We start from the raw sequence: 57,084 nt of genomic DNA, 5'->3' as shown, positions 1-57,084 counted from the left end.
TGCAGGCAGTAACCGATCGTCGTCCGACATATCGTCTGGCTGGTAACGCTTAAAGACGCCCAGCTCAGCACGGCGCAGCCCAAGACCGGCGGCAAAGGTGGCCAGAAAGCCTGAAGCACCCAGCCATTCCGCCAGGGCGTAGCTGAGCGCGATCAACGCCAGCGCCAGAAAGTCGTTGGGGGCGCAATCCCCATGCGCATTGCGAAGCCGGGTGGCCAGTAAGCCAACGAGTCGGCCCAGGCCAAATCCCAGCAGGATACCGCCGCCGATGGCCCACACGACGTCGACAGCAGCCCAGTGCGCCAGCATGCCTGCACTGAGGTTTTCGCCGTTGAACAGCAGCAAAGCCAGCACCAGCAACGGCAGCGCTGAACCATCATTCATGCCCGCCTCGCTAGAAATGGCGACGCGCAAGGCGTCATCGTCCTGCGCGTCGCTCACCGAAATCAGGCTAGCCAGTACCGGGTCGGTGGGCGCAACAATTGCGCCAAACGCCAGTGCAACGGGCCAGGACAACCCGACCAGCCAATGAGACAGCAGCGTCATGGCCGCCACCGTCATCAACATCGCCGGAAAGGCCAGTAAGCCTCCGGCTCGCCAGCTTTTCGCTTTAAGCGGCAAGCGTAATTTGAGCCCCGTAATAAACAGTGACGCAGCCATCGTGATTTCGGTAATGTGCGTCACCAGTTCCGCATGGCGAATGATATCAATCTCGATAACATCAAACATCCACGGCCCACAGGCGATCCCGGCTAACAAGAAAAGACCAAAAGAGGTCACTGGGCCACGGTGGATCCACCCTGATGCCAGTGACATTAATAACAGAAGACAGCCCGTCGCAGCTGTCCAGGCAATAAAGTTCATAACGCACCGTTTTAATTGAGTTTATGACTAAGCCTGGCACATTTGCTGACGGGCGGAAGGATCAGTCCTTGAGATGACGACTGGCGAGCCGCACCATCAGGCTGGCAGCGGCGGCGAGCGTGGACAACACCACAACGCCATTCCAGCCCCAGTGGGCAAGCGCCAGGCTGCCCAGCGCCGCACCGCTGGCCATGCCGATAAACACGATGGTAAACAGTAGGGCGTTAAGACGACTACGTGCATCGGGTACCAGACCATAAATCAGCGTTTGATGGGCGACCAGCGTGGCCTGCACGCCTAAGTCGAAACCAAGCGTGCTGATAACGATGACGACCAACTGACCGGGGAGCGACAGCAGCGGCAGCAAAAACATCAGGGCGAAGGCCGCCGTGACCAGGCCGGCACCAAACTGGGTCACGCGTGCCGGGCCGAGTCGATCGGCCAGGTTACCCGCCAGCGGCGCGGCCAGTGCACCCGCCGCCCCTGCCAGACCAAAGGCACCGGCGATGGCACTGTCAAAGTGAAAACGTTCGCTGAGCATGATCGCCAGCGTAGACCAGAAGGCGCTGAAGCTGACAGAAAGCAGTCCCTGAGCCAGGGCCGCGCGCCGCAGGGTCTGGTGTTCGCGCCACAGGTGAACCAGCGATAAAAGCAGGCGGGGATAGCTTACCGACGTGCCGGGCGTAAAGCGCGGCAGCACACGCCACAACGTCAGGCTAATCAGAAACACAGCCAGAGCCGCGATAATATACATGGTGCGCCAGCCAAAATACTCTGCCACCACGCCGCTGACGACCCGGGAGAGTAAAATGCCTACCAGTAATCCCGTCATTACCGTACCCACGGTTTTACCCCGGCTGTGCGCCGGTGCCAGCGCCGCCGATGCCGGAACAATATCCTGCGCCACGGTCGCCGTCAGGCCGGTGACAAAGCTGGCGATGAGCAGCGCGCTGATGCCGCCGGAAAACCCACACAGCAGCAGCGCCATCACCAACAGCAGCCCTTTGATCAAAATTATCGTGCGGCGATCGTGGCGATCGCCAAGCGGGGCCAGCAGCAGAATACCTAAAGCATACCCGGCCTGCGTTAACATCGGCACCATGCCTACGGTGCTCACACTGACCTGAAACTGCTTACCGATGATATCCAGCATCGGCTGACTGTAGTAAATCGAGGCCACGCTCAGGCCCGCGCCGGCAGCCAGCGTAAAGACCAGGGGGGCGGGCAGGCGTTCAGTTGAGTGGGGAGTCATAGTTTTTACCGCTGACATGGTTACATCCTCAAAAAATAGTGTGGCAAGTAAAGCCTGTTTTTGACATACGCGGTAGACTAATAAAAAGCAAAACGGTTATACGTGGAACGCATGAGCAATTTCAGTAACAGCGATCGTATCGAACTGATGCACACCTTTATTCGCATTGTCGAAAGCGGCAGTTTGTCTGCCGCAGCGTTGCAACTGGGTATTACGCAACCGACAATCAGTCGCCGGTTGCAGTCTCTTGAACAGGGGCTGGGGCTGAAACTGATTCTGCGCACCACCCATGCGCTAAAGCTGACTGATGATGGTGAGCGTTGCTATGCACAGGCCCGGCAGCTCCTGGCAACCTGGCACGCGCTGGAAGATGAACTGACCGGCGCCGGCAGCGATCCGGTTGGCATTTTGCGGGTGCGCGCGCCCCACGCTTTTGGCCAGGATCAGCTGGTCACACCGCTGGTGAACTTTATGCGCCGCTATCCGCGTTTGCGCATTGAATGGATGCTGAACGACAGGACGCCAGACTTCGTCGCCGAGAACGTGGACTGTGCGATTCAGGTGGGGGCACTGACCGACCCTTCTGTTGTAGCCGTGCTGCTGGCCGAAGTGCCGCGCATTGTTGTCGCTGCGCCCGCGCTGCTTCAGCAATATCCCCCGATTAACCAGGTGGCGCAACTGGGCGATTTGCCGTGGCTGGCGCTGACGAGTTTCTACCGTAACGAGATCGCATTACAACATAAAGACAAGGGGGAACCGATGAATCTGCCTATCGTTCCCCTGCTCAGCAGCGACAGCCTCTTCGCCGTGCGCAAAGCTGCGCTGGCGGGGCTGGGAACCGCTATTCTGTCGACATGGGTCATTCAGGAGGATCTGGCACAGGGCAATCTGATTCAGCTTATGCCGGAATGGCAGGCTCCCCCGTTGCCAGTCTGGCTGACCTATCCGTGGGCGAGCTATTATCCCGCCAGGCTGACCGCCTTCTTTGCCATGATCAAAGCGGTATTTCCGCATCTGACGGGCGCGCGGCCCGCTTCAGGCTGAAAAAGGCCTCCCCCACCGGGGAAGCCGTGTCACCGGACGGCGTCCAGGGGGTTGCCGTCGATCAGACGTTTTTCTTTTCCGCTCGCGACATGTTGTCCAGCCAGCCCATCACGAAGGCAGACAGGACAAAGGTCAGGTGGATGATGACGTACCACATCAGCTTGTCGTTTTCGACATTGCGCGCATCCATAAACACCCGCAGCAGGTGAATGGAGGAAATCGCCACAATCGAGGCCGCGACTTTATTTTTCAACGAGCCGGAATCCATCTTGCCCAGCCAGCTCAGCTTCTCTTTGCCCTCGTCAATGTCGAGTTTGGACACAAAGTTTTCGTAGCCTGACAGCATAACCATGACCAGCAGCCCACCCACCAGCGTCATATCCACCAGCGACAGCAGCAGCAAAATCAGATCGTTTTCTGCAATGCTAAAAATGTTGGGCAACAGGTGAAAAATTTCCTGGAAAAATTTGACGGTGAGCGCCAGCAGTCCCAGCGAAAGTCCAATGTAAACCGGAGCCAACAACCAGCGCGATGCATACATCAGGTTTTCGGTAAAACGTTCCATAATTTCCCAATCATAATCAGTAAGGTCGCGCATTATAACCGATCATCTGTGAAGTTATTTCAAGCCTTCAGGAGAAATTTCAGGAACGGGTGGAAGTGGTAAAGAGAGACGAAAGCAGGCACCGCCTTCAGCACGATTTTCCGCCCAGATCTGACCGCCGTGGCTTTCGATAATCGTTTTACAAATCGCCAGTCCCAGCCCAACGCCCGGTACGGCCGATTCTTTATCACCGCGTGAAAATTTGTCGAAAATCCGCGTCAGGTCGTTTTGGGCGATGCCCGGCCCGCCGTCCCAGATGGCGATTTCCAGCCGGGTATTTTCACACCAGGCACGTATGCCGCGGGGCGCACAGTTGCCAGCGTACTTCAGGCTGTTTTCAATCAGGTTGGTAAATACCCGCTCCAGCAACGTACTGTCGCCTTTGATCAGGACAATATCTTCAGGCAGATCGAGTTCGACCTCTCTTCCCTTGAGCGACGGCGCCATGCTACTGAGCGCGCCACCAATCACCTCTTCCAGCGCCAGCCACTCTTCGCGTAAATTCAGGCCGCCTGACTGAATACGCGCCATATCCAGCATGTTGCTGACCAGACGAATGGTACTCAGGGTTTGTTCACGAATCTGGCTGGCCTGGGGCACATACTTTGAGTTATCGCTGGCCAGGTCCAGCATCAGCATTTCTGCCTGACCAAACAGCACCGTCAGCGGGGTACGTAAATCATGGGAGAGCGCCGACAGCAAAGCATTACGCAGCTGCTCACGTTCAGCTGACAGCCGGGAAGCCGCCTCACTCTGGGACAGCGCCATCCGCTCCAGGGCATTGGCAATCAGCACGGTGAAGGTTTCCAGCAGCCGTTGCTGTTCCGGCACCATCAGCTGACGCACATTCTGCGGTTCAACCACCAGCAATCCGCGACACAGATCGCCCACTTTCAGCGGCAGAATCTGGTAGGGCACCGCCGGTAAGGTGTCCGTGCCTGCGCCTGCTGGCTGGCCCTTGCTGAAGCTCCATTTCGCGATAGCCCAATCCGGTTCGTTGCCCGGCAGCGCGTTGCCCAGCGTGTGCAGTTCGCCCTGCTCATCGGGTAGCAGCAGCAGGCATCGCGCCTGTAAGGTCGCCTCCAGCACCCGCTGGCTGGTTGCGGCGATATCTTCAGGCGTCAGGCCGCTTCCCAGCGACTTGGCCATTTCGTAAAGCTGCCGCGTGCGCTGCTCCCGGTAACGGGCAACCCGCGCCTGGTAGCGAACGCCGGCCGTCAGGTTGCCAACAATAACCCCGACCGCCAGCATCACCCCAAAGGTCACCAGGTATTGCAAATCCGAGACCGCGACCGTGCCGGTAGGTGCGACGAAAAACAGGTCAAAGGCAATGATGTTCATGACGGTGGCGATAACGGAGGGCCATCGTCCATAGCGCAACGCGACGATCACCACCGCCAGCAAATAGATCATCACACAGTTGGCCGGATCGAAGCTGATCAGAACCGACTGCCCTGCGGCGGTGACCACAATACACAGCACCAGCGCCATCAGTACGCCGCGCAGCTGCAGCCGCCATTTGTCGCTGTTAACCCGATCCTCGGCTAACGGATGGGGCGCATCCTGGATAGGCTCATTGAGCGCCACGACCAACAGATCCAGATCGGGACCCAACTGCCCCAGCCGCTCGGCAAAGCTGTCACGCCGCCAGCGGCGCGCCGGGCGTCGGCCTGTCACAATCTTACCCAGATTGTGTTCCCGCGCGTAACGCAGGACCGCCTGCGCCTCATCAGGGTCGGACAGCGTCGCCGTCTCCGCCCCCATATCCTGCGCCAGCTTCAGCGTGCGTAAAATGGCCCGACGCCGCGCTTCCGGTAGCCGGTTAAGCCGGGGCGTTTCCACGTAAACGGCATGCCATTCGCTGCCCAGCCTGGCGGCCAGCCGCGCCGCCGTCCGCACCAGTTTTTCGCTGCCGGTATCGTCCCCAATACACAATAAAATGGCATCACGTGTGTGCCAGACCCGATCGCGGCCCTGACTGTCGCGCCAGGCGCGCATCTGGTCATCGACCCGGTCGGCAGTGCGGCGCAGCGCCAGCTCACGCAGGGCATACAGGTTGCCCTTACGAAAGAAATTTTCGATGGCGCGTTCGGCACGATCGCCAATGTAGACCTTGCCCTCTTTCAGACGCTGGCGGAGATCGTCAGGTGGGAGATCAACCAGTACCACTTCGTCGGCAGCGTCGAAAAAGGGATCGGGAACGGTTTCACGCACCTGAATGCCGGTGACGCCACCGACCACATCATTCAGACTTTCCAGATGCTGAACATTCACTGTCGTCAGGACATCAATGCCCGCCTCCAGCAGTTCCTCAATATCCTGCCAGCGTTTGGGATGACGTGAGCCCTTCACGTTCGTGTGCGCCAGCTCATCCATCAAAATTACTGCCGGATGGCGTGCCAGCGCGGCATCAAGGTCGAACTCCGCATGCCGCGAACGGCCCGTCGCCCGGCGCGGCAACAGCACCAGTCCGTTAAGAAGCTGCGCTGTTTCCGGACGTTCGTGCGTTTCCACTACGCCCACCAGCACATCCAGCCCCTGGGCACGCAGCCGCTGCGCCTCCTGCAACATGGCATAGGTTTTTCCTACGCCCGCACAGGCGCCAAAATAGATTTTCAGTTTGCCGCGATGGCTGTCGCTGCTGGTCTGCAGCAGCGCATCCGGATCGGGGCGCAGCGGTTCGTGGTTCATAGCGTCCTTACAGTTATTTGAGGTCGTTCAGCGCCAGATTAAGCTGCAGCACATTGACAGTCGGTTCGCCGATAAAGGGCAGCAGCGGGCGCTGCGTCATGCTGTCTACCAGGGCATCCACTTTCGCCAGCGGCAGCTGACGTGCCGCCGCGATACGCGGTGCCTGCCACAGCGCAGCCTCAGGCGAAATCTCCGGGTCCAGTCCACTGGCCGAGGTGGTAACCAGCTCGACCGGTACCGCCCCGTTAGCCTGCGGATTCGCCGTGCGCAAAGCCGCCACGCGCTCGGCTACAGCCTTATCCAGCGCCGGGTTGCTGGCCGCCAGGTTGCTGCCGCTGGAGGCCAGAGGATTATAAGGCTTATCACCGGTTGCAGAAGGACGCCCCCAGAAATAACCGGGCTGGCTAAAATTCTGACCAATCAGCGCTGATCCCCGTTCTTCGCCATCGACATTCAATACTGACCCGTTAGCCTGCCAGGGAAACAGCAGTTGCGACAGTCCCGTGGTAAGCAAAGGATAAACGACGCCGCACACAACCGTTAGCAGCAAAAGCAGGAAAATCGCCGGACGTAACTGACTCATTTTAATCTCCTCAGGCCATACCAGACAGCACGAGCAACATATCAATCGCTTTGATGCCGACAAAGGGCACCAGCAGCCCACCTAACCCATAAATCAGTAAATTACGGCGCAACAGCGATGCGGCACTCAAAGGACGATAGCTGACACCTTTAAGCGCCAGAGGGATCAGGAATACAATCACCAGGGCGTTAAAAATCACGGCCGACAGGATGGCCGATGCGGGCGAGTGCAGCTGCATCACGTTGAGCATATTTAACTGTGGATAGGTTGCCGCAAAGGCCGCCGGGATGATGGCGAAATACTTGGCAACGTCATTGGCGATACTGAAGGTGGTCAGCGAACCGCGCGTCATCAGCATCTGCTTACCAATGTGCACCACTTCCAGCAGTTTGGTGGGGTTCGAGTCCAGATCGACCATGTTGCCCGCTTCTTTCGCCGCCTGAGTACCCGAGTTCATGGCAACCGCCACGTCCGCCTGGGCCAACGCTGGCGCGTCATTGGTGCCGTCACCGGTCATCGCGACTAAGCGCCCCTCCGCCTGATACTGACGAATCAGTGCCAGCTTGGCTTCCGGCGTCGCTTCTGACAGAAAGTCATCCACTCCCGCCTCTGCCGCGATGGCGGCGGCGGTGAGCGGGTTATCACCGGTGATCATCACGGTTTTAATGCCCATCTTGCGCAGTTCCGCAAAACGTTCTTTGATGCCACCTTTAACGATATCTTTTAGCGCCACCACGCCCAGCACCTTTGCGCCTTCCGCCACCACCAGCGGTGTGCCACCGGCCCGCGCCACCTCTTCAACCCGGGCGTTCACCTCAGCCGGAAAGGCACCGTGGCTGGCTTCAATATGACGGCGCACCGCATCGACCGCACCTTTACGAATCAGGCGGTCCTGTACGTTGACGCCGCTCATACGGGTTTGAGCCGAGAAGGGAATAAAGCTGGCGCCCATGCTGCTCAGGTCACGTTCACGCAGGTTAAACTTTTGCTTCGCCAGCACCACGATGCTGCGCCCTTCCGGGGTTTCATCCGCCAGGGACGCCAGCTGCGCCGCATCCGCCAGCTGTTCTTCCGTGACGCCGGGAGCCGGTAAAAACTGCGTTGCCTGACGGTTACCCAGCGTGATGGTGCCGGTTTTATCCAGCATCAGCACATCCACGTCGCCAGCGGCTTCAACAGCGCGGCCACTGGTGGCAATGACGTTAGCGCCCAGCATCCGGCTCATCCCGGCCACGCCGATAGCGGACAGCAGACCGCCAATGGTGGTCGGGATCAGGCATACCAGCAGCGCCACCAGTACGGTGATGGTGACCGGCGTGCCGCCCCAGGCTGAAAAAGGCCACAGCGTGACGGTGGCTAACAGAAACACAATGGTGAGCGACACCAGCAGAATGGTCAGGGCAATCTCATTCGGGGTTTTACGACGCTGTGCGCCTTCAACCATGGCGATCATCCGGTCCAGGAAGGTTTCGCCTGGGTTGGCGCTGCAGGTAATGACCAGCCAGTCAGACAGAATGCGTGTCCCGCCGGTCACCGAGGCGAAATCCCCGCCCGATTCACGGATCACCGGTGCCGATTCACCGGTGATCGCGCTCTCGTCTACCGATGCGCCCCCTTCCACGACTTCACCGTCGCAGGGGATCACATCACCGGCCTCTACCAGCACGGCATCCCCTTTACGCAGCGCATCGGCCGCCACCTGCTGCCACGCTGCACCGTAGTGCGCCGCCGACAGTTTTTTGGCGAAGCTGGTCTTTTTAACGCCTTTCAGGCTGTTTGCCTGGGCTTTACTGCGCCCTTCCGCCAGGGCTTCTGCCATGTTGGCAAACAGCACGGTGAACCATAGCCACAGGGCAATCGCGCCGGTAAAGCTGGCGCTGCCGCTCTGGTGTCCGGTAAACATCATTATGGCCAGAATCGAGGTCAGGATACTGCCCAGGTAAACCACAAACATGACCGGATTGCGAAACTGCACGCGAGGATCGAGTTTTTTTACCGCATCGATCGCTGAGGTACGTAACAGCGCTGCGTCAAACACCTGTTGTTGACGACTCATGATGATTGTCCCTGAATAAGTTGCAGGTGCTCGGCGACCGGACCCAGCGCCAGAGCAGGAATAAAGGTCAGCGCGCCGACCAACAAGACGGTACCAACCAGCAGTGCGATAAACAGCGGACCGTGCGTAGGGAGCGTGCCGTTACCTACCGGCTGCACTTTTTTCACCGCCATTGCCCCCGCAATCGCCATGACCGGAATAATGATGCCGAAGCGACCTACGAACATGCACACCGCCAGCAGCAGGTTCCAGAACGGCGTATTGGCGTTCAGGCCCGCAAAGGCGCTGCCATTGTTATTGGCGGCCGACGAAACGGCATACAGGACTTCACTAAAGCCATGCGTTCCGGGGTTTGCCATACCTGCGCGTCCGGCGTCGGTCATCATCGCAATCGCCGTACCGATCAACACCAGCGCGGGCGTGACCAGAATCGCCAGGGCCGTCATTTTCATTTCCCATACGTCGATTTTCTTGCCGAGGAATTCCGGTGTGCGGCCAATCATCAACCCGGCAATAAACACCGCCAGTAAGACAAACAGCAGCATCCCGTACAGACCGGCACCCACGCCGCCAAACACCACCTCGCCCAGTTGCATCAGCAGCATCGGCACCATACCGCCCAGCGCCGTAAACGAGTCATGCATCGCGTTAACCGCACCGCAGGACGCCGCCGTCGTAATCACCGCAAACAGGCTGGAGTTGAGAATGCCGAAGCGCGTTTCTTTGCCTTCCATATTGATGGCGCTGTCAGCCCCTAGCGTCAGAAAGTGCGGGTTGCCACGTAGTTCGGCCCACATCACCAGCGCAGCAGCCACGACAAACATCAACGTCATGGACCACAGCAACATTGAGCCCTGGCGCCGATCTTTAACGCTTTCGCCAAAGGCAAAGCAGAGTGCTGCAGGAATCAGGAAGATACTAAGCATCTGTACGAAATTGCTCAGCGCGGTAGGGTTCTCAAACGGATGCGCAGAGTTGACGTTGAAAAAGCCGCCGCCGTTGGTGCCCAGCATTTTGATGGCTTCCTGAGAGGCAACCGGCCCCATTGCCAGCGTTTGCTGCGCACCTTCCAGGCTGGTGACGTTGTGATACGGCAGGAAGTTCTGGATGCTGCCCTGGCTGACAAAAAACAGTGCCATCAGCAGGCTGATCGGCAACAGGACATAGAGTGTAATGCGCGTTAAATCGCGCCAGGCGTTACCCAGGGTTGCTACCGAACGATTAGCAAAACCGCGAATCAGCGCAAACGCCACGGCGATGCCGGTGGCGGCGGAAACGAAGTTCTGCACCGTCAGCCCGACCATCTGGCTGAAGTAACTCAGGGTGCTTTCACCGGCATAAGACTGCCAGTTGGTGTTGGTGACAAAACTGATAGCGGTATTCAGCGCCAAATCCCAGCTCAGTCCGGGAAGATGTTGCGGATTGAGCGGCAACGCTCCCTGAAACATTAGGATGGCGAGCAGCACCACGAAGCCAAGCAGGTTGAACACCAAAATTGCCAGCAGGTAGTGCTGCCAGCGCATACCGCCTTCTTGTACACCCGAAAAACGCCACAGCAGGGCTTCAGCACGTGCAAAGAGGGGTTTATCGGCAACCAGCGCGGCCAGCCCACGCCCCAGCGGTTGCGCCATCACCATCAGCAACAGCAGATAAACCGCGATCAGTAAAAACGCATTGGCCGCCATCAGAAGGCCTCCGCATTTAACAGGGCATAGATCAGATAGCCCAGCAACAACACTACCAGCACAATGCCGGTTATTACGCCTGCACTCACAGCAACCTCCAGAGGATTGGATTTGCTGAGTAGCTTGCGCTGGCGCACATAAAGAAAGGGTTAAAATGCGGGTCGGGGATGTAAAAAATGTATAAAAACGACCCGCAATATCAGGCGGCGTCCAGCAACCAGATTCGGCGCAGATCGACGTTGTCCCAACGGCCGTTATCTTCGGCACACACAATGCTGTCAGTACAAAAACTGTCGCCCAGATCCAGCACCTCGGGTTTGATTTCCCGCTGCGCGTGCAGTGACCAGAAGACATGCACCGTAGGTCGCTGTAATGACTTATCGCCGCCCTTCACCACCAGCGCAATGCGTCCAGACGCCAGGCGAACCAGGGAACCGACGGGATACATCCCTATCGTACTGACGAAAGCGTGCAGTAAGGTACTGTCGAAATGCCCCGGCCAGCTCAACATCATTTGCAGGGTTTTGGCTGGGGTCCAGCCTTTACGGTAAGGCCGCGTTGAGGTCAGCGCATCGTAAACGTCACAAATCGTCGCCATGCGAGAATACACGCTGATCTCATGGCCTTTCAGGCCATAGGGATAGCCGCTACCGTCATATTTTTCATGGTGATGCAGCGCGATATCCACAAGATCATCGCCTGCCTGTGCATCCATCAGCATTTGCGCACCGGCAATCGGATGTTCACACATGATCTTAAACTCTTCGTCGTTGAGCGTGTCCGGTTTGTTGAGGATAGCGAGTGGTACGGCTGCCTTACCCAGGTCGTGCAGTAATCCGCCCATCCCCACCCGCTGAAGCTGCTGAGCATCCAGCCCCAGTTTTTTTCCAAAGGCGATCATGAGCCCACAGACCGCCATGGAATGCAGGTAGGTGTAATTGTCATGATCCTTTAGCTGCGCAACGCGTAACAGCGCAGAGGGCTCACGCTCAATAGAGCCCGCAATCTGATCGACAATGGCAATCATGTCATTGAGATTCAGACCATGGCCCAGGCGTGCCTCGCTGAACATGGCCAGCACTTTTGGCTTTCCCTGTTCAAAGATATGCTGCGCCTGCTCCATTTCCTGAGAAAAAGGCGCACGCAGGCCTGAATCGACCTTTTTCGGCACAGATGGCGTCACTGAAATCGATTTCTCCATATCGATCCATAAACGCTGTATGCCCTCATGACGAAACATCGAAACCTGACGTTGATCGGTGATCAACATCTGATTACGAATGCGTTTGTCTTTAAACCACCAGACTTCAAGCTTGTGGACGAACATACCCGGTTTTAGTTCGTCAATGGTGATGAGTTTAATCACAATCTCCCTCCAGAGTATCAGCGGGTGATATCGTGATATCGGCAGGCACTCGGTTTTGTGCAGGTCATTTTGTGCGAACTGTGGCACAGCACAAATTTTAGCCGCTGAAGGGAGATTTTTCCTGTTAACCGGTAAAAAAAGAGCGTGGTCAGGCTGTCTCAGTGAGCAATTTTGCCATCATCACCACATCGTGAAATTTGCCTTCACGCAGTGACGCCTGGCGGCGGATGCCTTCGCGTTCAAAACCCAGTCGCTCATACAGCGCCAGCGCCCGGTGATTATCGTGAAACACCTCCAGCTCCATACGGGTGATGCCCAGCCAGTTGCGCGCATAATCCATGGCGTTACGAATCAAATGCTCTCCGATTCCCCGACCAGAGAAGGCGGGATCGACGCCAATACCGAAACTGATGCAGTGGCGGGTACGCGGATTATGATTGGTAAACAGTGTGAGTTCGCCCACCATTTTCCCCTCAACTTCGGCGATAAAATTGATAAAGCCTTCCGCATCCATCTTTGCAAACTTCTTTTCCCAGGTCGCGACGCTGGAGAAAGGCAACTGAAGCGTCCAGGGATAAACCGCCGGATGACCGTAAAGACGTTGGTATGCCGCAGCATCGCCAGGCTCGCGGCCGCGCAGAGTGATATCCATATTTAATCCTTTTTAATCGGGCGTACACATGCACTAAGCTGTAACTCTTCCCGAACGGAAAGAGTAACTCTATGTTGTATCGTCGTTTCGAACGTTTTATCAATATTTTTCAGGATGCGCCAACCGATATGCCGCCTTCACGGGTCTGGCCATTTTACTTTTACTATCTGCGTCAGGTGTGGCCGAGCTTTGCCGCACTACTGGTGGTGGGATTAATTGGCGCACTGATTGAGGTTGCACTGTTCAGTTATCTGAGCCGCATTATCGATTTGGTGAATCACGCTACGCCAGCAACGTTGTTCAGGGATAACTGGCAAACGTTGTTATGGATGGGCTGTGTTGCGCTAATACTGCGCCCGGTGTTTATTGCACTGCACGATATGCTGGTCCATCAGAGCATTAACCCCGGCATGACCAGTATGATCCGCTGGCAGCACCATAATTATGTCCTGCGGCAGAGCATGAACTTTTTTCAGAACGACTTCGCCGGGCGGATTGCGCAACGTATTTTGCAAACCGGTAATTCGCTGCGCGACTCGGCAGTACAGTTGGTGGATGCGATCTGGCATGTGCTGATCTATGCCGCAACGGCGATGGTCCTGTTTGCAGAAGCCGACTGGCGTTTGATGATTCCGCTGATAATCTGGATTGTGGCCTACGTTGCCGCGCTGCGCTTTTTCGTCCCCCGGGTAAAAGCCCGTTCGGTGGTGTCATCGGAGGCCCGTTCGAAGCTGATGGGCACCATTGTTGACGGCTATACCAACATCGCCACCATCAAGCTTTTCGCGCACAGCGATCTTGAACGTCAGTATGCTCGCGAAGCGATTCAGGAGCAGACGGATAAGACGCAGCAGGCTAACCGGATGGTGACCAGCATGGACCTCACCTTATCAACGCTGAACGGGATCCTGATTGTCTCAACGTCAGGACTGGCGCTGTGGCTGTGGAGCGAGTCGCTGATCAGCGTTGGCGCCATTGCCCTGGCAACCGGCCTGGTGATCCGCCTGGTCAACATGTCCGGCTGGGTGATGTGGGTGGTAAACGGGATTTTTGAAAACATCGGTATGGTGCAGGACGGGCTGAATACCATTTCACAACCGCTTAGCGTGCAGGATTCCTCAAAGGCAACACAGCTAAAGGTGACGCAGGGCGAGATTCGTTTCGACGCTATCCGTTTTGACTATGGCGGCGGCCGTCAGGTCATTGATGGCCTGAACCTGACCATCAAACCCGGTGAAAAAATTGGCCTGATTGGGCCTTCCGGTGCGGGTAAATCCACCCTGGTGAACCTGCTGCTGCGCCTGTACGACCTCAACGGCGGTCGTATCCTGATTGACGGTCAGAATATTGCTGAAGTGACGCAGGAGAGCCTGCGCAGCCAGATCGGGATGATCACCCAGGATACCTCGCTGCTGCATCGCTCTATTCGCGAAAACCTGCTGTACGGGCGACCAGATGCCAGCGAAGAAGAACTCCAGTTAGCCATTCATCGCGCCCGCGCCGATGAGTTTATCCCCTTGCTGTCGGATTCTCAGGGCCGGTTTGGTCTGGATGCACATGTGGGCGAACGCGGCGTAAAACTGTCAGGCGGGCAGCGCCAGCGCGTAGCTATCGCCCGTGTCCTGTTGAAAGATGCGCCGATCCTGATTATGGATGAAGCGACGTCCGCGCTCGATTCCGAAGTGGAAGCCGCGATTCAGGAAAGCCTGGAATCCCTGATGCAGGGCAAAACGGTGATTGCCATCGCCCACCGCCTGTCCACCATTGCCAAAATGGATCGTCTGGTGGTGCTGGAAAAAGGCCAGATTGTGGAAATCGGTAGTCACTCTGAGCTACTGGCTCAAAATGGCCTGTATGCCCGTCTGTGGCAGCATCAGACGGGAGGATTTGTTGGCGCGGATTAATCGCCGCGTCGATATGGCAGGGCGTCACGGGCTTCTTCGGCCCAGAGATGGACGCCTTGCCGCTCCTGCTGCAGAAAGTCATCCACGGCCGCGCGCAGGCCGGGATGGCCCAGATAGTGCCAGGAGTGGGTCATCTGGGGTTCAAAACCACGTACCAGTTTGTGCTCGCCCTGCGCGCCCGCATCAAAGCGTTGCAGCCCTTCCGCAATGGCGAAATCCATCCCCTGATAAAAACAGGTTTCGAAGTGAAGCCGGTCAAATTCCGCCAGGCAGCCCCAGTAGCGGCCATACAGGCTTTGGCCGTCCTTGAGGTAAAAGGCCATCGCCGCCGGTTGTTGCTGCAGACGGGCAATGACCACGCGAATATTGTCCGGCAGCCTCTCAGCCAGCAGGCTGAAGAAGGCGCGGGTCAGATAGGGCCGCTGGCCGCGCACTGCATAAGTATTGGCGTAACAGGTATAGACAAAGTCCCACTGATCCTCGCGCAGTTGATCGCCGCGATACCAGTCAAATTCAAAACCGCTCTGCACCACCTGCTCGCGCTCTTTTCGCAGCTGTTTACGTTTACGCGACATCAGCGTATCCAGGAAATCCTGAAAGTCGCGATAGCCTCGATTGTGCCAGTGATACTGGCAGCCCAGGCGTGACAGCCAGTCAGGTTGCGCCGCCAGCAAGGCGTTCGCTTGCGGGTCGGTGAAGTTGATATGCGCACCACTCAGCCCCTGTTCAGCCAGCGCGTCCGGGAGAGCCGCAAGCAGTCGGGCGGCGGCATCCGCTGCGCCGAGTACGCGTGCCCCTGTGACCGGGCTGAAAGGAATCGCGCCCAGCCATTTCGGATAGTACGGAATCCCGGCGCGCTGACAGGCATCTGCCCAGGCGTGATCGAAAACGTATTCACCCTGAGAATGAAACTTTTGATAACCGGGAAGCGCGGCGCGAAGCACACCGGCCTCACGCCAGAGAAGGTGATCGGGCTGCCAGCCCCTTTCCGGCCGGACGCTGCCACTTTCTTCCAGGCTCAGCAAAAACGCGTGGCGTAAAAAAGGCTGTTGATCGGGTAACAGCGCATCCCATTCAGCGGCAGAGATATCTGAAAGCGAACTCAGGTGGAACAACGACATGCATAACTCCAGACAGCAACCGATGACACGTCAGTCAAGCAGGTTTTAGGGTTCAGGGAAAGCAGAACGGCACGGAATGCCTCATGCCAACGCGCGACCTGAAGCGTCGTTAGGTTTTGACGTTAATCCCGCCAGCTGTTCAAATGCCTGCAGACTCTGACAAAACAGCGAAGGAACGGACATGGCAAAAGCATTGGTGATCTTCCTGCACGGCGTGGGCAGTAACGGCGACGATCTGGCCCCCATTGGCGACGACTGGGCAACCCTGCTCCCGGATGTGGCCTTTGCCTCACCGGATGCGCCTTACGCCTTTGAGCATGGCGCGGGCTATCAGTGGTTTAGCCTGGCCGGGATTACGCCGGAAAATCGCCCGGGTCGGGTGCGTGAAGCCCGCGAGGCCTTTGACCGCGTTATCCGTCATCTGATGGCGCAGCACGGAATGGCAGATCGCTGGGAAAACGTCATTCTGGTGGGCTTTTCGCAGGGCTCAATTATGGCGCTGGATCTGCTGGCTTCCGGGCGTTATCCGCTCGCGGGCGTGGTGGCGTTTTCCGGACGCCTGGCCTTTGACGGCCCGCTGACGCCAGCACCTCACACGCCAGCCCTGATAATTCATGGCCGTGCTGATACGGTCATCCCGGCCAGTGAAAGCGAGTCGGCGGCCACTCGCCTGAAGGCGGCTGGCGTCCTGGTCGAAGCGGTATTTGAGCCGCAGACCGGTCACTCGATTTCGGGTCAGGGCGCGATGCACGCCGCCGGGTTTATTGCTCAGTGCTTGCAGGACTAAACCGCAGACATGCCGGTTTGGCCCTCAGGCTAGCCCAACAGGTTAATGAGCGCGAAACCGGCAAAACTCATCAGTAACGAGCCAATGACATGCACCAGCGCACTGCTCATCGCCCACAGGTATTTGCCGGTCTGCAATAAGGTCATTAACTCTGCTGTAAACGTGGAAAACGTGGTGAGCCCGCCGCATAAGCCCGTAATGATGAGTAACCGCCAGGCGGGATCGAGTGAGGGATTTTTGATAAACCAGGCCATTGCACCGCCAATCACGAATCCGCCAATCAAATTCACCAGCAAAGTCCCCGGTGGCAGATTGGGGAAAAACGCATTAAAGCGCATACCGAACCACCAACGCAGTACACAGCCCACACTGCCGCCCAAAATCACAGCCAATAGCGGTTTTAACATCACAGACTCCATTTCAGGATTTGCGCAGAAGAGGGTGGAGGGCCAGAAAAAATGCATGCACCTGACACTCCAGCTCCCGCGAAAGGATTAAGGATAATGTCAGGCGTCATCAGCCGCAGGTTTCGCCTGCAGGCGGTTGGGAAAGGTGGAACGCCATCACCTTATGCGCGCCATAATACGACGCCTTTTTCTGACTGGCAACCACAGTTGAGCGGGGAAATCAGCAATGCCAACCGACGCCGCCTGGACAGATGACCCCGCTCAGGCTGCCGCAAAGCAGACGGTTTTGGGCCACACAATTCAGGTTTCCTCTTGAGCCGTTTTCCGCTTAAATGGTGACCTGCCAGCGGCCTTAAAGGGCCGTTTAATGCCCTTCACGCATAGCGAAGGGATGAGCCTGTTCTGGAGCGGCCTGTGCGAACTGTCATTTTAGATACTGATATCGGCGTAGACGATGCCTTTGCTCTGGCTTATGCCGCCCGCACCCAACATTTGCTGGGCATTACTACGGTGTTTGGCAACGTTGCGGTGGGGCAGGCCGTGAAAAATGCCCGACTGTTTTGCCACAAAATGGCGATTGAGGTACCGGTATACCGGGGCTGTTCACGTCCATTGGCCCAGGCGCCGAGCGCGCCTGCCCGACTGCATGGCGAAGATGGTTTAGGGGACGCGTTTGATAATCCCTTCAGCGATGAGGCACCCGGTGCCGTTCAGTTTATTATCGACAGCGTGCGGGCCAGTCCGGGTGAAATCACGCTTGTCGCGATAGGTCCGCTGACCAATATCGCCAGCGCAATCAATCAGGCGCCGGATATTATTCCGCTGGTGAAAGAGCTGGTCATGATGGGTGGCGCATTTGGCACGGATGGGCACAGCGGGAATGTCACGCCCTTCAGCGAATTTAATATCTGGAAAGATCCTCACGCCGCCGATCAGGTTCTCTCTTCCACCTTGCCGATCGTGGTGATCCCGCTCGATGTCACGCATAACGTCTTGATCCACAGCGATGAGGTCGATCGACTTCATCAACCCGTCCTGCATGCGATCTGCCGCCCCTATCTGGCATACAGCCTTGAGAAGGAAGGCTTTTCTGGTATGGCGCTGCATGACACGCTGACGATATCCTGGCTGTGTTTGCCTGACGCGTTCACGCTGGTGGAAAGCCCGCTTCGTGTCATTACGGAAGGCATTGCCTGCGGCCAGACGGTGCGTCAGTTGAGTGCCATGGCGTCCCGGCATGATCCCTTCCGCAATCTGCCTCGACAGCGCATCGCACTGGGGGTTGATGCGGAGGCCGTGCGGAAACACTTTTTTCAGTTACTTAGCCGATAAGCCTGGCGGCGAGACGGCTCCTGTCATCCACCGTTAGCGATCAAAATCGATAACGCCTTTAATCAACTCACGATTGTTGATAACCGCTTCCTCAAAATGCTCTGCCAGCGTAGAGAAGGCGAAACGGCGGTTCAGCATCATGTCTGCTCGCAGTTTCCCGGCGGCCATGAGTTCATGCACCCGGTCAAAATCTTCGCGCGTAGCGTTCCGGCTGCCCATCAACGTACTCTCTTTTTTGTGAAATTCACTGTCAGGGATGACCAGATCGCCTTTGTGCAGGCCTACATAAACCACCGTACCGCCATGCCGAATCAGGTTAACCGCCGCGTTCATGGCCGCCGGGTTGCCCGTGGCATCGATCAGGGTTAACGCCAGCTGACCGTTGAATCCAGCGCGCAGCTTGGCGATGAAATCGGCGTCAGCCGGGTTAAGCGCGGGAAGACCCAGCTGTTGACTGACGTGCTGGCGGCGGTATTCACTGGTGTCCGCCACGATGACCTGCGCGCCATTGGCCGCCGCGATGGCCGCCGCCCCCAGCCCAATAGGGCCAGCGCCCACCACCAGCACGGCATCGCCCTGTGCCACTGCCGCACGCCTTACCGCATGGGCGCTAATCGCAAAGGGTTCAATCAGCGCCGCCGCCTCAGGTGCCAGCGCGTCCACGGCCAACAGGTTTGACGCAGGCACGCTCAGATAGTCACAAAAGCCGCCATCCTGATGTACGCCAATAACTGAGATATGTTCACAACAGTTGGTTTTACCGCTTTGGCAGGCATCGCACTGATAACAGGAGAGATAGGGGATCAGCGCCACGCGCTGGCCAACGGCAAACCCCTCCACGGCGCTGCCTGTATCAACAATGTCTGCGCAGAGTTCATGCCCGAGTACCCGTGGATAGCTAAAAAAAGGTTGGTTTCCCGCCCAGGCATGGATATCCGTGCCGCAGATGCCCGCGCTGACAATTTTAATCAGCACCTCCCCTGGCGCGGGTTGAGGCGTTGCGCGCGTGGTCCAGACCATATTGCGTGGTTCGGCGATGACTAATGCTTTCATTGTTGTCATGGTAAGACTCCCGTTATCGTTAGCGCAGTTATGGCTAATCTTGCCGCGACAAGGCATTTCCTTTGCGCGTTCTGTGAAGCGTGACGGTTTTTTTGGGCCTTCAATGGTTTTTAATGCATAAAAAACCGGAGCCGCTCATGAGCCGTAGTCAGAATTTACGTCATAACGTGATCAACCATATGCTGGAAAGCATTGCCCAGGGTCATATTCAGTCGCCCCTGCCGCCACAGGCCGCCCTGGCTGAAATGTTTAATATCAGCCGCACCACGGTGCGGCATGCTCTGCGCTATCTGCACCAACGCGGCGTGCTGGAGAACGTAAAAGAGAGCTGGGTCATCGTGCGCGAGCCTGAAGAGCAAGACAGCCTCAGCGCCGTCACGCCAGCCATTGAGCAGCAGGCCAGCCAGGTGGAAAAACGCTTTTTTGATATGATTAATCAGCGACTGCTGCAGCCCGGTGACACGTTCAGCGAACTGCAACTGGCAAAACAGGCCAACGTCAGCCCGGTAGCGGTACGGGAATTCCTGCTGCATTTTATGCGTTATAACCTGCTGGAACCGGTTAAACGCGGCCACTGGCAGATGAAAAAGTTTTCACAGGAGTACGCCGAAAAGTTATTTGAGCTGCGCGAGATGCTGGAAACTCATGCGCTTACCCGCTTTCTAAATTTGCCCAGAGAGGATGAACGCTGGATCCAGGCCAGAGATCTACTGGATCGCCACCGATCGATGCGCGAAACGATCGCCAGCAACTATCGCCATTTTGCTGCCCTCGATAAAGAGCTGCACTGGCTGATCCTGTCTGCCGCCAACAACCCCTTTTTTAATCAGTCGCTGGAGATTATTTCAGTGATTTTTCATTCGCATTATCAGTGGGATGAAAGCGATCTTAAGCAGCGCAACATCGTCGCGCTGGAAGAGCATATGGCGATTCTGTCCGCCCTGATTGGCCGCCGGGATGTGGATGCGCTGTGCGCATTGCATAACCACCTGGCTACCGCCAAGCGCTCTATGGTACGGAGCATTAATCAGTACAATTAAAACCCGATTAAAAACCACAAAGCATTAGCTCCCGCACGATTTTGAAACAACTTTACAACATATCCTGTTCATTCCCCCTACTCTCAGCGCAACGCCCCGACGGCCTTGTACCGCCGGGCGACCGTAATACTCACAATAATGATGAATCGCCTGCCCGGGGAGATTGCCATGGAACACAGATCGGTTGTTGATCACGCGAACCCGTCCGACACTTCGCCCGATGAGGCGTTTGTGCCGTGGCGCAGTGATATCGTGCGCTCGCCGCGCATTCGTAAAGTCCAGATTACCGCCATGCTGCTGCTGCTGTTTGCTGCCGTCATTAACTACCTGGATCGCAGTTCGCTGTCTGTGGCCAACATGACCATTCGTGATGAAATGGGGCTGAGCGCCACCGAGATCGGCGTGCTGTTGTCTGCGTTTTCGCTGGCCTATGGGCTGGCGCAGTTGCCCGCCGGTGCGCTGCTGGACCGTAAAGGACCGCGCATTATGCTGGGCCTGGGAATGTTTATCTGGTCCCTGTTCCAGGCCGCGTCCGGACTGGTGCATAACTTTACGCAGTTTGTCCTGGTGCGTATTGGGCTCGGCATTGGTGAAGCCCCCATGAATCCCTGCGGGGTCAAGGTCATCAACGACTGGTTTAACATTAAAGATCGCGGTATGCCGATGGGGATGTTTAACGCCGCCTCGATGATTGGCTTATCCATCGCGCCGCCGATCCTGGCGGCCATGATGCTGGTTCTGGGCTGGCGCGGCATGTTTGTCACCATCGGGATTCTGGGTGTGTTTCTTGCCATCGGCTGGTACCTGGTTTACCGCGATCGCGATAACAAACAGCTAAGCGCTGAAGAGATCCACTACCTGCAGGCAGGCAGCGTCGCATCGCGTAAAGAGCCGATCAGCTTTCAAGAATGGCGCGGGCTGTTTAAACAACGCACCATGTGGGGCATGATGATTGGCTTCAGCGGCATCAACTATACCGCCTGGCTGTATATCGCCTGGCTGCCGGGCTATCTGCAATCCACCTATCATCTCGACCTGAAAAGCACGGGATTACTGGCGGCCATTCCCTTCCTGTTCGGTGCCGCAGGCATGCTGTTAAATGGCTATGTGGTTGATGCGCTGGTCAGACGCGGCTGGGATGCGGTAAAAACCCGTAAAGTCTGCATTGTCAGCGGTATGATTCTGTCTGCCGGGTTTACCGCTATCGTGACGCGCGCGACCGACACCACCAGCGCCGTGACGCTGATTGGGATGGCGCTGTTTTGCATCCACTTTGCCGGTACTTCCTGTTGGGGTTTGATTCATGCCAACGTCACCGCGCGTATGACGGCGTCCGTGGGCAGCATTCAAAACTTCGCCAGCTTTATCTTTGCCTCGTTTGCGCCGGTCGTGACCGGATGGGTGCTGGATACCACCAAATCATTCAGCCTGGCGCTGATGATTTGCGCCTGCGTCACCCTGGTTGGCGCCCTGGCGTACCTGCTGCTGGTGCGCAAACCCATCACGGACGGCGCCTGATATCCCCGATTCAGGTCAGCGGGTGGAGGGTCACGCCATGGCGCGCACCATAACGCTGAATGCCCGCAATCGCTTTATCAATACTGAGCGGCGGCGGCGCAGGCAGTAGCGGGGCGCGCTCCCGGAGCGCCGAATCGAACCGGGAAAAGGTGGCAAAATCGTGGGGGAAGCGCGTTTCATCTACCCCGACTAATGCGCCCTCTTCCCTGGCGAAGGCTAACAGCTGTTTCCAGCGATCGACGTCCGCCAGGCCAATGCTGTCGGTGCCGTGCGAATACAGCATCATATCGATATGGTTGAAAGGCGGCTGCTTTTCAAGAAAGCGCTGCAGCGCATCAGCCGACGGCACGGATGGAAACATCAGCCAGAACGGAATCGCGTGCTGCTGCATGCTGCACCAGGGATCCATAAGTAAAAAGCTGTCTACCGTCAGCCGGGCAGGCAATATGCCCGCCGCCAGATACCAGTCGCGATAAATTTCAGCGACCACGAAACTCAGCGCTTCGGGATGGTCGTAGCGAATCTCCATCAGCCGCCAGCGCTGGGCTTCTGCCAGCTTTTTCAGTGGCGAAATCAGGTAGCCATCCAGCCCCCATTCGGCTTCAGGGACGTGGTCGGTGATAGCAGGCGCTTCCCAACGCGCCCGATCCACGCCTGCCCGCGCCAGATATTCCGCCACTCTCGGCCCGCCCTGCAAATACTCCTTTTCGGTTGCGCCGCCGGGGGCGCCAAACTGAAAGAAAGAGCGGTCACTGGTGCGCGTTACCGGCCACTGTCGCGTACAGTGATTAATGAACAGTGTTGATCCCGCCGGTAATCCTCCCAGCAGAAACTCATTGAAGGCCAGCGGCATGTCGCGCAGCTTCAGGCGGAAATAGTGCATTTTTTCCAGCAGGAGGCGATCCTGACTCGGATCCTGCATGTGGTGCACGGCAAGCTTAGGCCAGGTCGCCAGCAACGCTGCTGCCACGGCCTTGCCGTTTTCAAATTCGGACTGGGCGTCATCCGGATCGCTCTGCTGTACCCGCACCGGGCACAAAAACGTTTGCGGTAGCCACGGCGTTCCCATCGCCGCGGCCAGATGCACCATGGCACCGTTAGTGGCACCGACAAACGCAGCCGGATAATCGCGCTGCGGATAGGTACTGACCATCCATTCGGCGATGCCTTCGACGTCCAGTTCACTGGCCTGTTTGTGACTGATGCCCTCGGCCAGGCCACTGACCGCATAGCCCCACTCACGCAGCCGGGTCGGTAACCGATCAAGCGAAGGCAGTAAGCGGTCTAACATGGGCGACTGGCCTGGACTGGCAAAAGGCCGATCGTGCAGCGCATTCGCTAAGGCCAGCAGCATCGTGGCGGCTGAATCAAACCGGGCAATGCCCTTGGGAGGTTTACTCATGCTGGCTCTCCTGCTGAATACGCGCCAAAAAAGGTCGGATGGCGTGGCAGAAACTCCACGGATAGACATAGTGCAGCCGGTGCGTGCCGCCGCGCAGGGTGATTTTTTCACTGTGCGGCAGCAGCCCCGCCAGCTCATCCAGCCAGCGCGCCGGGCAAACCGGATCGCGCGAGCCTCTCAGCAAGAGGGTTGGCGCGGTGAGATAGGTCAGGTGGTGTTCGATAGGATCGTTCAGCATGGCGCGCAGGGTGCCAAAGGCTCGCGGCAAACCGGCTTTCGCCCAATCAATTCGGGCCAGCGAGTCGGGCGATCGATGCGCTTCCATTCGGCTGTTACGCCAGCCTCGCCATATCTGACGAACCACGCTGCGCGCGTGGCGATCGGCGGTGGGCCCCTGTAATACCAGGCCTGCCACCGCTTCGGGGTATTTATCCGCCAGAGCCGCCAGCACCTGGCAGCCAAAAGCGCTCCCAACCCAGATCGCCCGCTGAAAACCGTTATGCTGTAACCATTGCCACAGGATATCGGCCAGCGCTTTCACCGAAAGAACCGGTGCGGATGCGGGCAACGCACTACCGCCAAAGCCTGGCAGGTCGGGCACCAGAACGTGATAATCCCGTCCCAGCGCCAGTGCCAGTGATTCCATCGACCGCCCCGACATTACCAGGCCGTGAATCAGCACCACGGGCAACCCCTGAGGTTCCTCAGGCGTGACGCGGGTAAACATGCGCCAGTCACCGATCTGTTGATAATAACCCGCCAATCCCGCGTGATGACTGCGTGGTGAAACCGGCGGCGTTTGCTTCATTTGCTGCCAGCGTTTCGTGCCCCACATGACCGCCGCGACACCTAAGCCGATCCCGGCGGCAAGCGCCATGCCCTGCCGCTTTCTACACTGGATGGTACGCCTCATCAGCTGCTCCTGTTCCTGGGTATCCATTGAGTGTAGGACGGGAATGGCAGAGGCAGGCGGTTAATGCATTGGGTCAGGCAATGGTATGGCGCAGGCGGCCGATTTTTTCGATCTCAACCTCAACCACATCGCCACTGAACATGAACAGCGGCGGCGTGCGTTTTTTACCCACGCCACCCGGTGAACCCGTGATAATCACATCGCCTGGCGACAGCGGGCTAAAGGCGGAAACGTATTCAATAATGTTGGCTACCGGATGCACCATGCTGCCGGTGGTATCGTTTTGTACTTCCTGACCGTTCAGCACCGTTTTAATGGTCAACTGCTGCGGATCAGGGATCTCGTCGGCGGTAGTCATCCAGGGCCCGAAGCCTCCGGTTTGCGGCCAGTTTTTCCCTGCGGTAAACCAGGTAAACTGCATGTCGCGCACCGTCGCATCCATAAAGCAGCTGTATCCTGCCACCGCGCTCAGCGCCTCTTCCGCCTTAACCTGATGCGCAGGCTGGCCGATGATCACCGCCAGTTCCCCCTCGTAATCAAACTCCTGGGTGGTGGTGGGTTTTTGCAACGGTTGCTCATGGCCGACCAGGGAGTCAGCAAAGCGTACAAATAACGTGGGGGCATCCAGCGTGGCGGCGAATTCCTGGCGTTTATCGGCATAGTTCATGCCCACGCAAAACACTTTACCAGGCTGCTCGATGACGGGCAGAAACTGCACAGTTGACCAAACATGATCGGCGGGCATCGCCTCAAAAGCAGTCAGGTCGGCCAGTGACGAGCGCGTCAGGAAGGTTTTTAAATCCGGGCAGGCTTTTCCCAGGCGCATACCGACATCCACTACGCCTTGAGCCTTAACGATACCAAAGCTTTTCTTCCCCTGTTCAGGAAGGTAAAAACTGCATAGCTGCATGACCGCCTCATGATGATTACGGGTTATAACCGCATGTTTTACAAGAAATTGGCGCGCAGAGTAGCAAAAATAGCGATGAAAATCGTACCTCGTTTGGCACATCGGATGTCCAGATGTATCACGTTGTGTCAACAGGAGGATGTCAGGAAGGTCACGCAGATAAGGTTGTCGTTATGACAGGGGACAATCAAAAGGGGGGCGAGATAACGAGGTGATAATCACCGGTCAATCCCTGACCGCGACTATCGAGGGTATTCGGTGGGCGCTTAGTTCAGCGCGCCTGGCGGTACGTGTTTAAAGGTTTCGACATAAGCGTGGAACACGTACTTAAAAAAACGTTTCATACATCATCCGGTTAAAAATTTGTTGAATATCTACAGCAAAAGTATAGCGCCTGCTGTTTAAAGCATCAATAAATTTTGAACCAGATCACAAAATTCACTTTTAACTGCGTTACTGAAACAGGGCCAGGTGCTCTGCAAGAATGGTTGACCCAATAGCAATCAGGACGAGGCCGCCCAGCACTTCAGCCCATTTGCCCAACACCGGTCCGATAAAACGCCCAATCAGCACGCCGGTGGTGGCCATTACGGTGGTTGCAGCACCGATAGTCAGGGCCGTGGTCACGATATTGACCTGCAGGAACGCCAGTCCAACCCCGACGGCCAGGGCATCAAGACTGGTTGCGACCGCCGTGGTGGCCAGTACCATGAAGCCGTGACTCTGCGGTGCTTCACAAGGCTCTGTGGCTGTTTTGCGGAAGCCTTCCATCATCATACGCGCGCCAAGAAAGGCCAGCAGGAAAAAGGCAATCCAGTGATCCCATGCCGCTACGTACTGGCTGGCTGCCAGGCCCAGCGCCCAACCGATAAGCGGCGTCAGGGCTTCGATACAACCGAAAATCAGACCGGTCCGCACGGCTTCCTTCAGGCCAGGACGATGCAAGGTTGCACCTTTGCCCAGTGCGGCGGCAAACGCGTCCATTGACATTCCAAAAGCAAGAATAAGCGTGGCAATAAAGGTCATGATTCGTTCACTTGGGATGAAAAAGCACGGCTTCATGCTAAATCCATCACACAATTTGCTCGGTTATTTAAAAAGTGCGCGCAGTCTATCACGCGATAATCGATATAAAAAGACAATAAAATCAGGGATTTAAGTATAGCAAAGGCTATAACTCATAACAGTCGCTATGAATGCCGCTAAGTTAATGTCATTTAAGCCTTTTCTCGACAGCTTTCCTCCGGGAATGACAGGTAGCGGCAGAGCATGATTGAACCTCTGCACGGAATACCGGAAAATGTCCGGCTGATAAACAGAGAACACTGCTCATGAATAACCCTTTCGAGTCCTTAATCCTTCCCGGTGGCATTTTACTGCTGGGCTTTCTGTCTGCCCTGCTGCTACCCGCACCGGCTTTTAGCCTGACGGTGGCGCAGCATTTGCAGCAGCTGTTTCATTTACAGGATCTGAGCCAGCTGTACACCCTGGTGTTCTGCCTGTGGTTCCTGGTGCTGGGCGCGCTGGAGTTTTTTGTTATCCGCTTTGTCTGGCGTCGCTGGTTCAAGGTGTGACAACGCTGTCCTGCAAAAGCGGCCTGGATACAGGGCTGCCGGGCGGTTGGCCCTGGCCGGTTTTCTGTTCTGAAGAAAATCTTAAAATTGCGCTGTCACGCGTATTTCCTGAGGCGTCGCAACCGTGCTGGCATCCTGCATGGGGTCACTCCTGAGGTCACAAAAATGTAACATTTGTTTTACACAAATGGGCCAGATACACCAACGATTAAAAATTCACCTCAAAGAATAAAATTAAATAAACGCCATTTTTCATAAGTTTAAATTATTCCTTCCCTTGGGTGACATTTTCACCCTGCACCATAAAGAGGCAATCTCGCAACATCCATTTTAACTTAACTCACTGAGTTAAAAGAAAAATCCCCCTTATACCCAGCCAGGCATTATGATTATTTCTTATGCTGAATCATTTCTGCATTTAAAAAATAAACAAATGTTTAAATCCGATACGAGAATGTTATATTTGGGCAACAAAGCATAACGTTGAGTTAACTCGTTATCGTCGCTTTAACCCATACCTGAGTCTTAACCCGGAAATAGCGCAACGCGCTCATCAGAAGCGTGACTATTTCGCCTGCAACGCTGTTGAGCTTCAGGTCAACAGAAGAGGAGATGTCGCCTCATGTGCAAATCAGCTGTAAATCTTGCGCTCATGATGAGTGTTAGCGGAAAGGACACCACCAGGGCGCAGGAGCGTAAAGACGTTGATGTACTGCTTATTGGCGCAGGCGTCATGAGTGCTACGTTAGGAACCTGGCTTCAGGATCTGGAACCTGACTGGTCCATCGAAATGGTGGAGCGGCTGGGACACGTAGCGGAAGAGTCTTCAAATGGCTGGAACAACGCGGGTACAGGCCATGCGGCGCTGGCCGAGTTGAACTATACGCCTCAGCGAGCCGATGGCAGTATCGATATCGCCAAAGCCGTTGCGATTAACGAGTCATTCCAAATTTCTCGCCAGTTCTGGGCTTATCACGTTCAGAAAGGCAACCTGCATACGCCGAAAAGCTTTATTCACAGTACTCCGCACATGAGCTTTGTCTGGGGCGATGATAATGTCGCGTTCCTGCGCAAGCGCTTTACTGCCTTACAGAAAAGCACGCTGTTCCGCGGCATGGCTTACTCTGAAGATCCGCAACAAATCGCACAGTGGATTCCGCTGGTCATGAAAGGCCGTGCGTCGAATCAGAAAGTGGCAGCAACCTGGACAGACATGGGCACCGACGTCGATTTCGGTGAAGTGACGCGCCAGCTGATTGCTTCACTGGAGCAAAAAGCCAACTTCCGTTTACGGATGCATCAGGAAGTGCGCGAGATTACCCGCCTTAATGATGGCCGCTGGCAGGTGACGCTCGTCTGCATGAAAGAGGGTACACGCCGCACGTTGACGGCTGGAAAGATCTTTATTGGCGCGGGCGGTGCGGCGCTGCCGCTGCTGCAGAAAGCCGGCATTCCGGAAGCCAACGGCTATGCGGGCTTCCCGGTTGGCGGTTCCTTTCTGGTCACCGAGAATCCAGACGTCGTGAAACAGCACATGGCGAAAGTCTATGGCAAAGCCAGCGTGGGCGCGCCACCGATGTCCGTGCCCCATGTCGATACGCGTGTGCTGAACGGCAAGCAGGTGCTGCTGTTTGGTCCCTTTGCGACCTTCTCGACCAAATTCCTGAAGCAGGGCTCGCTGCTGGATATGTTCGCCTCACTCAACAGCACCAACGTAATGCCCATGATCAAGGTCGGACTGAAAAGCTTTGATCTGGTGAAATACCTGATGGATCAGGTGCTGCAAAGTGACCGCGATCGTATGGATGCACTGCGTGCTTATGTGCCACAGGCAAAACAGGAAGACTGGCGCCTGGTGACGGCCGGGCAGCGCGTGCAAATCATCAAGAAAGATGAGAAAGAAGGCGCAGTGCTGCGTTTAGGCACGGAAGTGGTGTCGTCCGAAGACGGCTCTGTCTCTGCGTTGCTGGGTGCCTCGCCAGGTGCCTCGACCGCCGCGCCGATTATGCTGGAGCTGCTGCATAAGGTCTATCCGGAGCAGATGGCGTCGCCGGAGTGGCAAAATAAAATCCGTGCCGTGGTACCGTCCTGGGGCCGTAAGCTGAATGGCGATGTGGCGCTGACTGAAAAAGTACTGGCAGAAACCAGCCGCATCCTGCAGCTCAAATACACGCCGGTTACGCCAGTGGCTGCCAACGATGAAGGCCGTGAAACCGCCTATGTCATAGGCAAATAACCCACGGCAGCTCGCAAAACATCATCGCTACGGGCGCATTCGTGGCGATGATGTGTCGGAAATCCAGAACGAAACGTCGCTCTTGACGACCGCGTCAGGCCCACCGGACTAGAGAAGCCTGAAGGCATCGACCAGCATCCAGATCGTGGTCGCCACCAGCGACAGCGCCATCAGGCTGTTAAACAGCTGGCGTTTCCAGTTGATTTGCAGGTGACCGCGCAGGCGGTCACCCAGTGCAGCCCATAATAAAATGCACGGCAGATTGAGCAACATAAAAGCCCCCATCACGGTCAGCACGCCACTGCTGGCGCTGTAGAGCAGTGCCACGTTGCTGGCCATTAACCAAGCTTTTGGATTGATAGCCTGAAAACAGGCCCCACCCACCAGGGTCATGGGCTGCGGCTTTGCACGCGCTTCGGGTGCATTCGCCCGAAATATTTTCCATGACAGCCATAACAAATAACCACATCCCACCAGCGTCAGCGGCAGACGCACAGATGCCATCCAGTGCAGCAGGACTTCCAGCGCCAGCCCCGCAATGGCGGTTTGTAGCGCACAGCCAATCAAAATGCCAAACACCATCGGTAACGTCCGGCGCATACCAAAGTTAACACCGGAAGTGGCGAGCAACAGATTATTTGGCCCCGGCGTAATCGACATCACGGTGACATAACTAAAGAAGGAAGGATCGAGCATAGTGGCGTTCCTGATGAAAGAGAGAACACCATGCTACGATCAGAAAAGCTATGGTAACAGAGACAAGAAATCGCTATTTTGATGGGTACAATCAAAACTGATTCCAACTGTACCTGTTACCTGCGGAGGCAATTGTGTCCCCTGAAACTCAGTCCGAGCACAGGCTTTATCAGCAACTGGCCGACAGCTTTGCCGAGGCCATTCACAAGGGCACGCTAAAACCGGGCAAGCGCTTACCCGCCATCCGGCGCGTTGCTCAGTCACATCAGGTCAGCGTGAACACCGTGCTGAATGCCTGGCAGCTGCTGGAGAATCGCGGTCTGATTGAGGCGCGCCCGCAATCGGGCTACTACGTGCGCGGCGTGCTGCCGGTGGTGACGCGAGATGCCCAGCACTCTGCCCGGGTGGTTCGCGATCCAGGCAACGAGAAGCTGGACTTGATTGATAAGGTTTTCGCCGCACAAAATCATCCGGATTACACCAATATTTCGCTGGCCTGTCCGCAGGACAGTGACCTGTTTCCGTCAGCCAGACTGGCGCGCATTACGGCCTCTCTGCTACGTCGCGATCCACAACTTATTGGTCGCTACGCGCTTCCGCCGGGTAGTGAGCGCTTACGGGAGGAGATTGCGCGACGTGCCTTGCATAGTGGCCAGTCGCTCGCCGCCGATGAGATCACCCTTACCCATGGCTGCATGGAGGCACTTCAGCTGGCACTCAGGGCGGTGACCCGGCCGGGTGATTGTGTCGGTCTGGAATCCCCCACCTATTTCTTCCTGTTTCCCCTGCTGGCATCGCTGGGCCTGAAGGCACTGGAGATTCCTACCGATCCTCAGCGCGGCCTGTCGCTGGATGCACTTGAGATGCTGCTCCAGGAAAGGCGTATTCAGGCGCTGGTTGCCATGCCCTCTGCGCAGAACCCGCTGGGCTTTGGAATGTCGTTGCCCGACAAGAAAAGGCTCGCAAAGTTAGTGAACACTTACAACGTTCCTTTGATCGAGGACGGGCTTTACGATGAGTTGCAGTTTGACTGGCCGCTGTCTCCTACGGTTAAGTCATTCGATCAGCATGGCTGGGTGCTCTACTGCACCAGTTTCACGAAAACCGTTGCGCCCGATTTTCGCATCGGCTGGATTGCAGCCGGCCGCTTTCATGATGCCATTGCACGCCTTAAAGCCGTGTCATCCATGGCGGAATCGGCCCTGCTGTCTGAAACCCTGGCAGAATTTCTTGCCAACGGAGGTTACGACCACCATCTGCGCAGCCTGCGCCGTAGCTATGCCAGCAATCTGGATGAAGCGCGCGGTTTGATTGCGCAGCATTTTCCTCAGGGTACCCGGGCTACGTTACCGCGCGGCGGCTTCGTTTTTTGGGTCGAACTGCCCGGCAATGTGAATACCACAGAGATGTTTACCCGTCTGTTGAAAGAGCAGATTTGTGTCACGCCAGGTGCACTGTATTCGCTGAGCGAGCGCTATAACCATGCATTGCGCCTCTCATGCTGCTATCCGTTTGATCAGCGCTATGTTCGCGCCATCATCCGCGCGGGGGCGGTTGCCTGCGAACTCGCTGGCCTGCCACCGGGCCGGGATCAGGGCGTGCCATTACGTCCCCAAATGGTATAGCCATGCCGTTCAGTGAGGCGTTCGTAGTAGGTCCGCACGGCCGGTAAATCAGGATGGTCAAGCGGCGTTTCAAACCAGCGGTTAACGGCCAGCCCAATAGGGATGTCCGCCAGACTGAAGTTACGCCCGGCAACGTAGCGACCGGTATGTTCCAGCTGCTGATTGAGGATGCCCATGGTGTGGGACCAGCCTTTACAGGCGGCGGCCAACAGTCTTGGGTCCTGATGAGCGGGCGAATTACGCACCAGTGACATAAACGCATAGCGCCATGAGGTGTTAAGTTCCGTCGACTGCCAGTCCATCCACTGATCCACCGGCGCACGCGCACGCGGATTGTCGGGATAGAGCCAGTCGCCACCGTAGGCGGTGGCCAGATAGCGTAGAATGGCGTTGGACTCCCACATCGTCAGGTCTTCATCAATCAGCACCGGGATCATGGCGTTAGGATTAAGCGCGATAAATTCAGGAGAGTGCGTGGATTTGTACCCTTCTCCCCACTCTTCACGTTCGTAGAGCAGGTCCAGTTCGTCACACAGCCAAAGTACTTTGCGCACGTTGATTGAGGAGGCGCGTCCAAGAATTTTTAACATAGCAGGCTCCATCCAGTTGCTTAACTTATTCATAGCCCTGTTAACTGACATAAGCAATTGCCGGAGCAAGAAAAAACATCTTTACCTCATTCACAAGGAGTCAAAATGCACGTTGCGTTTAAACAAGTAGATGTATTTACTTCGGCCGCGTTTAACGGCAATCCCCTGGCCGTCATCATGGATGCACAAGGTCTGGACGACAGCCAGATGGCGGCCATCGCACGCTGGACTAACTTATCTGAAACGACCTTTGTCCTGCCGCCGCAGGATAATCAGGCCGACTACCGCGTGCGTATCTTCACCGTAGAGGGCGAACTGCCCTTTGCCGGCCATCCGACACTCGGTACCGCTCATGCTTTACTGGAAGCGGGCTTCCAGACAAAAACGCCGGGGGTAATAATTCAGGAATGCGGCGTGGGCAACGTGAAGATAAAAATTGCCGACGACAGCACGCTGGCCTTTGCCGCGCCAAAAGCCACCTTAACACCGTTTCATGATGCGCTTATCAGCGCGGCGCTCAACAGCCATGCGCTCGATACCGCGCAGGATGCCGTGGTGGTCGATATGGGCATCCGCTGGCTGCTGATCCCGATGATCAGTGCCGATGCGGTCCTGGCAATTAAGCCTGATATTGCGGATTTACAGCGGCTTGTCCATCACGCCAACGTCACTGGCATTATGCCATTCGGCCCACTGCCCGCAGGAGAAGCGGAACAGTACGAGGTTCGCGGCCTGATAATTGAGCATGGAAGCCTGACCGAAGATCCGATCACCGGCAGCGCCAATGCCTGTCTGGCACGTTACTTCGCCGCTCAGGGCAAAACGCAGGATTATCGCGTCCGTCAGGGTACTCAGGTAAACCGACAGGGACGCGTGACGGTGGAATATCAGGGCGATACGATCTGGATCGGGGGGAAAACCGTGACGGTGATAGAGGGCACCATCAGGCGCTAACCCGGAAGCTGGCACAAGGGCGGCAAAGCCGCCCTAAAATTACAGCGCCTGACCACCCGATGCTTCGATACGCTGCGCAGTGATCCAGCTGGTTTCCTCACTGAGGATGGCGCAAACGGCATCGCCGATATCGTCTGGCAGGCCCACCCGGCCCAGGGCGGTTAATGCGGCGATAGTGTCATTGACCGTTTTATCATCGCGCACGCGCCCGCCGCCAAAGTCGGTCTCAATGGCACCCGGCGCCAGGATGTTAACGCGAATGCGCCGCTCGCCCAGTTCTTTAGCCTGATAGCGCGTCAGCACTTCCATCGCGCCCTTCATTGAGGCATAGGTTCCGGAACCGGGGTACGTCAGGCGGGTTAATCCGCTGGAGATATTCAGAATGCGCCCGCCGTCTGCTATCGCAGGCAATAGCGTCTGAGTCAGGAAGTAAGGCCCCTTGAAATGCACATTCATCAGCGCATCAAATTCAGCCTCGGTGGTCTCAATAAAAGGTTTATAGTGCCCATGGCCGGCATTGTTCACTAAATAATCAAACGTCTCACGCTGCCAGTGCTGTTGCAGTGCATTTTTCACTTCAGACATGAAACGATCAAACTGGCTCAGGTCGCCGACATCCAGCTGGAGCGCCACTGCGCGGCCGCCTGCGCTTTCAATTTCCCTTACCACGTCCTGCGCTTCATGTTGATGACTACGGTAGGTCAGAATGATATCCCTGCCCTTAGTCGCCAGTTTTACCGCTGCATTCCGGCCTAAACCGCGATTAGCGCCCGTGATCAAGACGATTTTACGATTCATGTTGATTTCCTGTTGCAAAATTGAACACAGGTTGAGGATATTCTTTAATAATTGTTCTATAAACGCTTAAGAACGAGCAGCACTGTTCCACTTACAACAACAATCGGCAGGCCATATGGATAAAATTCATGCAATGCAGGTTTTCGTCAGAGTTGCAGAGATGGGCAGTTTTACGGCAGCAGCAGAAAGTCTTGGGCTGCCAAAAGGAAGCGTCTCGCGACAAATTCAGGCGCTGGAAAATCAGATGGGAACGCGTCTTTTGCACCGCACCACTCGTCGGGTGCAACTTACCCAGGATGGCTTAGTTTATTACGACCGCTGTCTGGATTTGCTGTCGATGATTAGTGATATGGATAGCCTGTTCCAGCACGATCCCGCCACTTTAAGCGGTAAGCTACGGGTGGATATGTCCGCCGCGATGGCGACCGATCTGATCCTGCCCCGCCTGCCAGAATTTTTGCAGCATTATCCCGGCGTTGAAATCGAGCTCAGCAGCAACGATCGCCAGGTTGACGTTATCCGCGAAGGGTTTGACTGCGTGATCCGCGTTGGCGAGCTGAAGGATTCGGGCCTCATCGCCCGCCGTATCGGCACCCACACCTTAATTAACTGCGCTAGCCCTGGCTATCTTTCACGTTTTGGCCGGCCGATTCGGCTTGAAGAGCTGTCGCAGCATGCCATGGTGCATTACAGTCAGCAGCTCGGCCAGCCTGCCCAGGGCTTTGAGTTTTTCGATGGCAAGCAGTGCCACTATGTGCACACCGGCGGCGTTGTCACCGTCAACAGCACCGAAACCTATCGCGCGGCATGCCTCGCGGGGCTGGGCATTATCCAGGTGCCGACCGTGGGGATTCACAAATATCTGGAAAGCGGTGAGTTGGTGGAGGTGCTGCATGCCTTCCCGGCAAAACCGATGCCGATTCATTTACTTTATCCCCATCGCCGTAACGTCGCCCGTCGCGTTCGGGTATTTATGGAGTGGTTAAGTCAGGTGCTTCAGGAGTATGTCACCTGAGAGGCTATAATGTGTTTTTTACGTTTAACAGGAAGTGAATGTCTATGACAGACGAACAGGACAACGCAAAAGACGCACAGTCACCCAAACCACTGATTGATATCAAAACAGGCAACAAGTCTGTCGATCGTTCGATCGTGCGGGTTTCACGTTTTGCCACCTGGTTTCAGGCCATACCCGCCGTTGCCCATTTTATTCGTGCGCTTGACCGGTTTAACGATCGTCTCGGTAGCCAGTTTGGCGCAGCCATTACCTATTTTTCATTTTTATCATTAATTCCAATTTTAATGGTGTCCTTTGCCGCCGTGGGTTTTGTGCTGGCATCGAATCAGGATCTGCTGACCGATATCATCAACAAAATCGTCAGCAGCATCAGCGATCCCTCACTGGCAACGACCTTGAAAAATACCGTCAACACGGCCATTCAACAGCGCGCGACCGTGGGGATTACGGGTCTGCTGTTGGCGCTATATTCGGGCCTGAACTGGATGGGCAACCTGCGGGAAGCGATTCGCGCTCAGTCGCGTGACGTCTGGGAACGCCAGCCTGACGATAAAGAGAAAATCTGGAAACGCTATATTCGCGACTTCTTATCGCTGACAGGATTGATGCTGGCTCTGGTTATTACCCTGTCGTTAACCTCTGTCGCAGGCTCTGCCCAGGCGATGATCGTGAGCGCGTTAGGTCTTGATGGCATCGAATGGTTACGTCCTGCGCTGACAATTATCGCCACCTCGATTTCCGTAATGGCAAACTATTTGTTGTTCCTGTGGATTTTCTGGATTTTGCCTCGCCATAAGCCCCGTAAGAAGGCGCTGCTGCGCGGTACGCTGCTGGCGGCAGTGGGTTTCGAAATCATCAAGTTTGTCATGACGCTGACCTTACCAAAACTGGCCACCTCGCCCTCAGGTGCCGCATTTGGGTCGGTATTGGGATTAATGGCCTTCTTTTATTTCTTTGCTCGTCTGACGCTGTTTTGCGCCGCATGGATTGCCACCGCGAAATACAAAGACGATCCGCGTATGCCGGAAAAAGGCGCGCTAACCACTCACAAATGACAATACTGCGTTAAACCAGCGTAAAATATCCCCCTCGGGTTATTTATTCATCAACTTACAGGATGAATAACTGAGGGGTCACTTTTCTTCAGCGCTTTCTTAGAGTATCTCGCCATATTTGCGTCACTTAACGCTGCCATTCTCCGGCATTTAACACATCACAAAAATTTTCCACTTTTGCCGGCGCAACGTCGCTAACCACGCGGCTTTCCGCCATTGAATGCCGTTATACAGGTGCGTAAGATTCCCTATCTGTCATTAAAAATAAGAAACATTTATGCAAGCCTCCATCTCAGAATCGCTCGATCAGCAAAACGATCCCACGCCAGTAAACTCACGAAGTAAAGTGGTTATCGCCTCGCTGGTTGGCACCGCTATCGAATTCTTCGATTTCTATATTTATGCCACCGCAGCCGTCATCGTTTTCCCTCATATCTTCTTTCCTCAGGGTGATGCGACCGTCGCGACATTGCAGTCGCTGGCCACCTTTGCGATTGCGTTCATCGCCCGTCCCATCGGCTCTGCCCTGTTTGGTCACTTTGGCGATCGCGTAGGCCGTAAAGCCACCTTGGTTGCCTCACTGCTGACGATGGGGATCTCGACCGTGGTTATCGGTTTATTGCCCAGCTACCAGAGCATTGGCGTTCTGGCTCCGCTGCTGTTGGCGCTGGCGCGTTTTGGTCAGGGGTTGGGTCTGGGCGGTGAGTGGGGCGGCGCAGCCCTGCTGGCGACGGAAAATGCACCAGCCAAAAAGCGGGCGCTGTACGGCTCCTTCCCGCAGCTGGGCGCACCTATTGGCTTTTTCTTTGCCAATGGCACCTTTTTACTGCTCTCCTGGCTGCTGACCGATGAACAATTTATGCAATGGGGCTGGCGCGTCCCTTTTGTTCTGTCTGCCGTACTGGTCTTGATTGGTCTGTACGTACGCGTATCGCTGCATGAAAGCCCGGTATTCGCCAAAGTACAGAAAGAGAAGAAACAGGTACGTGTGCCGATTGCCTCGCTCCTGAGCAAACATCTGACGGCAACGATACTTGGCACCTTTATCATGCTTGCCACCTATACGCTGTTTTATATCATGACCGTTTACTCAATGAGTTACGGCACCGCCGCCGCGCCAGCCGGACTGGGGATATCCCGTAACAGTATGCTGTGGATGCTGATGATGGCGGTGATTGGATTTGGCGTGATGGTGCCGATTGCGGGCCTGCTTGCTGACCGCTTTGGTCGCCGTAAAACCATGATCGTCATTACGCTGATGATTATTGGCTTTTCATTCCTGTTTCCGGCCATGCTGGGATCCGGCTCTCAGGCGCTGGTGATGGCGTTCCTGCTGCTGGGCTTGAGCATTATGGGGCTGACGTTTGGCCCGATGGGTGCGCTGCTGCCTGAGCTGTTCCCGACGGAAGTGCGTTATACCGGCGCATCCTTCTCCTATAATCTGTCGTCGATTTTAGGTGCGTCGGTTGCGCCCTATATTGCGACCTGGCTGAACGCGCACTATGGCCTATATGCTGTCGGATTGTACCTGGCTTCTATGGCTTTTCTGACGCTGATTGCACTGATTGCCTGCAAAGAAACCCGGCATCAAACGCTGTATGAAGTGTGATACCCGATAACGTTAAAGACACTCAACCCGGCTCAGGCCGGGTTTTTTATCGTTTCCGATCACGCTATTTCGCTTTAAGCCAGGCCATAAAATCGTCGATAAAGACACGGGTTTTTAGTGGTAACAGACGGTTGGGTAAGGTAATGGCGTAAGTGGTCATTGAGAGCGTATTTTCAATCCGCCAGTCTGGTAACACGCGGCGTAACTGCCCGTTGAGCAAATAACCATTTGCAATAAAGGTGGGGATTAACGCAATACCCACACCCTGCAATATCGCATCGATCATGGCATCACTGTTATTTATCATCAGCCGGGGCGTAAGTGTAACGCTCTCCATCGTGTCGTTTAACCAGAAACGCCATTCACCGCGAAACTGTGCGTCGTCAGGGAAGAAAATATTATGCTGTTTGAGGTCGCCCGGCATATCAGGCAGCCTTTGATCGTAGTGCTCTGCACATACTAAAACATAGTCAACAGGCATTAATGCCCGCGCTACCATATTGATGGGTGGTGTATCCGTGACGCGTAATGCCAGGTCGTACGACTCATGCGTGAGGTTAATCAGATGGTCAGTGAGATTGAGCTCAATATTGATTTCAGCATAGCGTCGCAGAAAACCAGGCAGGAACGGCGTCAGTAAAATCTTCCCAAGCGTTGTCGGCGCAGTAATACGCAGTAACCCCTTAGGGACATCGCTGTAACTGTCTGCCTGAGAAAACAGGGATTTAGTTGCGGCGATAACTGATAAAGCCTGGTGATATATTTCCTGTCCGGCCTCGGTCACAGCGAGCGCGCGCGTCGAGCGGGTAAAGAGTAAAACATTTAGCCTTTTTTCCAACCTGTCTATCATACGACTCACTGAAGACGGCGTCATGGATAGCGCTCTGGCAGCTGAGGAAAAGCTACCACTTTCAACCACCTGAACAAACAAAACCAATCCAGGCAAGACTTCCGTTAATTCATTTATGTTCTTCACGCACAGCTCTTTTGCATCTCAACTATCTAGCCAAGCTAGCACTGAACAGTATGATGTTCAACAGAGGTTTACATCCGTGAAACCTTATTATTCTTAATACTTTAATTACAGGCTAGCTATGTTTGAACATGCAGTAATCAAACGCATTGAACAACATGACGTATTAAATGTTGGTGTGAGTTTAGGTTTTAAAGGCCTTTCGCAGCGCGATCCCTTCAACAACAGCTGGAATGGATTTGATATTGATTTGGCACGCGCTGTGGCTATCAGCGTGCTGGGAGACGGCGGCAAAATCCATTTTATACCTTTGCAATCGGCTGATCGCTTCCAGGCCCTACGTGATGGCGTCATCGATCTTGGCACCTTTAACGCTAGCGTGACCTTTCAGCGCGAAGCGGAGTACGGCATTAATTTCCTACATCCGATGTTGTTTGATGGGGAAGTGCTGATGACTCCGCGCAGTAACCTCACTGAAGAAACGCCACAAGCCAGGTTCACTCGTCAGCGTCGTATTGCTGCGATGCGTGGCTCAACAACTGAAGAGAACCTCACTCGCTATTTTGATGAACTTAACCTGCCCTGTGAGATTCTGCTATTTGACTCTCCGCAGCAAGCGAGGCAAGCCTACGAATCAGGAGAATGTGACATCTACTGTCTGGATGGTTATCTGCTAGCGGGTGAACATCACCAGTTAAAAGACAGCAGCCAACATCTTATCCTGGACGATCGCATTTCACTTGAGGCAATGGCACCCGCCGTTAGCGCCAGTGATTCACAGTGGTATATTGCGACAAAATGGGTTATGCGCGCACTGATTGAAGCTGAGAATCTGGGTATTACCCAAAAAAACATTTTAGAAAAAAGTGATAATCCTGAGGGTTATTTAAAAACGTTTCTCTATCCCGATGTGAATTTGTGTTCGCAACTCGGTCTACAACCTGATTTTATTAGAGAGATAATACGTAAAATTGGCAACTATGGTGAGATTTTTGAGCGTAATCTGGGTAAAAACTCAGAATTAAAACAACAGCGCCGCGACAATAAACCTTGGGCGGAAGGCGGAATGCTCTGGTCACCTCTTTTTATTTGATTTCTTAAATTCAAATGGCATGGAAACATTATGACTGATTTACTGACCTTAGAACCTACGCAAACAATATTAACGGGTTCAAAAAAAACAAACTTTGGCTATCTGGAATCAACAGATGGCGTTATTAACTTCTCCATTGTTAAAAACATTATTCTTAACGGCCATCATCATGGCAATGTTTTATATGTTATTCGTAATTACGCATCAAAAGCCGTGTGCGAAAAACTTGCAAAAAACTTTGATTACAGGGTCACCCAAAGTGGAGGGAATCGCGCTGACGATGGCTTTGTTTTAACCAATCAGATCGGTGCAACGCAGTTTTCGCGTAATGGTGAACAATATATTCATGAGGTCAATCGTGTGAATCAAAGCGTCGCCGACCTGATGAAAGCAACCACCGCAGAAGATAGTGAATCACTTTTCCTCAACCTGACGCTGGAAAAAGAATTTTTAGAACGAGGTATTCATTTTGGTCCGGCACGATTCAAAAACGGCTATGCCTGTTTTGCAACCTTTCGTCGCTGGCTTGATAACGGTGTGATGTCACTTATGCCACATGAAGATATGGCACAGGTTGACTTTGCAAAAGAAGACGGCTTTGAGATTGCGAATACTCAAACTGTAACAGCCTATAATGTTTGTCTGGAAGCTGCGCAGGGTGGTGGCCAACTTAAAATCTGGAATCTCATTCCCGACCAGGTGTGCCGTGAAACACTTGGCGTAACACGAACAGGTTATCCTTATCCACCCCATCTGTTAAATGAAACCGAATCCCTTTCTGTTCAGCTCAATGCTGGCGATCTTTACTTTATGAATGCTTGTCACTTACATGGCGTAAGCAGTGTAAGTGAAGGAAGCCGACTCACTGCTGGACGATTTATTGGAAAACTGAATGACCGTAAGGTGGTTTACTGGACATAGCTTATGGAATGTATTTAAAACTATCCTTTTAATGCAGAGATAAATAAACGATGGAATATGCAACGCATCTCTCCAGGCAAGGCTATGCCTTTATTCCCGGTGATTATTATCGTTCAATTGAAGCCATGCAGTTTTCGAATAAAGAAGATTTCTTAGATGAGCTGGAAGAATTAAAAAAAGGCTATGAGAATTTACTTCTTGATCCTTATTCGCCAGGAAACCGCTGGCGCGGTTATGCTCAATGCAAAAAAAATGAAAAGGGCGAATTAACCTTTGGAAAATTCAACCCTTATAAACAAACAAAAGCCTTTAATCCTGATACTGGTGATACTATTCGCGATTATCCGCTATTGCCTGAAGCGATCACCCGCAATCGTCTGTTTCAAACGCTGTTGCACGATGATTTATCGTTAGTAGACGCTTATGAAAGCATTGGCCCTGTCGACAGCCTGACCATTGGCATTCATTTTTTTCGTTATCAGGCCACGGAAAATGAGCCTGCTTATAGCTCGCCCGTCTGGCTGCATAAAGACGATGAAGACGTGGTGTTTGTGCATATGATTAATGCCTCACCGAATATGCTGGGCGGAGACAGTCTGATTGCCAGCCATCCTCGCAGCATTGATCGCGTGCTGCGTCTGGAACAGCTTTTTGACACCTTAGTGGTTAATCACGACAAACTTCATGCCGTCACTCCCGTTGGCGCACGTGAAAACAGTGGCCCTGCTCAACGCGACATCATTCTGATCACGTTTCAGAAAAACGAGGAGAAGACAGCATGTCCGGTCTGAAGCTTAAAGCCATTATCACGGGGGCATCCAGCGGAATTGGCCGCGCGCTGGTCAAGGCTTTCCTGGACAAAGGTTATCAGGTTGAGGGTATCGATCGTTCATCATCGGAATTTAACGATACGTCAGCCTATCGCCATCATCAGCTGGACGTGACTGACTCAGTCAGCCTGGCTGCACTTTTCGAAACTCTGGAGTACGGCGAGGCTAATAACGTTCTGATTAACTGTGCCGGTACGCGTGAAATTTGCAGTATCGCGGATTTAACGCTGGCGCAGTGGGAATCCGTTTTTGCCCTTAACGTGACAGCCAGTTTTATAGCAGGTCGTGCTTTTTGCCAACAGTTGGTAAACCAGAACTGCCCCGGAAATATGGTTAATTTGGCCTCCGTTTCAGGATTGATGGGCGAGCCTGATCGAACGGCTTATGTCTCATCGAAACATGCCGTCATTGGACTGACGAAACAACTGGCACTCGAATACGGCAAACACGGTATTCGTGTCAATGCGATTGCGCCCGGCGTTATTCGTACGCCACTGACGGAGTCTTATTACCACGATGACTCGCAGCTTGAAAAAATTAAGCGTGGCCAGTTTTTACCGGTACTGGGTGAGACAGGTGACGTTGCCGAAGCGGCACTTTATCTGACCGCCCCGGAGAATCGTTTTGTCACAGGTTCAACACTGGTCATCGATGGTGGCTGGACGCTGGGAAAAGATCTTTAACTTTCTTGGGTCAGATAAACGGCCCAACCTCTTTGCAGGAGAAGCAACATGGATAAGCGTTATATATTAATTTTAGGCGGCGAGTTTTCCCTTCGTGAACGTGTATTAGCCGGTGCACTGCGCGCAGCAGGCGGAATGCAGGTGCTCACCATGGCAAAAAATCGTACCAATGCCGCAATCAAATTTTTTGACGGCTATTTGTCAGGTGATGTCGCCGATGAAAACGCCGTATTGGATGCAGTAAAAGCCCATGAAGCCTCAACCGGCTGCAAACCCGCCGCCGCCATTCCTATGAATGATTTCACTGTCCGCGCCGCCAGTCTGGTGGCTGAACATTATCAGCTTCACGGTAATAGTCGTCAGACTATTCATAATTGCCGTGACAAGTTTGTCATGAAGCAACTGCTGGAGAAGGCCGGATTACCGGTGCCACGTTTTGCCGCATTCAGTACGCTGGAAGAACTCAGACACCATATTCGTGATATTGGGCTGCCTGTCGTTATTAAGCCCCGTGAAATGGCAGGTAGTCTTGGTGTTCTGAAGATTACCCGTGAAGAGGAGATTGAACCGAGCTTTGCCAGAAGTGTGGCTGACGTCATCTCACTTAACGGTGAATCCTATGCTCCCGAAGACCTGTTCCAGGTGGAAGAGTACATTCCCTCCCTTCAGGAAGTCAGCGTCGAGGTAATAAATCAAGGTGACTACCACAAAGCTATTGCGGTAACGGATAAATACCTGGGCGAGGAACCTCATTTTGTTGAAGTGGGGCATAGTGTCCCTTCCGTTCATGCCAGTAACGCACAGTTGCGGGATATCGCGGAGCGCGCCTGTCATGCCCTGGGCATTCATTATGGCGTGGCGCATTTTGAAGCGCGAATTACCCCTGCCGGAGAGATCAAAATCATTGAAGTGGGTGCCCGCACCGGCGGCGACACGATTATGGATCTGGTTGAACGGAGCTATGGCATTAATCCTTATGAGCTGCATGTAGCAAGCCATTTAAACGCCCTTAAACCTCTTGCAGAACCTTTAGTGCCGAAAGGCCTGAGTGCGGTGGCCTTTATAAAAGCGCCTGTCGGTACAATTGAGAAAGTGACACTTCCTGCCAGCCTTCCTGATCACATTGTGAATATGCAGATCACCGCAAAACCGCTGGATACATCGAAGAAGCTCGAGTCCTGGAAAACACGTGAGGGATCGGTAGAGTTTTTTTGGCCCAGCCGGAAACCGGAAACCGGTTTTAATGAGCATCTACGCACAGCGGATGACCTGGCGACGACGCTCTTTACCTTACGCCAGGCGTAATTATTTTTGAGCCGCTGCAAAGCGGCTTTCAAGCAGGAGTACCCTTATGTCTGCTGAAAAATTCGGTTTAAAGCGCTTCGTTTTTTCCCGTTTTGTCGGCGCGTTGTGCGATCAGTTCTTACTGTTTGCTGTTCCTCTGGCTATTCTCAAGGCGACAGGGTCGCTTACGCTTTCATCCCTGGCCTTTGTCATTGAATGGCTGCCACGCATTATTTTCTTCCCGTTATCAGGATTTATGGCTGACCGCATCAAGCCCCGTTTCATCTTTTTCAATGTCGATGCTCTTCGTGCCTTACTGATGGGGGCCGTCTTCGCCCTTCTTTACTGGTATCCGGGGTCAACTTTTCCGGCCCTGGCCGCGATGATGGCTTTGTTGTCTGTAGCCTATGTACTCAACTTTGTGGCCACGGATGCCCTCTTGCCTCGTCATTTGTCCAGTGAAGCCTTGCCGAAAGCCCACTCCATGCTCCAGGGCGTCGATCAAATCACTATGGTATTGGGGCCTGCTATCGCGGTTGCGATTTCTTCGTGGGGCGGCATCGACAGCATTTTGATCGTCGCAGCTGTTCTGTTTGCCATTTCGGCTATTAATTATCTTTTTTTGGAAACACACGATCTAGAGGTGACGGAAAAGCTAGGGTTTCATACCTTACTGGCATCTAACCGAACGGCATTGCACGTGCTCAAGAAAAACAAAATACTGCTGCATCTTTGCGCCCTGACCTGGGTCGTGAATCTGGTTTACGGCGCGGCACTGGTCGTGAGCGCAGCGGTCATTTTAAAAGAGTTCAACCTGTCCGATCGCTACTTTGGCGCCTTGCAGACAACAGCAGCTCTCGTCACTATCGTGGCATTCTTCTTTGTTCCCAGGTTTGCCAGCCGCTTTGGTTTGTCCACGTTGGGAACATTTTCGTTTTGCGCCATGATTCTTGCGGGTGCCATAATGTCGCTGTCCGTTGATTACGCAATGTATCTGGCAGGCTATGCTGTGCTGATGGCTTTTGACGGTGCATTCAGTGTTTATTTGCGCACGTTGAGAAGCCAGGTCATTCCTAAAGAACATTTAGGGAAAACCATGGGAATTATTGGCTTGATGAACATGTGTTCAGTACCGGCGAGTGGGGCTGTGGTATCGCTGCTGTCCGGGCATTTTATGCCGCTGCAAATCATTAGCATTATTCTGGTTGCCGCATTAGTGTTTGGCTTGCTTTTGATTTTCTTCGGGCGCCGTGTCTTTGGCTATAAAAGTTTATTACCCCCAGTGATCGTGTCAGAGCCATCCTGTTAACTTTTTTCATACCTGAATTTTCATAACAAGCCGCAGGCTTAATACATAAAAAGGGCGCAGCCAGATGGCTGCGCCCTTTTTGCATGTGCTGTTTTGCTGAAAACAGTGGCGGTGCGGCTTAGCCCGCAACCGCGATGCGTTTCATATCCGTCATGTAGCCACGCAGTTTGCGACCTACCTGCTCGATAGGATGCTGACGAACGGCCTCGTTAACGTCGCGCAGCTGTGCGTTATCCACCTGAGTGCCTTCAATGGCTTTGCCCAGATCGCCCGGCTGCAGCGTGGTCATGAACTCTTTCAGCAGTGGAACGGCCGCGAAGGAGAACAGGTAGTTACCGTACTCAGCGGTATCAGAAATCACCACGTTCATTTCGTACAGGCGCTTACGGGCAATGGTGTTGGCAATCAGCGGCAGCTCATGCAGCGATTCGTAGTAAGCCGACTCTTCGATGATGCCTGCATCAACCATTGTTTCAAATGCCAGCTCAACGCCCGCTTTGACCATCGCAACCATGACAACGCCTTTATCGTAGTACTCCTGCTCTTCGATTTTGCCATCGAACTGAGGTGCGGTTTCGAACGCGGTTTTACCGGTCTCTTCGCGCCAGGTCAGCAGTTTCTTATCGTCGTTAGCCCAGTCGGCCATCATGCCCGCAGAGAAATCGCCGGAAATGATGTCATCCATGTGCTTCTGGAACAGAGGGGCCATGATGCCTTTCAGCTGCTCAGACAGCGCGTAAGCACGCAGTTTGGCCGGATTCGACAGGCGATCCATCATCAGCGTAATGCCACCAAACTTCAGGGATTCGGTGATGGTTTCCCAGCCAAACTGAATCAGTTTTTCGGTGTATGCCGCATCGTGACCTTCTGCCACCAGCTTGTCGAAGCACAGCAGAGAACCGGCCTGCAGCATGCCGCATAGAATGGTCTGCTCACCCATCAGGTCAGATTTCACTTCGGCAACGAAAGAGGATTCCAGCACGCCCGCGCGGTCGCCACCGGTAGCAGAAGCCCAGGCTTTGGCGATCGCCATGCCTTCACCTTTTGGATCGTTTTCCGGGTGAACCGCGATCAGCGTCGGAACACCGAAACCACGCTTGTATTCTTCACGCACTTCGGTGCCGGGGCACTTCGGCGCAACCATGACAACAGTGATGTCTTTACGAATGGTTTCGCCCACTTCAACAATGTTGAAACCATGTGAATAGCCCAGCGCGGCACCGTCTTTCATCAGTGGCTGTACAGCCTGAACAACGGCGGAGTGCTGTTTGTCCGGCGTCAGGTTGACCACCAGGTCCGCCTGTGGAATCAGTTCTTCGTAAGTGCCAACTTTAAAACCATTTTCTGTCGCTTTACGGAATGAGGCACGTTTTTCAGCAATCGCTTCTGCACGCAGCGTATAGGACACATCCAGACCCGAATCACGCATGTTCAGGCCCTGATTCAGACCCTGAGCACCACAGCCCACAATCACAATCTTTTTGCCTTTCAGGAAGCTGGCGCCATCCGCGAATTCGTCACGCCCCATAAAACGACATTTGCCCAGTTGCGCTAACTGGTTGCGCAGATTCAGTGTATTGAAGTAATTAGCCATGGGTACTCCGGTTAAATTTTGTGTTTGCTTTTGTCTGATGACGGCATAAGGTTCAGCGCCGCGAATGACCCCATCATATGACAGGATTTCTGTTGCTTAAATTGATATATTAACAACGTTACATTGCAATAATTGCAATGCCGTCCTGAGGTGGACCCCCTATGGATTTACGCGATCTCAAATTGTTTTTGCATCTGGCAGAAAGCTGCCATTTTGGCCGCACCGCACGCGCCATGCACGTCAGCCCTTCCACGCTGTCGCGCCAGATCCAACGCCTGGAAGAGGATGTGGGCCACGCCTTATTTCTGCGCGATAACCGCACCGTGGCGCTCACCGAAGCGGGCGAAAGACTTAAGCTGTTTGCCCAACAAACCTTACTGCAGTATCAACAATTGCGCCATGCTATGGATCTCAATGGTCCTTCACTTAGTGGTGAACTGCGCCTGTTTTGCTCGGTGACCGCCGCGTACAGCCATCTGCCCCCTATTCTGGATCGCTTTCGCGCCGAGCATCCTCAGGTCGAAATCAAACTCACCACCGGCGATGCGGCGGATGCGATTGAAACGGTGCAGTCGGGCAATGCAGACCTGGCTATCGCGGGCCGGCCTGAGTCGCTACCGGCCAGCATCGACTTCACCACGCTGGGGCTGCTGCCGCTGGGGCTGATTGCGCCTGCGCTGCCCTGCCCGGTACGCAGTCAGGCAACGGAAGAGGCACCTGACTGGGCGCAGATTCCGTTTATTTTGCCCGAGCAGGGGCCGGTTCGTCGGGCCATTGAGCTGTGGTTTCGTCGTCACCGCATTGTTAACCCGTTGATTTACGCCACGGTTGCGGGCCATGAAGCGATCGTTTCCATGGTGGCGCTTGGCTGTGGCATTGCCCTGTTGCCGGATGTGGTGCTGGAAAACAGCCCTGAGCCGGTACGTAACCGGGTGTTACCGCTGGAGAACGTGGAGTCCGTTGCACCGCTGGAGCTGGGGGTTTGCGTACAAAAAAAGCGGCTCGGGGAGCCGCTTATCAGTGCGTTCTGGCATCAGTTGTAGTTACTGACCGGCCAGGAAAAAGCGGAACGCCGGGTTATGAGTTTCGTCGTGGAAATCATAGCCCAGGTCGGTAAGGTGCTCTTCAAAACGTGGCTCATCGCTGCCGAGCTCAAACGCCGTGAGCACCCGACCATAATCCGTGCCGTGGCTGCGGTAATGGAACAACGAGATATTCCAGTGCGTGCCCAGCGTTTGCAGAAACTTGAGCAACGCACCGGGCGCTTCCGGGAATTCAAAGCTAAACAAACGCTCACGCAGCGGCTTGGAAGGCCGTCCGCCCACCATGTAACGCACATGCAGCTTCGCCATCTCATCGTCAGACAGATCCACCACCTGATAGCCGTTTTCCGTTAACTGACTAATGATCTCTGCTCGCTCTTCCATCCCGCGCGTCAGGCGCACCCCCACAAAGATGCAGGCTTTGTCGGTGTCGGCATAGCGATAGTTGAATTCGGTAATCGAGCGACCACCCAGCGTCTGGCAGAACTTCAGGAAACTGCCCTGCTGTTCCGCTATGGTGACGGCCAGAAGCGCTTCACGTTGTTCACCCAGCTCGCAGCGTTCAGAAACGTAGCGCAAGCCATGGAAGTTAACGTTAGCACCCGACAACACGTGCGCCAGGCGCTCGCCTTTGATGTCATGCTGCTGAACATATTTTTTCATGCCTGCCAGCGCCAGCGCCCCTGAAGGCTCCGACACGGCGCGCACATCTTCAAACAGATCTTTCATGGCCGCGCAGATCGCATCGCTGTCCACGGTGACGATATCGTCGAGAAATTCCTGACACAGGCGGAAGGTTTCATTACCGATGCGTTTCACCGCCACACCTTCGGCAAATAATCCCACGCGCGGTAAATCTACCGGCTCACCGGCGTCCAGCGCTGCCTTCAGGCAGGCTGAATCCTCTGACTCTACGGCAATCACTTTGATTTGCGGCATCAGCTGTTTGATCAGGACGGCCACACCGGCAGCCAGACCACCGCCGCCCACCGGGACAAAGACCCGATCGAGATGGGCGTCCTGCTGCAGCAGTTCCATCGCCAGCGTACCCTGTCCGGCAATAACCGCCGGATGGTCAAACGGTGGGACAAAGGTGTAACCCTGCTGCGTCGCTAACTCGATAGCTTTAGCTTTTGCCTCATCAAAGTTGGCACCAAACAGAAAGGCTTCTCCGCCAAATGCACGCACGGCATCCACCTTAATGTCGGCAGTAGCAAGCGGCATCACGATCAGCGACTTGATGCCCAGCTTCGTGGCGGATAAGGCAACGCCCTGAGCATGGTTACCCGCAGACGCGGTGACGACGCCGCGTGCTTTCTGCTCTTCGTTAAGTCCGGCAATCATCGCGTAAGCACCGCGCAGTTTAAAACTGTGCACCGGCTGGCGATCTTCTCGCTTGACCAGAATGGTATTGCCCAGTCGCGCAGAGATTTTTTCCATCTTCTGCAGCGGGGTAACCTGTGCCACTTCGTATACCGGTGAACGCAATACAGCGCGCAAATACTCGGCGCCGCAGGGCGCCTCGGGTAGCGGTTGAGCCTCAGCCATTTTAGCCTCCCAGCTTACTCTTATCGCGCACGGCACCTTTGTCGGCACTGGTGGCAAGCGATGCATAGGCGCGCAGGGCAAACGACACTTCGCGCTGACGGTTCATCGGCGTGTAAGCGGCATCGCCACGTGCTTCCTGCTCTTCACGGCGCGCGTGCAGTTCATTATCCGGCACGGCCAGCTTGATGCCGCGGTTAGGAATATCAATTTCAATGATATCGCCGTCTTTAACCAGCGCGATGGTGCCGCCATTGGCTGCCTCGGGTGAGGCATGACCAATGGAAAGGCCAGAGGTACCGCCAGAGAAGCGACCGTCAGTGATCAGGGCACAGCTCTTACCCAGCCCCATCGATTTCAGGTAGGTGGTGGGATACAGCATTTCCTGCATGCCCGGTCCGCCTTTTGGCCCTTCGTAGCGAATCACAACCACGTCACCTGCCACCACTTTGCCACCGAGGATGGCTTCTACTGCGTCATCCTGGCTTTCATACACCTTGGCCGGGCCGCTGAAGGTCAGAATCTCTTTATCGACGCCCGCCGTTTTCACGATACAGCCATCTTCGGCGATGTTGCCGTACAGCACGGCCAGACCGCCATCCTGAGAATAGGCGTTTTCGCGCGTACGGATACAGCCTTCAGTACGGTCATCATCCAGCGTGTCCCAACGGCAATTCTGTGAGAACGCCTGGGTGGTGCGAATACCGGCCGGGCCCGCGCGGAACATGTCCTTCACGGCCTGGTCCTGGGTCAGCATGATGTCGTACTGATCGATCGTTTCACGCATGCTTTGCTGCAGGATGTTGCGTGCGCTGGTGTCAATAAGTCCGGCACGATCCAACTCGCCGAGAATACCGATCACGCCACCGGCGCGGTGCACATCTTCCATATGGTATTTGGGGGTACTGGGTGCGACTTTGCACAGCTGAGGCACTTTGCGCGACAGGCGATCGATATCAGAGATATTGAAGTCGATCTCGCCTTCCTGCGCGGCAGCCAGCAAGTGCAGCACGGTATTCGTTGAGCCGCCCATGGCGATATCCAGCGTCATGGCATTTTCAAACGCTGCCTTAGTGGCAATGTTACGCGGCAGCATGTTGGCATCGTCCTGCTCGTAATAGCGTTTGGTCAGGCTCACGATGCGCTTACCGGCGTTGATAAACAGTTCTTTACGGTCGGCGTGTGTGGCCAGCAGGGAACCGTTACCCGGTTGCGACAGGCCCAGCGCTTCAGTCAGGCAGTTCATGGAGTTTGCAGTGAACATGCCTGAACAGGAGCCGCAGGTCGGACAGGCGGAGCGTTCAATCTGCTCGCTGTCGGCATCGCTGACGTTCGGGTTAGCGCCCTGGATCATGGCATCCACCAGATCCAGCTTGATGATCTGATCGGAGAGCTTGGTTTTACCGGCTTCCATCGGGCCGCCGGACACAAAGATAACCGGAATGTTAAGGCGCAGTGACGCCATCAACATGCCGGGGGTGATTTTGTCGCAGTTAGAGATGCAGACCATGGCATCGGCACAGTGCGCATTCACCATGTACTCGACGGAGTCAGCAATCAGTTCCCGGGAAGGCAGAGAATACAGCATGCCGCCATGGCCCATGGCAATACCGTCATCCACCGCTATCGTGTTGAACTCTTTGGCCACGCCACCAGCCGCTTCGATTTGCTCGGCAACCAGCTTACCCAGATCACGCAGGTGAACGTGGCCCGGCACAAACTGGGTGAAGGAGTTCACGACGGCGATAATCGGTTTGCCGAAATCATCGTCGGTCATTCCTGTTGCGCGCCAGAGGGCACGGGCACCGGCCATGTTGCGGCCGTGGGTGGTGGTAGCGGAACGGTACTTAGGCATGCTCTTTACTCCAGTGAAAATAAGTTCGCGGACATCCAGCGACATCCGCGCAGGTCTGGTTATGCGTTAACCGGGTCCAGCCAGCCCCATTTGTCTTCAGTCTCGCCGGTGAACAGGCCGAAGAAGGCCTGCTGAACGCGTTTGGTGACGGGGCCGCATTTGCCTGCGCCAACCTGAATGCGGTCAACGCTACGCACTGGGGTAATTTCAGCTGCGGTGCCAGACATAAAGACTTCATCAGCCAGATAGAGCGACTCACGGGACAGCGTCTGTTCACGTACTTCGATGCCCATATCACGCGCCAGCGTAATAATGGCATCGCGGGTGATGCCCGGCAGTGCAGATGAAGTAAACGGCGGGGTAAACAGCACACCGTCTTTCACTTCAAACAGGTTTTCGCCTGCGCCTTCTGAGATCAGGCCATTGGTGTCCAGTGCAATGCCTTCCTGATAACCATGGCGGCGCGCTTCGCTGCCCACTAACAGTGAGGAAAGGTAGTTGCCGCCTGCTTTCGCCGCGGTTGGCAGCGTATTGGGCGCAACACGGTTCCATGAAGAAACCATCGCATCAATACCGTTTTCCAGCGCTTCAGCACCCAGATAAGCGCCCCACGGGAAGGCCGCAATGATCACGTCGGTCGTAAAGCCATCCGGCGGGTTCACGCCCAGTCCCACATCACCGACGAAAGCCAGCGGGCGGATATAGGCGCTTTTCAGGTTGTTGACGCGAATGACTTCACGGCAGGCTTCCATCAGTTCATCAACGCTGTGTTTGATTGGGAAACGGTAGATTTTGGCGGAATCGTGCAGGCGCTGCATGTGCTCACGGTGACGGAATACAACCGGCCCTTTATGGGAGTCATAGCAGCGAACGCCTTCAAATACCGATGTGCCGTAGTGCAAAGCGTGAGACATCACGCTGACTTTTGCCTCTTCCCACTTAACCATTTCGCCGTTGAACCAAATAAAGTCTGCTTTCTTCGTGCTCATTATTATTTCCTATAGCGACTACGCGCGTATTTGTTGTGATGTCTGTTGTTGAGTCTGGACGCAGGCGACATCCATCAGTTTTCTTAGCTGGGAAGACAGTAAATCGACAGAGCGCTGGCTGGCAACGGTCATTTCGATATTAATGTTTTCAGTGTTAGCCACGGTGGCCATGTTCATGGAACACACCTGAAAACCACGATGGCGTACCACACGTAAAATACGTTCCAATATTTCAGGTCGAAAGCGCGCTTCGATAGACAATTGATGCTGGTTCATACGGTTTTCTCCATCATGTTGGCGTTGCTGGCACCAGGCGGTACCAATGGCCAGACGTTTTCATGCTCATCGATTGAAACATGCAGGAAGTAAGGTCCTTCACTGCTCAGCAGAGCATCGAGTGCGGCGTCGACCTGATCTTTACGGGTGATTCGCTGGCCTGGGATATCAAACGCGCTGGCCAGCGTAAGGAAGTCGGGATTATCAGTCAGGATGGTTTCACTGTAGCGACCATCAAAAAACAGTTGCTGCCACTGGCGCACCATGCCTAAACGCTGGTTGTCCAGCAGCAGAATTTTTACAGGCAGCTTGCCACGCTTGATGGTGCCCAGCTCCTGAATGTTCATCATGATCGAGCCATCGCCCGAGACGCAGATAACCGTATCGTTGGGACGCGCAACCTGCGCACCGATCGCCGCGGGCAGCCCAAAGCCCATGGTGCCTAATCCGCTGGAGGTGATGAAATCTTCAGGCGCGTCACAGGAGATATGCTGGGCCGCCCACATCTGGTGCTGGCCGACGTCGGTCGTGATCACGGTGTTAGCAGGCTTGCGGTCGGACAGTTGTTTCAATAATAACGGCGCATAGATCGCTTCGCCGGGATGATCGTAGCGCCATGCATGCTGGGCTTTCAGGGCGGCGACTTCGTCACGCCATGTCTGAATCTGTAAAGGCTGGCTCAAGGCTGGCAGGACATGGTTAAGATCGCCCTGCAGTGAAACATGCGCACGGCGCAACTTGTTCAGTTCTGCGGGATCAACATCCAGATGAATCACGCTGGCCAGCGGGGCAAACGTATCCAGTTTACCGGTGACGCGGTCGTCAAAACGCGCGCCAACGGCAATCAACAGGTCACAGGACTGCACGGCAAGGTTTGCGGCCTTAGTACCATGCATGCCCAGCATGCCCAGATAGCCTTCGCTGTGGGCGTCAACACTTCCCAGGCCTTTCAGCGTGGCGACAGCAGGGATGCCGGTCTCCTGCATCAGCGCGCGCAGCGCCGGCACGGCCTGCGCCATCCCTACACCGCCGCCCACATAGAATATCGGCTTTTTAGCCTGAGCCATCATGGCGCGCGCTTCAACAATGGCCTGGTGCGGCATCGACATCACTTCTTCGACCGGCATCAACTGCGGCGAAGGCTCGCCTTTTGCCATCTGGATATCTTTCGGGATATCCACTAATACAGGACCGGGGCGGCCTGACTGGGCAATAGCGAAGGCTTCGGCCATGACGGAAGGCAACTCGTCCAGAGACTCAACCATAAAGCTGTGTTTCGTGCAGGCTAATGACAGGCCAAGAACATCGATTTCCTGGAATGCATCCGTGCCGATGAACGCAGAGGCGACCTGCCCGGTTAAGGCGACGACCGGAACAGAGTCCATCATGGCGTCGGCAAGACCGGTGATCAGATTCGTCGCGCCGGGGCCAGAGGTTGCGATGCAAACGCCGGTTTTGCCGGTTGAACGGGCATAGCCGATTGCGGCCATTACCGCGCCCTGCTCATGACGGCACAACAGGTGTTCTACGCCGCCGTCGTATAGCGCATCGTATACTGGCATGATCGCGCCACCAGGATAGCCAAATACGATATCAACGCCCTGTGCGCGTAAAGCCTGAACTACCCATTGTGCACCTGTCATCGCTATTCTCCTGTATTCCGAGGGGAACAACAGAATTTTATGCTACTGTTCATTGTTTGTTCCTTGCAGATTTACTAAGTTTTTGCCAGGTCAAAAAAAAACCCCCGGACCTTTCGGTGCGGGGGGTTTTTTAGAGTTCTGGCTTGATTTTTAAGCCTTTCTTGCTCCAAGCGTTGCCCCGCACAGTGGGTTAATAATCACCACCACGCTAATCACGACAAGGCTAATCACTAGTAGAAGGGCTTTCATAACGTATTCGATTCTTTAACTCGTTCGAAGTAATGCCTACAGAGTTATCATAGTTACCTCTCTAATTACAATATTTTTTATCAGGTTTTTTAATCACGCAGGTTTACCGTATTCATTATCGAATTGTTATTAAAAGATTATTTTATCATCCGGGGTTCCGGACAAAAAAAGGCCGCTCATTGCATTTTGACGATTTCACAGTCTGCTTCTGCAAAATGTGAAACCCGATGTATGGCAGATAAAAAGTTTGCGGGGCGACATACATTTCCTTGTTCTGGGCTTCGCTACACCTGAATTCCGCGTACAGAATGGCCGCATTTGGGGGCCGCTATGTCATTGTCAAAGGTGCTGACACGGGCAGCCATCGGTGTTGAAGCGCCGCTGGTGACGATTGAAGTGCATATCAGTAACGGATTGCCCGCCCTCACGTTGGTAGGGTTGCCTGAAACGACCGTGAAAGAGGCGCGTGAACGCGTACGCAGTGCCATTATCAACAGCGGTTTTGACTTCCCTGCCCGACGTATCACCATCAACTTAGGCCCGGCAGATTTACCCAAAGAAGGCGGCCGCTATGATTTGCCTATGGCTATCGCCATTCTGGTGGCCTCTGAGCAGCTTCCTGCGGACAGGCTCAACCACTACGAGTTTCTGGGTGAGCTGGCGCTTAACGGTGGCCTGTGTGGCGTTAAAGGCGCCATTCCGGCGGCACTGGCTGCGACAGGAGCCGGCCGGCAGCTGGTGCTCTCTGCTGAAAACCAGCCTGATGTGGGATTGATACGTCAGGGCGCGACTTTAGTCGCCGCACATTTGATCGAGATTTGTGCCTTTTTGCACGGTAAGTGTGAGTTAGCGACCGCAACCGCTCATGTTAAAGATGATGACGGCATTACCGAAGATCTTCGCGATATTGTGGGTCAGGAGCAGGGACGGCGTGCCCTGGAGATTACCGCTGCAGGTGGACATAATCTGTTGCTGATCGGTCCGCCGGGAACCGGTAAGACCATGCTCGCCACACGCTTACCCGGTATCATGCCGCCGTTAAGCGATCAGGAAGCCCTGGAGTGCGCCGCCATCGCCAGCCTGAGCCAGACATCTCCATTACATCTGCGATGGCGTAAGCGGCCTTTTAGAGCCCCTCATCACAGCGCTTCACTGTATGCCCTTATCGGGGGCGGTGCGTTACCACGACCCGGAGAAATCTCGCTGGCACATAACGGCGTGCTGTTTCTGGACGAACTGCCTGAGTTTCAGCGCAGCGTGCTGGACGCGTTACGTGAACCCATTGAGTCCGGCGAAGTGGCCATTTCGCGGGCCAGGGCCAACGTCGTTTATCCCGCACGCTTTCAGTTAATCGCAGCAATGAATCCCAGCCCAACCGGACACTATCAGGGACAACATAACCGTACGTCGCCACAGCAGGTTTTACGCTATCTCAGTAAACTTTCTGGTCCTTTCCTGGATCGCTTTGATCTGTCACTGGAAGTTCCGCTGCTTCCTGCGGGAATGCTGAGTCAGCAACGGCAGGCAGGGGAAAGCTCTGCAGAAGTGCGTGAGCGCGTTTTTGCCGCGCGTCAGGTACAGATGGCGCGCTCAGGGAAGATTAATGCGCAGTTGGCTAATTCAGATGTACTACAGTGGTGTCAGATTTCGCCGTCGGATGCACGGTGGCTTGAATCTGTTTTAAATCAGCTGGGCTTATCGGTGAGGGCGTGGCAACGTATCCTGAAAGTGGCGCGCACGGTGGCCGATTTAGCGGGGGAAGAGGTGATTGGACGTCATCATCTTCAGGAGGCCGTAAGCTATCGAAGCATTGACCGACTGATGATCTATTTGCACAAAAGCTTGCAGTAAAAAGGGGCTTTCACCCCTTCTCGTTAATCGTCGCTTTCGGTGTAGTCTTCAACGGTATCCATCTGTGGTTTACCGCCTGACAGCGTGTGAAAACGCTTAGGACGCTTAATACGTGTCATGTATTTGGACCATACACGTTCTGCTTCCGTTTGTGGCTCACGCACGCCACGACAAACCTCAATGAACAGACGCTCTTCTTCTGTCGCTGGCTCACGCTTGGCGAGGTCCAGCTCATTAAACGCTACGCCGTGACGTTCAAGTAGCTGTGCTTCTTTAATCGTAAAGTCACCATGTCGCGAAAAACCGCGTGGGTAATGTTTGTTGTCAAAGAAACGATTTTCCGTTGAGAAGCTTTCCGCCATGTTACACGCTCCTGTTTCTCTTATGGCCGTGCTATTTATGGCGCGGAGTATTAGATAGGCTTGACAGAGTGTAAAACAAAACATTTAAATCTATACGACAAACAAATTTTGGGAGAACGCTGTGGATACGGAATTACTGAAAACTTTCCTGGAAGTGAGCAGAACTCGTCATTTCGGGCGCGCTGCAGAAGCACTTTACTTAACGCAGTCTGCTGTCAGTTTTCGCATCCGCCAGTTAGAAAATCAGCTTGGTGTTAATCTTTTTACCCGACATCGTAACAATATCCGTCTGACCTCCGCAGGTGAACGGCTGCTGCCCTATGCGGAAAGCCTGATGAATACGTGGCTGATGGCCAAGAAAGAAGTGTCGCATACGCAGCAGCACCACGAGCTCTCCATTGGTGCCAGTGCCTCGTTATGGGAGGCGTATTTAACACCCTGGCTTCAGACGCTCTATGAGAACCGTGAGAGCCTCCATCTGGAAGCGCGTGTGGCACAACGCCATTTACTGGTTAAGCAGCTTCACGAACGTCAGCTGGATTTATTAATCACCACTGAAGCGCCGAAGATGGATGAGTTAACCAGTCAGCAGATCGGTCATATTTCACTGGCGCTGTTTCGCTCACGACAGACAGACAAGCGTGAAAAATATGATTATATAAAACTGGAATGGGGAGCCGACTTTCATCAGCATCAAAGCTATCTCTCTGGCGGTGACGATGTGCCCGTGTTAACAACCACATCCGCTCAGGTGACGCGTGAGTTGCTTCATACGACAGGTGCATGTGCGTTTCTACCTGATTTCTGGCAAAGCCTTTACAGCGATCTGATGGTAATGCCTGATACTTCTGTAGCCGTTCGCCCTCTTTATGCTGTGTGGTTACAAAACAGCGATCAGCAAACGTACATCCGTCAGCTGTTAAAGTTTCCTGTGGTACCTAATTAAAAACAGGGGGAAGTCAAAGAGGATTGGGCCAGTATCTGCTGGCTGGTTTTCTTTTTCACTTTTCTGCAGGCAAAAAAAAATCCTTCGCCGAAGCAAAGGATTTTTCTCTTTCTGGCAGGGGCGGAGGGACTCGAACCCCCAACACCCGGTTTTGGAGACCGGTGCTCTACCAATTGAACTACGCCCCTAAAAAGGGTGGCGGAACGGACGGGGCTCGAACCCGCGACCCCCTGCGTGACAGGCAGGTATTCTAACCAACTGAACTACCGCTCCACCGATTCTGTACTGAC

General features: G+C 54.7%; 52 protein-coding genes, 2 tRNA genes and 1 riboswitch (1 of these 55 only partly in view). Of the genes, 22 read left to right on the top strand and 32 right to left on the bottom strand.

Translation table 11 applies throughout. The features are described from left to right. Positions 1 to 864 carry the 5' portion of a sodium:proton antiporter gene (locus DFO57_RS19480; protein ID WP_013027620.1) on the bottom strand. It extends 480 nt beyond the left edge of the window, so only the first 864 of its 1,344 coding nucleotides appear in the window; the start codon lies at positions 862 to 864; the stop codon falls past the left edge of the window. Between the two features lie 61 nt (positions 865 to 925). Further along, on the bottom strand, positions 926 to 2,134 hold the full coding sequence (locus DFO57_RS19475) for an MFS transporter (RefSeq protein WP_014594837.1): 1,209 nt from the start codon (positions 2,132 to 2,134) through the stop codon (positions 926 to 928). A gap of 93 nt (positions 2,135 to 2,227) precedes the next feature. Here DFO57_RS19475 and DFO57_RS19470 point away from each other — a divergent pair, with 93 nt between their 5' ends. Then, positions 2,228 to 3,160 carry a LysR family transcriptional regulator gene (locus DFO57_RS19470; protein WP_014594838.1) on the top strand — a complete coding sequence of 311 codons (933 nt, stop codon included), beginning with the start codon at positions 2,228 to 2,230 and terminating at the stop codon, positions 3,158 to 3,160. 61 nt (positions 3,161 to 3,221) lie between these two features. Here the strand turns inward: DFO57_RS19470 and DFO57_RS19465 are convergent, their stop codons facing one another. From DFO57_RS19465 to DFO57_RS19430, 8 genes are all read right to left on the bottom strand, one after another. Then, positions 3,222 to 3,725, bottom strand: coding sequence for a TIGR00645 family protein (locus DFO57_RS19465; RefSeq protein ID WP_014604798.1), 504 nt, complete (start codon positions 3,723 to 3,725; stop codon positions 3,222 to 3,224). 54 nt (positions 3,726 to 3,779) lie between these two features. Continuing rightward, positions 3,780 to 6,455 (bottom strand): two-component system sensor histidine kinase KdpD, encoded by a 2,676-nt coding sequence (kdpD, locus tag DFO57_RS19460; RefSeq protein WP_013027624.1) that lies wholly within the window; start codon positions 6,453 to 6,455, stop codon positions 3,780 to 3,782. Positions 6,456 to 6,468: 13 nt separating this feature from the next. Beyond that, positions 6,469 to 7,038, bottom strand: a complete 570-nt coding sequence (gene kdpC / locus DFO57_RS19455; RefSeq protein WP_014594840.1) for a potassium-transporting ATPase subunit KdpC — start codon at positions 7,036 to 7,038, stop codon at positions 6,469 to 6,471. A gap of 10 nt (positions 7,039 to 7,048) precedes the next feature. Next, a complete protein-coding gene (gene kdpB, locus DFO57_RS19450) occupies positions 7,049 to 9,094 on the bottom strand; it encodes a potassium-transporting ATPase subunit KdpB (protein ID WP_013027626.1) in 2,046 nt (681 codons plus the stop codon). After that, positions 9,091 to 10,779: a potassium-transporting ATPase subunit KdpA gene (kdpA, locus tag DFO57_RS19445; protein WP_105077638.1), complete on the bottom strand. Its 1,689-nt coding sequence runs from the start codon at positions 10,777 to 10,779 to the stop codon at positions 9,091 to 9,093. The genes kdpB and kdpA overlap by 4 nt, the downstream gene beginning before the upstream one ends. After that, positions 10,779 to 10,868 (bottom strand): K(+)-transporting ATPase subunit F, encoded by a 90-nt coding sequence (gene kdpF / locus DFO57_RS19440; protein WP_015699348.1) that lies wholly within the window; start codon positions 10,866 to 10,868, stop codon positions 10,779 to 10,781. The genes kdpA and kdpF overlap by 1 nt, the downstream gene beginning before the upstream one ends. A 110-nt stretch (positions 10,869 to 10,978) precedes the next feature. Continuing rightward, the gene (locus DFO57_RS19435) at positions 10,979 to 12,145 is read right to left on the bottom strand and encodes an HD-GYP domain-containing protein (RefSeq protein WP_024472227.1); all 1,167 of its coding nucleotides are present in this window, start codon (positions 12,143 to 12,145) and stop codon (positions 10,979 to 10,981) included. Positions 12,146 to 12,293: 148 nt separating this feature from the next. Beyond that, positions 12,294 to 12,797: a GNAT family N-acetyltransferase gene (locus DFO57_RS19430; protein ID WP_110015615.1), complete on the bottom strand. Its 504-nt coding sequence runs from the start codon at positions 12,795 to 12,797 to the stop codon at positions 12,294 to 12,296. 71 nt (positions 12,798 to 12,868) lie between these two features. Here DFO57_RS19430 and DFO57_RS19425 point away from each other — a divergent pair, with 71 nt between their 5' ends. Continuing rightward, entirely contained in the window at positions 12,869 to 14,701 is a 1,833-nt protein-coding gene (locus DFO57_RS19425; RefSeq protein WP_014594844.1) for an ABC transporter ATP-binding protein, read from the top strand. Here DFO57_RS19425 and DFO57_RS19420 read toward each other — a convergent pair. After that, on the bottom strand, positions 14,698 to 15,822 hold the full coding sequence (locus DFO57_RS19420; RefSeq protein ID WP_019106349.1) for a GNAT family N-acetyltransferase: 1,125 nt from the start codon (positions 15,820 to 15,822) through the stop codon (positions 14,698 to 14,700). The two genes, DFO57_RS19425 and DFO57_RS19420, sit on opposite strands and share 4 nt — an antisense overlap. 181 nt (positions 15,823 to 16,003) lie before the next feature. Here DFO57_RS19420 and DFO57_RS19415 point away from each other — a divergent pair, with 181 nt between their 5' ends. After that, entirely contained in the window at positions 16,004 to 16,609 is a 606-nt protein-coding gene (locus DFO57_RS19415) for an alpha/beta hydrolase (RefSeq protein WP_088900792.1), read from the top strand. Between the two features lie 29 nt (positions 16,610 to 16,638). Here the strand turns inward: DFO57_RS19415 and crcB are convergent, their stop codons facing one another. Further along, positions 16,639 to 17,016, bottom strand: a complete 378-nt coding sequence (gene crcB / locus DFO57_RS19410) for a fluoride efflux transporter CrcB (RefSeq protein ID WP_015699341.1) — start codon at positions 17,014 to 17,016, stop codon at positions 16,639 to 16,641. A gap of 93 nt (positions 17,017 to 17,109) precedes the next feature. Then, positions 17,110 to 17,186: riboswitch (Fluoride riboswitch) on the bottom strand. A gap of 244 nt (positions 17,187 to 17,430) precedes the next feature. Here crcB and DFO57_RS19400 point away from each other — a divergent pair. After that, positions 17,431 to 18,348, top strand: coding sequence for a nucleoside hydrolase (locus tag DFO57_RS19400; RefSeq protein WP_110015614.1), 918 nt, complete (start codon positions 17,431 to 17,433; stop codon positions 18,346 to 18,348). Between the two features lie 33 nt (positions 18,349 to 18,381). Here the strand turns inward: DFO57_RS19400 and DFO57_RS19395 are convergent, their stop codons facing one another. Next, positions 18,382 to 19,410, bottom strand: a complete 1,029-nt coding sequence (locus DFO57_RS19395; protein WP_110015613.1) for a zinc-binding alcohol dehydrogenase family protein — start codon at positions 19,408 to 19,410, stop codon at positions 18,382 to 18,384. Positions 19,411 to 19,547: 137 nt separating this feature from the next. On the opposite strand from DFO57_RS19395, the gene DFO57_RS19390 reads away from it, so the two are divergent. Both DFO57_RS19390 and DFO57_RS19385 read left to right on the top strand, forming a co-directional pair. Continuing rightward, positions 19,548 to 20,450, top strand: a complete 903-nt coding sequence (locus DFO57_RS19390) for a GntR family transcriptional regulator (protein ID WP_028715906.1) — start codon at positions 19,548 to 19,550, stop codon at positions 20,448 to 20,450. Positions 20,451 to 20,618: 168 nt separating this feature from the next. Next, positions 20,619 to 21,968 (top strand): MFS transporter, encoded by a 1,350-nt coding sequence (locus tag DFO57_RS19385; RefSeq protein WP_015699336.1) that lies wholly within the window; start codon positions 20,619 to 20,621, stop codon positions 21,966 to 21,968. Between the two features lie 10 nt (positions 21,969 to 21,978). Here DFO57_RS19385 and DFO57_RS19380 read toward each other — a convergent pair whose 3' ends face one another. The 5 genes from DFO57_RS19380 to mntP all read right to left on the bottom strand — a co-directional run bounded on the left by DFO57_RS19380 (position 21,979) and on the right by mntP (position 26,219). Beyond that, a complete protein-coding gene (locus DFO57_RS19380; RefSeq protein ID WP_110015612.1) occupies positions 21,979 to 23,370 on the bottom strand; it encodes a hypothetical protein in 1,392 nt (463 codons plus the stop codon). Continuing rightward, complete coding sequence (locus DFO57_RS19375) at positions 23,363 to 24,283, bottom strand: alpha/beta fold hydrolase (protein ID WP_015699334.1); 921 nt, start codon at positions 24,281 to 24,283, stop codon at positions 23,363 to 23,365. The genes DFO57_RS19380 and DFO57_RS19375 overlap by 8 nt, the downstream gene beginning before the upstream one ends. A 73-nt stretch (positions 24,284 to 24,356) precedes the next feature. Further along, on the bottom strand, positions 24,357 to 25,193 hold the full coding sequence (locus DFO57_RS19370) for a fumarylacetoacetate hydrolase family protein (protein ID WP_014604789.1): 837 nt from the start codon (positions 25,191 to 25,193) through the stop codon (positions 24,357 to 24,359). Positions 25,194 to 25,459: 266 nt separating this feature from the next. After that, entirely contained in the window at positions 25,460 to 25,537 is a 78-nt protein-coding gene (gene azuC, locus DFO57_RS23115) for a stress response protein AzuC (RefSeq protein WP_112900613.1), read from the bottom strand. Positions 25,538 to 25,646: 109 nt separating this feature from the next. Beyond that, complete coding sequence (mntP, locus tag DFO57_RS19365) at positions 25,647 to 26,219, bottom strand: manganese efflux pump MntP (RefSeq protein WP_024472222.1); 573 nt, start codon at positions 26,217 to 26,219, stop codon at positions 25,647 to 25,649. A gap of 305 nt (positions 26,220 to 26,524) precedes the next feature. Between mntP and DFO57_RS19360 the strand changes: the two genes are divergently transcribed. Together DFO57_RS19360 and mqo are read left to right on the top strand one after the other, a co-directional pair. Continuing rightward, a complete protein-coding gene (locus tag DFO57_RS19360; RefSeq protein ID WP_013027643.1) occupies positions 26,525 to 26,767 on the top strand; it encodes a DUF1158 family protein in 243 nt (80 codons plus the stop codon). A gap of 622 nt (positions 26,768 to 27,389) precedes the next feature. After that, complete coding sequence (mqo, locus tag DFO57_RS19355; RefSeq protein ID WP_014594855.1) at positions 27,390 to 29,003, top strand: malate dehydrogenase (quinone); 1,614 nt, start codon at positions 27,390 to 27,392, stop codon at positions 29,001 to 29,003. A gap of 108 nt (positions 29,004 to 29,111) precedes the next feature. Here the strand turns inward: mqo and DFO57_RS19350 are convergent, their stop codons facing one another. Beyond that, positions 29,112 to 29,699, bottom strand: a complete 588-nt coding sequence (locus tag DFO57_RS19350; protein WP_013027645.1) for a LysE family translocator — start codon at positions 29,697 to 29,699, stop codon at positions 29,112 to 29,114. A 134-nt stretch (positions 29,700 to 29,833) separates the two neighbouring features. Here DFO57_RS19350 and DFO57_RS19345 point away from each other — a divergent pair, with 134 nt between their 5' ends. Further along, positions 29,834 to 31,324 (top strand): PLP-dependent aminotransferase family protein, encoded by a 1,491-nt coding sequence (locus tag DFO57_RS19345; RefSeq protein WP_110015611.1) that lies wholly within the window; start codon positions 29,834 to 29,836, stop codon positions 31,322 to 31,324. On the opposite strand, the gene DFO57_RS19340 is transcribed toward DFO57_RS19345, so the two are convergent. After that, positions 31,291 to 31,914, bottom strand: a complete 624-nt coding sequence (locus DFO57_RS19340) for a glutathione S-transferase family protein (protein WP_014604785.1) — start codon at positions 31,912 to 31,914, stop codon at positions 31,291 to 31,293. The two genes, DFO57_RS19345 and DFO57_RS19340, sit on opposite strands and share 34 nt — an antisense overlap. A gap of 105 nt (positions 31,915 to 32,019) precedes the next feature. Here DFO57_RS19340 and DFO57_RS19335 point away from each other — a divergent pair, with 105 nt between their 5' ends. After that, positions 32,020 to 32,868: a PhzF family phenazine biosynthesis protein gene (locus tag DFO57_RS19335; protein WP_014594858.1), complete on the top strand. Its 849-nt coding sequence runs from the start codon at positions 32,020 to 32,022 to the stop codon at positions 32,866 to 32,868. Positions 32,869 to 32,907: 39 nt separating this feature from the next. Here DFO57_RS19335 and DFO57_RS19330 read toward each other — a convergent pair whose 3' ends face one another. Then, the gene (locus tag DFO57_RS19330; protein WP_042678003.1) at positions 32,908 to 33,666 is read right to left on the bottom strand and encodes an SDR family NAD(P)-dependent oxidoreductase; all 759 of its coding nucleotides are present in this window, start codon (positions 33,664 to 33,666) and stop codon (positions 32,908 to 32,910) included. A gap of 115 nt (positions 33,667 to 33,781) precedes the next feature. On the opposite strand from DFO57_RS19330, the gene DFO57_RS19325 reads away from it, so the two are divergent. The 3 genes from DFO57_RS19325 to DFO57_RS19315 all read left to right on the top strand — a co-directional run bounded on the left by DFO57_RS19325 (position 33,782) and on the right by DFO57_RS19315 (position 37,348). After that, complete coding sequence (locus tag DFO57_RS19325) at positions 33,782 to 34,681, top strand: LysR family transcriptional regulator (RefSeq protein ID WP_013027650.1); 900 nt, start codon at positions 33,782 to 33,784, stop codon at positions 34,679 to 34,681. Positions 34,682 to 34,719: 38 nt separating this feature from the next. Continuing rightward, complete coding sequence (gene yhjD, locus DFO57_RS19320) at positions 34,720 to 35,739, top strand: inner membrane protein YhjD (RefSeq protein WP_014594860.1); 1,020 nt, start codon at positions 34,720 to 34,722, stop codon at positions 35,737 to 35,739. A gap of 277 nt (positions 35,740 to 36,016) precedes the next feature. Beyond that, positions 36,017 to 37,348 carry an MFS transporter gene (locus DFO57_RS19315; protein WP_110015610.1) on the top strand — a complete coding sequence of 444 codons (1,332 nt, stop codon included), beginning with the start codon at positions 36,017 to 36,019 and terminating at the stop codon, positions 37,346 to 37,348. Between the two features lie 64 nt (positions 37,349 to 37,412). On the opposite strand, the gene DFO57_RS19310 is transcribed toward DFO57_RS19315, so the two are convergent. Beyond that, entirely contained in the window at positions 37,413 to 38,324 is a 912-nt protein-coding gene (locus DFO57_RS19310; protein WP_013027653.1) for a LysR family transcriptional regulator, read from the bottom strand. Between the two features lie 118 nt (positions 38,325 to 38,442). Between DFO57_RS19310 and DFO57_RS19305 the strand changes: the two genes are divergently transcribed. Genes DFO57_RS19305 through DFO57_RS19280 form a run of 6 tightly spaced genes read left to right on the top strand, consistent with a single transcriptional unit; the run spans position 38,443 to position 44,441 of the window. Further along, complete coding sequence (locus DFO57_RS19305; protein ID WP_110015609.1) at positions 38,443 to 39,414, top strand: amino acid ABC transporter substrate-binding protein; 972 nt, start codon at positions 38,443 to 38,445, stop codon at positions 39,412 to 39,414. A 30-nt stretch (positions 39,415 to 39,444) separates the two neighbouring features. Then, the gene (hilA, locus tag DFO57_RS19300) at positions 39,445 to 40,335 is read left to right on the top strand and encodes an L-isoleucine 3(1)-dioxygenase (protein WP_105087925.1); all 891 of its coding nucleotides are present in this window, start codon (positions 39,445 to 39,447) and stop codon (positions 40,333 to 40,335) included. Positions 40,336 to 40,385: 50 nt separating this feature from the next. Next, on the top strand, positions 40,386 to 41,126 hold the full coding sequence (gene hilB, locus DFO57_RS19295) for a 3(1)-hydroxy-L-isoleucine 4-dioxygenase HilB (protein WP_110015608.1): 741 nt from the start codon (positions 40,386 to 40,388) through the stop codon (positions 41,124 to 41,126). Beyond that, positions 41,114 to 41,848: an SDR family NAD(P)-dependent oxidoreductase gene (locus tag DFO57_RS19290; protein ID WP_105087927.1), complete on the top strand. Its 735-nt coding sequence runs from the start codon at positions 41,114 to 41,116 to the stop codon at positions 41,846 to 41,848. Before hilB ends, DFO57_RS19290 begins: the two co-directional genes overlap by 13 nt. A gap of 48 nt (positions 41,849 to 41,896) precedes the next feature. Further along, on the top strand, positions 41,897 to 43,153 hold the full coding sequence (locus DFO57_RS19285; protein WP_028715909.1) for an acetyl-CoA carboxylase biotin carboxylase subunit family protein: 1,257 nt from the start codon (positions 41,897 to 41,899) through the stop codon (positions 43,151 to 43,153). A 46-nt stretch (positions 43,154 to 43,199) separates the two neighbouring features. After that, complete coding sequence (locus DFO57_RS19280) at positions 43,200 to 44,441, top strand: MFS transporter (protein WP_110015607.1); 1,242 nt, start codon at positions 43,200 to 43,202, stop codon at positions 44,439 to 44,441. Between the two features lie 118 nt (positions 44,442 to 44,559). Here DFO57_RS19280 and ilvC read toward each other — a convergent pair whose 3' ends face one another. Then, positions 44,560 to 46,035, bottom strand: a complete 1,476-nt coding sequence (ilvC, locus tag DFO57_RS19275; RefSeq protein WP_013027660.1) for a ketol-acid reductoisomerase — start codon at positions 46,033 to 46,035, stop codon at positions 44,560 to 44,562. A 161-nt stretch (positions 46,036 to 46,196) separates the two neighbouring features. On the opposite strand from ilvC, the gene ilvY reads away from it, so the two are divergent. Continuing rightward, on the top strand, positions 46,197 to 47,078 hold the full coding sequence (gene ilvY, locus DFO57_RS19270; RefSeq protein ID WP_110015606.1) for an HTH-type transcriptional activator IlvY: 882 nt from the start codon (positions 46,197 to 46,199) through the stop codon (positions 47,076 to 47,078). On the opposite strand, the gene ilvA is transcribed toward ilvY, so the two are convergent. The 6 genes from ilvA to ilvL all read right to left on the bottom strand — a co-directional run bounded on the left by ilvA (position 47,079) and on the right by ilvL (position 53,635). After that, on the bottom strand, positions 47,079 to 48,626 hold the full coding sequence (ilvA, locus tag DFO57_RS19265) for a threonine ammonia-lyase, biosynthetic (protein ID WP_110015605.1): 1,548 nt from the start codon (positions 48,624 to 48,626) through the stop codon (positions 47,079 to 47,081). 1 nt (position 48,627) lies between these two features. Continuing rightward, positions 48,628 to 50,478, bottom strand: a complete 1,851-nt coding sequence (gene ilvD, locus DFO57_RS19260; protein ID WP_110015604.1) for a dihydroxy-acid dehydratase — start codon at positions 50,476 to 50,478, stop codon at positions 48,628 to 48,630. Between the two features lie 59 nt (positions 50,479 to 50,537). Then, a complete protein-coding gene (locus tag DFO57_RS19255; RefSeq protein WP_014604777.1) occupies positions 50,538 to 51,467 on the bottom strand; it encodes a branched-chain amino acid transaminase in 930 nt (309 codons plus the stop codon). A gap of 18 nt (positions 51,468 to 51,485) precedes the next feature. Then, entirely contained in the window at positions 51,486 to 51,743 is a 258-nt protein-coding gene (ilvM, locus tag DFO57_RS19250) for an acetolactate synthase 2 small subunit (protein ID WP_013027665.1), read from the bottom strand. Continuing rightward, complete coding sequence (ilvG, locus tag DFO57_RS19245) at positions 51,740 to 53,386, bottom strand: acetolactate synthase 2 catalytic subunit (protein WP_014594867.1); 1,647 nt, start codon at positions 53,384 to 53,386, stop codon at positions 51,740 to 51,742. Before ilvG ends, ilvM begins: the two co-directional genes overlap by 4 nt. Before the next feature lie 150 nt (positions 53,387 to 53,536). Then, a complete protein-coding gene (ilvL, locus tag DFO57_RS19240) occupies positions 53,537 to 53,635 on the bottom strand; it encodes an ilv operon leader peptide (protein ID WP_071785161.1) in 99 nt (32 codons plus the stop codon). Positions 53,636 to 53,965: 330 nt separating this feature from the next. Between ilvL and DFO57_RS19235 the strand changes: the two genes are divergently transcribed. Next, on the top strand, positions 53,966 to 55,486 hold the full coding sequence (locus DFO57_RS19235) for a YifB family Mg chelatase-like AAA ATPase (RefSeq protein ID WP_014604775.1): 1,521 nt from the start codon (positions 53,966 to 53,968) through the stop codon (positions 55,484 to 55,486). Positions 55,487 to 55,509: 23 nt separating this feature from the next. Here DFO57_RS19235 and DFO57_RS19230 read toward each other — a convergent pair whose 3' ends face one another. Further along, positions 55,510 to 55,848 carry a DUF413 domain-containing protein gene (locus tag DFO57_RS19230; protein WP_006121163.1) on the bottom strand — a complete coding sequence of 113 codons (339 nt, stop codon included), beginning with the start codon at positions 55,846 to 55,848 and terminating at the stop codon, positions 55,510 to 55,512. A 121-nt stretch (positions 55,849 to 55,969) separates the two neighbouring features. Between DFO57_RS19230 and hdfR the strand changes: the two genes are divergently transcribed. Next, the gene (gene hdfR, locus DFO57_RS19225) at positions 55,970 to 56,794 is read left to right on the top strand and encodes an HTH-type transcriptional regulator HdfR (protein ID WP_013027669.1); all 825 of its coding nucleotides are present in this window, start codon (positions 55,970 to 55,972) and stop codon (positions 56,792 to 56,794) included. 112 nt (positions 56,795 to 56,906) lie between these two features. On the opposite strand, the gene DFO57_RS19220 is transcribed toward hdfR, so the two are convergent. Further along, a tRNA-Trp gene (locus DFO57_RS19220) sits at positions 56,907 to 56,982 on the bottom strand. Positions 56,983 to 56,990: 8 nt separating this feature from the next. Further along, positions 56,991 to 57,067, bottom strand: a tRNA-Asp gene (locus DFO57_RS19215). Between the last annotated feature and the right edge of the window lie 17 nt (positions 57,068 to 57,084).

Source organism: Pantoea sp. AG702, assembly GCF_003182295.1.
In the GTDB taxonomy this organism is placed as follows: Bacteria; Pseudomonadota; Gammaproteobacteria; order Enterobacterales; family Enterobacteriaceae; genus Pantoea; species Pantoea ananatis.
Note: the sequence above shows the minus strand (reverse complement) of the source record. Positions and strands in the feature narration are given on the sequence as shown.

What these genes read in the sequence shown, in the direction of transcription:
- DFO57_RS19475 (WP_014594837.1), bottom strand. Translation starts at nt 2,134, where the DNA reads ATGTCAGCGGTAAAAACTATGACTCCCCACTCAACTGAACGCCTGCCC.
- DFO57_RS19470 (WP_014594838.1), top strand. Translation starts at nt 2,228, where the DNA reads ATGAGCAATTTCAGTAACAGCGATCGTATCGAACTGATGCACACCTTT.
- DFO57_RS19465 (WP_014604798.1), bottom strand. Translation starts at nt 3,725, where the DNA reads ATGGAACGTTTTACCGAAAACCTGATGTATGCATCGCGCTGGTTGTTG.
- kdpD (WP_013027624.1), bottom strand. Translation starts at nt 6,455, where the DNA reads ATGAACCACGAACCGCTGCGCCCCGATCCGGATGCGCTGCTGCAGACC.
- kdpC (WP_014594840.1), bottom strand. Translation starts at nt 7,038, where the DNA reads ATGAGTCAGTTACGTCCGGCGATTTTCCTGCTTTTGCTGCTAACGGTT.
- kdpB (WP_013027626.1), bottom strand. Translation starts at nt 9,094, where the DNA reads ATGAGTCGTCAACAACAGGTGTTTGACGCAGCGCTGTTACGTACCTCA.
- kdpA (WP_105077638.1), bottom strand. Translation starts at nt 10,779, where the DNA reads ATGGCGGCCAATGCGTTTTTACTGATCGCGGTTTATCTGCTGTTGCTG.
- DFO57_RS19430 (WP_110015615.1), bottom strand. Translation starts at nt 12,797, where the DNA reads ATGGATATCACTCTGCGCGGCCGCGAGCCTGGCGATGCTGCGGCATAC.
- DFO57_RS19425 (WP_014594844.1), top strand. Translation starts at nt 12,869, where the DNA reads ATGTTGTATCGTCGTTTCGAACGTTTTATCAATATTTTTCAGGATGCG.
- DFO57_RS19420 (WP_019106349.1), bottom strand. Translation starts at nt 15,822, where the DNA reads ATGTCGTTGTTCCACCTGAGTTCGCTTTCAGATATCTCTGCCGCTGAA.
- DFO57_RS19415 (WP_088900792.1), top strand. Translation starts at nt 16,004, where the DNA reads ATGGCAAAAGCATTGGTGATCTTCCTGCACGGCGTGGGCAGTAACGGC.
- crcB (WP_015699341.1), bottom strand. Translation starts at nt 17,016, where the DNA reads ATGTTAAAACCGCTATTGGCTGTGATTTTGGGCGGCAGTGTGGGCTGT.
- DFO57_RS19395 (WP_110015613.1), bottom strand. Translation starts at nt 19,410, where the DNA reads ATGACAACAATGAAAGCATTAGTCATCGCCGAACCACGCAATATGGTC.
- DFO57_RS19390 (WP_028715906.1), top strand. Translation starts at nt 19,548, where the DNA reads ATGAGCCGTAGTCAGAATTTACGTCATAACGTGATCAACCATATGCTG.
- DFO57_RS19385 (WP_015699336.1), top strand. Translation starts at nt 20,619, where the DNA reads ATGGAACACAGATCGGTTGTTGATCACGCGAACCCGTCCGACACTTCG.
- DFO57_RS19380 (WP_110015612.1), bottom strand. Translation starts at nt 23,370, where the DNA reads ATGAGTAAACCTCCCAAGGGCATTGCCCGGTTTGATTCAGCCGCCACG.
- DFO57_RS19375 (WP_015699334.1), bottom strand. Translation starts at nt 24,283, where the DNA reads ATGAGGCGTACCATCCAGTGTAGAAAGCGGCAGGGCATGGCGCTTGCC.
- DFO57_RS19370 (WP_014604789.1), bottom strand. Translation starts at nt 25,193, where the DNA reads ATGCAGCTATGCAGTTTTTACCTTCCTGAACAGGGGAAGAAAAGCTTT.
- azuC (WP_112900613.1), bottom strand. Translation starts at nt 25,537, where the DNA reads ATGAAACGTTTTTTTAAGTACGTGTTCCACGCTTATGTCGAAACCTTT.
- mntP (WP_024472222.1), bottom strand. Translation starts at nt 26,219, where the DNA reads ATGACCTTTATTGCCACGCTTATTCTTGCTTTTGGAATGTCAATGGAC.
- DFO57_RS19360 (WP_013027643.1), top strand. Translation starts at nt 26,525, where the DNA reads ATGAATAACCCTTTCGAGTCCTTAATCCTTCCCGGTGGCATTTTACTG.
- mqo (WP_014594855.1), top strand. Translation starts at nt 27,390, where the DNA reads ATGTGCAAATCAGCTGTAAATCTTGCGCTCATGATGAGTGTTAGCGGA.
- DFO57_RS19350 (WP_013027645.1), bottom strand. Translation starts at nt 29,699, where the DNA reads ATGCTCGATCCTTCCTTCTTTAGTTATGTCACCGTGATGTCGATTACG.
- DFO57_RS19340 (WP_014604785.1), bottom strand. Translation starts at nt 31,914, where the DNA reads ATGTTAAAAATTCTTGGACGCGCCTCCTCAATCAACGTGCGCAAAGTA.
- DFO57_RS19335 (WP_014594858.1), top strand. Translation starts at nt 32,020, where the DNA reads ATGCACGTTGCGTTTAAACAAGTAGATGTATTTACTTCGGCCGCGTTT.
- DFO57_RS19330 (WP_042678003.1), bottom strand. Translation starts at nt 33,666, where the DNA reads ATGAATCGTAAAATCGTCTTGATCACGGGCGCTAATCGCGGTTTAGGC.
- DFO57_RS19325 (WP_013027650.1), top strand. Translation starts at nt 33,782, where the DNA reads ATGGATAAAATTCATGCAATGCAGGTTTTCGTCAGAGTTGCAGAGATG.
- yhjD (WP_014594860.1), top strand. Translation starts at nt 34,720, where the DNA reads ATGTCTATGACAGACGAACAGGACAACGCAAAAGACGCACAGTCACCC.
- DFO57_RS19315 (WP_110015610.1), top strand. Translation starts at nt 36,017, where the DNA reads ATGCAAGCCTCCATCTCAGAATCGCTCGATCAGCAAAACGATCCCACG.
- DFO57_RS19305 (WP_110015609.1), top strand. Translation starts at nt 38,443, where the DNA reads ATGTTTGAACATGCAGTAATCAAACGCATTGAACAACATGACGTATTA.
- hilA (WP_105087925.1), top strand. Translation starts at nt 39,445, where the DNA reads ATGACTGATTTACTGACCTTAGAACCTACGCAAACAATATTAACGGGT.
- hilB (WP_110015608.1), top strand. Translation starts at nt 40,386, where the DNA reads ATGGAATATGCAACGCATCTCTCCAGGCAAGGCTATGCCTTTATTCCC.
- DFO57_RS19290 (WP_105087927.1), top strand. Translation starts at nt 41,114, where the DNA reads ATGTCCGGTCTGAAGCTTAAAGCCATTATCACGGGGGCATCCAGCGGA.
- DFO57_RS19285 (WP_028715909.1), top strand. Translation starts at nt 41,897, where the DNA reads ATGGATAAGCGTTATATATTAATTTTAGGCGGCGAGTTTTCCCTTCGT.
- DFO57_RS19280 (WP_110015607.1), top strand. Translation starts at nt 43,200, where the DNA reads ATGTCTGCTGAAAAATTCGGTTTAAAGCGCTTCGTTTTTTCCCGTTTT.
- ilvC (WP_013027660.1), bottom strand. Translation starts at nt 46,035, where the DNA reads ATGGCTAATTACTTCAATACACTGAATCTGCGCAACCAGTTAGCGCAA.
- ilvY (WP_110015606.1), top strand. Translation starts at nt 46,197, where the DNA reads ATGGATTTACGCGATCTCAAATTGTTTTTGCATCTGGCAGAAAGCTGC.
- ilvA (WP_110015605.1), bottom strand. Translation starts at nt 48,626, where the DNA reads ATGGCTGAGGCTCAACCGCTACCCGAGGCGCCCTGCGGCGCCGAGTAT.
- ilvD (WP_110015604.1), bottom strand. Translation starts at nt 50,478, where the DNA reads ATGCCTAAGTACCGTTCCGCTACCACCACCCACGGCCGCAACATGGCC.
- DFO57_RS19255 (WP_014604777.1), bottom strand. Translation starts at nt 51,467, where the DNA reads ATGAGCACGAAGAAAGCAGACTTTATTTGGTTCAACGGCGAAATGGTT.
- ilvM (WP_013027665.1), bottom strand. Translation starts at nt 51,743, where the DNA reads ATGAACCAGCATCAATTGTCTATCGAAGCGCGCTTTCGACCTGAAATA.
- ilvG (WP_014594867.1), bottom strand. Translation starts at nt 53,386, where the DNA reads ATGACAGGTGCACAATGGGTAGTTCAGGCTTTACGCGCACAGGGCGTT.
- ilvL (WP_071785161.1), bottom strand. Translation starts at nt 53,635, where the DNA reads ATGAAAGCCCTTCTACTAGTGATTAGCCTTGTCGTGATTAGCGTGGTG.
- DFO57_RS19235 (WP_014604775.1), top strand. Translation starts at nt 53,966, where the DNA reads ATGTCATTGTCAAAGGTGCTGACACGGGCAGCCATCGGTGTTGAAGCG.
- DFO57_RS19230 (WP_006121163.1), bottom strand. Translation starts at nt 55,848, where the DNA reads ATGGCGGAAAGCTTCTCAACGGAAAATCGTTTCTTTGACAACAAACAT.